The sequence below is a fragment of the Lentzea sp. NPDC042327 genome (assembly GCF_040647275.1).
Taxonomy (GTDB): domain Bacteria; phylum Actinomycetota; class Actinomycetes; order Mycobacteriales; family Pseudonocardiaceae; genus Lentzea.
In genome coordinates, this window is record NZ_JBEZBX010000014.1 from 167,933 (window position 1) to 222,588 (window position 54,656).

The 54,656-nt window shown below is 70.8% G+C and carries 60 protein-coding genes (2 of these 60 running past the window's edge); 30 read left to right on the plus strand and 30 right to left on the minus strand.

The genetic code is table 11. From position 1 onward, the window contains the following. On the plus strand, positions 1–666 hold the end of the coding sequence (locus tag AB0A63_RS30835) for an MFS transporter (protein ID WP_360397309.1). Its footprint begins 1,083 nt before the window's first position; the window shows 666 of its 1,749 coding nt (coding positions 1,084–1,749); the start codon falls outside the window, past its left edge; its stop codon occupies positions 664–666. Between the two features lie 168 nt (positions 667–834). Here AB0A63_RS30835 and AB0A63_RS30840 read toward each other — a convergent pair whose 3' ends face one another. After that, complete coding sequence (locus tag AB0A63_RS30840) at positions 835–1,308, minus strand: hypothetical protein (RefSeq protein ID WP_360397311.1); 474 nt, start codon at positions 1,306–1,308, stop codon at positions 835–837. Between the two features lie 142 nt (positions 1,309–1,450). On the opposite strand from AB0A63_RS30840, the gene AB0A63_RS30845 reads away from it, so the two are divergent. Further along, positions 1,451–2,932 (plus strand): amino acid adenylation domain-containing protein, encoded by a 1,482-nt coding sequence (locus AB0A63_RS30845; protein ID WP_360397313.1) that lies wholly within the window; start codon positions 1,451–1,453, stop codon positions 2,930–2,932. A 64-nt stretch (positions 2,933–2,996) separates the two neighbouring features. Here AB0A63_RS30845 and AB0A63_RS30850 read toward each other — a convergent pair whose 3' ends face one another. Both AB0A63_RS30850 and AB0A63_RS30855 read right to left on the minus strand, forming a co-directional pair. Continuing rightward, positions 2,997–4,037 (minus strand): ketoacyl-ACP synthase III family protein, encoded by a 1,041-nt coding sequence (locus tag AB0A63_RS30850; RefSeq protein ID WP_360397315.1) that lies wholly within the window; start codon positions 4,035–4,037, stop codon positions 2,997–2,999. Between the two features lie 9 nt (positions 4,038–4,046). Further along, positions 4,047–4,271 carry an acyl carrier protein gene (locus AB0A63_RS30855; protein WP_360397317.1) on the minus strand — a complete coding sequence of 75 codons (225 nt, stop codon included), beginning with the start codon at positions 4,269–4,271 and terminating at the stop codon, positions 4,047–4,049. 209 nt (positions 4,272–4,480) lie between these two features. Here AB0A63_RS30855 and AB0A63_RS30860 point away from each other — a divergent pair, with 209 nt between their 5' ends. Beyond that, the gene (locus AB0A63_RS30860; RefSeq protein ID WP_360397319.1) at positions 4,481–4,900 is read left to right on the plus strand and encodes a hypothetical protein; all 420 of its coding nucleotides are present in this window, start codon (positions 4,481–4,483) and stop codon (positions 4,898–4,900) included. 49 nt (positions 4,901–4,949) lie between these two features. Here the strand turns inward: AB0A63_RS30860 and AB0A63_RS30865 are convergent, their stop codons facing one another. Further along, on the minus strand, positions 4,950–5,786 hold the full coding sequence (locus tag AB0A63_RS30865; RefSeq protein ID WP_360397321.1) for an NAD(P)H-binding protein: 837 nt from the start codon (positions 5,784–5,786) through the stop codon (positions 4,950–4,952). A 142-nt stretch (positions 5,787–5,928) separates the two neighbouring features. Between AB0A63_RS30865 and AB0A63_RS30870 the strand changes: the two genes are divergently transcribed. Then, complete coding sequence (locus AB0A63_RS30870; RefSeq protein WP_360397323.1) at positions 5,929–7,137, plus strand: cytochrome P450; 1,209 nt, start codon at positions 5,929–5,931, stop codon at positions 7,135–7,137. Between the two features lie 53 nt (positions 7,138–7,190). Here AB0A63_RS30870 and AB0A63_RS30875 read toward each other — a convergent pair whose 3' ends face one another. Both AB0A63_RS30875 and AB0A63_RS30880 read right to left on the minus strand, forming a co-directional pair. Beyond that, entirely contained in the window at positions 7,191–8,597 is a 1,407-nt protein-coding gene (locus AB0A63_RS30875; protein ID WP_360397325.1) for an MFS transporter, read from the minus strand. Then, on the minus strand, positions 8,594–9,718 hold the full coding sequence (locus tag AB0A63_RS30880) for an epoxide hydrolase family protein (RefSeq protein WP_360397327.1): 1,125 nt from the start codon (positions 9,716–9,718) through the stop codon (positions 8,594–8,596). The genes AB0A63_RS30875 and AB0A63_RS30880 overlap by 4 nt, the downstream gene beginning before the upstream one ends. A gap of 119 nt (positions 9,719–9,837) precedes the next feature. Between AB0A63_RS30880 and AB0A63_RS30885 the strand changes: the two genes are divergently transcribed. Both AB0A63_RS30885 and AB0A63_RS30890 read left to right on the plus strand, forming a co-directional pair. Continuing rightward, positions 9,838–11,073 carry a cytochrome P450 gene (locus AB0A63_RS30885; RefSeq protein WP_360397329.1) on the plus strand — a complete coding sequence of 412 codons (1,236 nt, stop codon included), beginning with the start codon at positions 9,838–9,840 and terminating at the stop codon, positions 11,071–11,073. Then, positions 11,070–12,080 (plus strand): NADP-dependent oxidoreductase, encoded by a 1,011-nt coding sequence (locus AB0A63_RS30890; RefSeq protein WP_360397331.1) that lies wholly within the window; start codon positions 11,070–11,072, stop codon positions 12,078–12,080. Before AB0A63_RS30885 ends, AB0A63_RS30890 begins: the two co-directional genes overlap by 4 nt. Here the strand turns inward: AB0A63_RS30890 and AB0A63_RS30895 are convergent. Next, positions 12,067–12,411, minus strand: coding sequence for a hypothetical protein (locus AB0A63_RS30895; protein WP_360397333.1), 345 nt, complete (start codon positions 12,409–12,411; stop codon positions 12,067–12,069). The two genes, AB0A63_RS30890 and AB0A63_RS30895, sit on opposite strands and share 14 nt — an antisense overlap. 79 nt (positions 12,412–12,490) lie before the next feature. Between AB0A63_RS30895 and AB0A63_RS30900 the strand changes: the two genes are divergently transcribed. Together AB0A63_RS30900 and AB0A63_RS30905 are read left to right on the plus strand one after the other, a co-directional pair. Next, positions 12,491–13,249, plus strand: a complete 759-nt coding sequence (locus AB0A63_RS30900; RefSeq protein WP_360397335.1) for an SDR family oxidoreductase — start codon at positions 12,491–12,493, stop codon at positions 13,247–13,249. 28 nt (positions 13,250–13,277) lie between these two features. After that, positions 13,278–14,510 (plus strand): cytochrome P450, encoded by a 1,233-nt coding sequence (locus tag AB0A63_RS30905; RefSeq protein WP_360397337.1) that lies wholly within the window; start codon positions 13,278–13,280, stop codon positions 14,508–14,510. A gap of 53 nt (positions 14,511–14,563) precedes the next feature. On the opposite strand, the gene AB0A63_RS30910 is transcribed toward AB0A63_RS30905, so the two are convergent. After that, entirely contained in the window at positions 14,564–15,982 is a 1,419-nt protein-coding gene (locus AB0A63_RS30910; protein ID WP_360397339.1) for an alpha/beta fold hydrolase, read from the minus strand. Between the two features lie 163 nt (positions 15,983–16,145). Here AB0A63_RS30910 and AB0A63_RS30915 point away from each other — a divergent pair, with 163 nt between their 5' ends. The 3 genes from AB0A63_RS30915 to AB0A63_RS30925 are packed head-to-tail and all read left to right on the plus strand — an operon-like array spanning position 16,146 to position 18,500. Further along, positions 16,146–16,469 (plus strand): 2Fe-2S iron-sulfur cluster-binding protein, encoded by a 324-nt coding sequence (locus AB0A63_RS30915; RefSeq protein ID WP_360397341.1) that lies wholly within the window; start codon positions 16,146–16,148, stop codon positions 16,467–16,469. A 32-nt stretch (positions 16,470–16,501) separates the two neighbouring features. Next, positions 16,502–17,281: an SDR family NAD(P)-dependent oxidoreductase gene (locus AB0A63_RS30920; protein WP_360397343.1), complete on the plus strand. Its 780-nt coding sequence runs from the start codon at positions 16,502–16,504 to the stop codon at positions 17,279–17,281. A gap of 1 nt (position 17,282) precedes the next feature. Next, positions 17,283–18,500: an FAD-dependent oxidoreductase gene (locus AB0A63_RS30925; RefSeq protein WP_360397345.1), complete on the plus strand. Its 1,218-nt coding sequence runs from the start codon at positions 17,283–17,285 to the stop codon at positions 18,498–18,500. Between the two features lie 21 nt (positions 18,501–18,521). On the opposite strand, the gene AB0A63_RS30930 is transcribed toward AB0A63_RS30925, so the two are convergent. Next, positions 18,522–19,127 (minus strand): response regulator transcription factor, encoded by a 606-nt coding sequence (locus AB0A63_RS30930; protein WP_360397347.1) that lies wholly within the window; start codon positions 19,125–19,127, stop codon positions 18,522–18,524. Between the two features lie 108 nt (positions 19,128–19,235). Here AB0A63_RS30930 and AB0A63_RS30935 point away from each other — a divergent pair, with 108 nt between their 5' ends. Both AB0A63_RS30935 and AB0A63_RS30940 read left to right on the plus strand, forming a co-directional pair. Continuing rightward, positions 19,236–19,823 carry an NAD(P)H-dependent oxidoreductase gene (locus tag AB0A63_RS30935; RefSeq protein ID WP_360397349.1) on the plus strand — a complete coding sequence of 196 codons (588 nt, stop codon included), beginning with the start codon at positions 19,236–19,238 and terminating at the stop codon, positions 19,821–19,823. A gap of 5 nt (positions 19,824–19,828) precedes the next feature. Beyond that, on the plus strand, positions 19,829–20,836 hold the full coding sequence (locus tag AB0A63_RS30940; protein ID WP_360397351.1) for a ketoacyl-ACP synthase III family protein: 1,008 nt from the start codon (positions 19,829–19,831) through the stop codon (positions 20,834–20,836). A 160-nt stretch (positions 20,837–20,996) separates the two neighbouring features. On the opposite strand, the gene AB0A63_RS30945 is transcribed toward AB0A63_RS30940, so the two are convergent. The 4 genes from AB0A63_RS30945 to AB0A63_RS30960 all read right to left on the minus strand — a co-directional run bounded on the left by AB0A63_RS30945 (position 20,997) and on the right by AB0A63_RS30960 (position 26,467). Then, positions 20,997–23,255 (minus strand): histidine kinase, encoded by a 2,259-nt coding sequence (locus AB0A63_RS30945; protein ID WP_360397353.1) that lies wholly within the window; start codon positions 23,253–23,255, stop codon positions 20,997–20,999. Between the two features lie 97 nt (positions 23,256–23,352). Next, positions 23,353–24,024, minus strand: coding sequence for a hypothetical protein (locus AB0A63_RS30950; RefSeq protein ID WP_360397355.1), 672 nt, complete (start codon positions 24,022–24,024; stop codon positions 23,353–23,355). Then, positions 24,021–26,282 carry a TOMM precursor leader peptide-binding protein gene (locus tag AB0A63_RS30955; protein WP_360397357.1) on the minus strand — a complete coding sequence of 754 codons (2,262 nt, stop codon included), beginning with the start codon at positions 26,280–26,282 and terminating at the stop codon, positions 24,021–24,023. Before AB0A63_RS30955 ends, AB0A63_RS30950 begins: the two co-directional genes overlap by 4 nt. Beyond that, positions 26,279–26,467, minus strand: coding sequence for a hypothetical protein (locus tag AB0A63_RS30960; protein ID WP_360397359.1), 189 nt, complete (start codon positions 26,465–26,467; stop codon positions 26,279–26,281). Before AB0A63_RS30960 ends, AB0A63_RS30955 begins: the two co-directional genes overlap by 4 nt. A 210-nt stretch (positions 26,468–26,677) precedes the next feature. On the opposite strand from AB0A63_RS30960, the gene AB0A63_RS30965 reads away from it, so the two are divergent. The 8 genes from AB0A63_RS30965 to AB0A63_RS31000 all read left to right on the plus strand — a co-directional run bounded on the left by AB0A63_RS30965 (position 26,678) and on the right by AB0A63_RS31000 (position 33,232). Next, positions 26,678–27,487 (plus strand): AfsR/SARP family transcriptional regulator, encoded by an 810-nt coding sequence (locus AB0A63_RS30965; protein WP_360397361.1) that lies wholly within the window; start codon positions 26,678–26,680, stop codon positions 27,485–27,487. A 158-nt stretch (positions 27,488–27,645) separates the two neighbouring features. After that, positions 27,646–27,897, plus strand: a complete 252-nt coding sequence (locus tag AB0A63_RS30970) for an acyl carrier protein (protein WP_360397363.1) — start codon at positions 27,646–27,648, stop codon at positions 27,895–27,897. A gap of 28 nt (positions 27,898–27,925) precedes the next feature. Then, the gene (locus AB0A63_RS30975; RefSeq protein WP_360397365.1) at positions 27,926–28,861 is read left to right on the plus strand and encodes an aromatase/cyclase; all 936 of its coding nucleotides are present in this window, start codon (positions 27,926–27,928) and stop codon (positions 28,859–28,861) included. A 13-nt stretch (positions 28,862–28,874) separates the two neighbouring features. Then, positions 28,875–29,060, plus strand: a complete 186-nt coding sequence (locus AB0A63_RS30980) for a hypothetical protein (protein WP_360397367.1) — start codon at positions 28,875–28,877, stop codon at positions 29,058–29,060. Then, positions 29,061–29,774, plus strand: coding sequence for a hypothetical protein (locus AB0A63_RS30985; RefSeq protein WP_360397369.1), 714 nt, complete (start codon positions 29,061–29,063; stop codon positions 29,772–29,774). Then, positions 29,771–31,039, plus strand: coding sequence for a beta-ketoacyl-[acyl-carrier-protein] synthase family protein (locus AB0A63_RS30990; protein WP_360397371.1), 1,269 nt, complete (start codon positions 29,771–29,773; stop codon positions 31,037–31,039). Before AB0A63_RS30985 ends, AB0A63_RS30990 begins: the two co-directional genes overlap by 4 nt. Continuing rightward, positions 31,036–32,250 (plus strand): ketosynthase chain-length factor, encoded by a 1,215-nt coding sequence (locus tag AB0A63_RS30995; protein WP_360397373.1) that lies wholly within the window; start codon positions 31,036–31,038, stop codon positions 32,248–32,250. The genes AB0A63_RS30990 and AB0A63_RS30995 overlap by 4 nt, the downstream gene beginning before the upstream one ends. 64 nt (positions 32,251–32,314) lie before the next feature. After that, entirely contained in the window at positions 32,315–33,232 is a 918-nt protein-coding gene (locus tag AB0A63_RS31000) for an acyltransferase domain-containing protein (RefSeq protein ID WP_360397375.1), read from the plus strand. Between the two features lie 181 nt (positions 33,233–33,413). Here AB0A63_RS31000 and AB0A63_RS31005 read toward each other — a convergent pair whose 3' ends face one another. After that, positions 33,414–34,190, minus strand: a complete 777-nt coding sequence (locus AB0A63_RS31005; protein WP_360397377.1) for a cyclase family protein — start codon at positions 34,188–34,190, stop codon at positions 33,414–33,416. Positions 34,191–34,284: 94 nt separating this feature from the next. Between AB0A63_RS31005 and AB0A63_RS31010 the strand changes: the two genes are divergently transcribed. The 3 genes from AB0A63_RS31010 to AB0A63_RS31020 are packed head-to-tail and all read left to right on the plus strand — an operon-like array spanning position 34,285 to position 36,530. Then, positions 34,285–34,593 carry an antibiotic biosynthesis monooxygenase family protein gene (locus tag AB0A63_RS31010; RefSeq protein ID WP_360397456.1) on the plus strand — a complete coding sequence of 103 codons (309 nt, stop codon included), beginning with the start codon at positions 34,285–34,287 and terminating at the stop codon, positions 34,591–34,593. Next, entirely contained in the window at positions 34,590–35,588 is a 999-nt protein-coding gene (locus AB0A63_RS31015) for a CaiB/BaiF CoA-transferase family protein (protein ID WP_360397458.1), read from the plus strand. Before AB0A63_RS31010 ends, AB0A63_RS31015 begins: the two co-directional genes overlap by 4 nt. 9 nt (positions 35,589–35,597) lie before the next feature. Next, on the plus strand, positions 35,598–36,530 hold the full coding sequence (locus AB0A63_RS31020; RefSeq protein WP_360397379.1) for an LLM class F420-dependent oxidoreductase: 933 nt from the start codon (positions 35,598–35,600) through the stop codon (positions 36,528–36,530). Positions 36,531–36,555: 25 nt separating this feature from the next. Here the strand turns inward: AB0A63_RS31020 and AB0A63_RS31025 are convergent, their stop codons facing one another. The 6 genes from AB0A63_RS31025 to lpdA form a co-directional block, all read right to left on the minus strand. Further along, the gene (locus tag AB0A63_RS31025) at positions 36,556–37,056 is read right to left on the minus strand and encodes a hypothetical protein (RefSeq protein WP_360397381.1); all 501 of its coding nucleotides are present in this window, start codon (positions 37,054–37,056) and stop codon (positions 36,556–36,558) included. A 38-nt stretch (positions 37,057–37,094) separates the two neighbouring features. Further along, positions 37,095–37,823 carry a lipoyl(octanoyl) transferase LipB gene (gene lipB, locus AB0A63_RS31030; RefSeq protein ID WP_360397383.1) on the minus strand — a complete coding sequence of 243 codons (729 nt, stop codon included), beginning with the start codon at positions 37,821–37,823 and terminating at the stop codon, positions 37,095–37,097. Further along, the gene (locus tag AB0A63_RS31035) at positions 37,780–38,358 is read right to left on the minus strand and encodes a phosphatase PAP2 family protein (RefSeq protein ID WP_360397385.1); all 579 of its coding nucleotides are present in this window, start codon (positions 38,356–38,358) and stop codon (positions 37,780–37,782) included. The genes lipB and AB0A63_RS31035 overlap by 44 nt, the downstream gene beginning before the upstream one ends. Next, positions 38,355–39,245, minus strand: a complete 891-nt coding sequence (locus AB0A63_RS31040) for a TIGR01777 family oxidoreductase (protein ID WP_360397387.1) — start codon at positions 39,243–39,245, stop codon at positions 38,355–38,357. The genes AB0A63_RS31035 and AB0A63_RS31040 overlap by 4 nt, the downstream gene beginning before the upstream one ends. Positions 39,246–39,354: 109 nt before the next feature. Further along, positions 39,355–41,127 carry a 2-oxoglutarate dehydrogenase, E2 component, dihydrolipoamide succinyltransferase gene (gene sucB, locus AB0A63_RS31045; RefSeq protein WP_360397389.1) on the minus strand — a complete coding sequence of 591 codons (1,773 nt, stop codon included), beginning with the start codon at positions 41,125–41,127 and terminating at the stop codon, positions 39,355–39,357. Between the two features lie 50 nt (positions 41,128–41,177). Next, positions 41,178–42,566: a dihydrolipoyl dehydrogenase gene (lpdA, locus tag AB0A63_RS31050; protein ID WP_360397391.1), complete on the minus strand. Its 1,389-nt coding sequence runs from the start codon at positions 42,564–42,566 to the stop codon at positions 41,178–41,180. 180 nt (positions 42,567–42,746) lie between these two features. On the opposite strand from lpdA, the gene AB0A63_RS31055 reads away from it, so the two are divergent. After that, complete coding sequence (locus AB0A63_RS31055; RefSeq protein ID WP_360397393.1) at positions 42,747–43,073, plus strand: oxidoreductase; 327 nt, start codon at positions 42,747–42,749, stop codon at positions 43,071–43,073. On the opposite strand, the gene AB0A63_RS31060 is transcribed toward AB0A63_RS31055, so the two are convergent. The 3 genes from AB0A63_RS31060 to AB0A63_RS31070 form a co-directional block, all read right to left on the minus strand. Next, complete coding sequence (locus AB0A63_RS31060; RefSeq protein WP_360397395.1) at positions 43,070–43,231, minus strand: hypothetical protein; 162 nt, start codon at positions 43,229–43,231, stop codon at positions 43,070–43,072. The genes AB0A63_RS31055 and AB0A63_RS31060 overlap by 4 nt on opposite strands. Before the next feature lie 63 nt (positions 43,232–43,294). Further along, the gene (locus tag AB0A63_RS31065; RefSeq protein ID WP_360397397.1) at positions 43,295–43,756 is read right to left on the minus strand and encodes an OsmC family protein; all 462 of its coding nucleotides are present in this window, start codon (positions 43,754–43,756) and stop codon (positions 43,295–43,297) included. Between the two features lie 108 nt (positions 43,757–43,864). Next, positions 43,865–45,337 (minus strand): leucyl aminopeptidase, encoded by a 1,473-nt coding sequence (locus AB0A63_RS31070; RefSeq protein WP_360397399.1) that lies wholly within the window; start codon positions 45,335–45,337, stop codon positions 43,865–43,867. Between the two features lie 217 nt (positions 45,338–45,554). Here AB0A63_RS31070 and AB0A63_RS31075 point away from each other — a divergent pair, with 217 nt between their 5' ends. Then, on the plus strand, positions 45,555–46,805 hold the full coding sequence (locus AB0A63_RS31075; protein WP_360397401.1) for an amino acid permease: 1,251 nt from the start codon (positions 45,555–45,557) through the stop codon (positions 46,803–46,805). Here the strand turns inward: AB0A63_RS31075 and AB0A63_RS31080 are convergent. Further along, positions 46,729–46,998 (minus strand): hypothetical protein, encoded by a 270-nt coding sequence (locus tag AB0A63_RS31080; protein ID WP_360397403.1) that lies wholly within the window; start codon positions 46,996–46,998, stop codon positions 46,729–46,731. The two genes, AB0A63_RS31075 and AB0A63_RS31080, sit on opposite strands and share 77 nt — an antisense overlap. A 92-nt stretch (positions 46,999–47,090) precedes the next feature. Here AB0A63_RS31080 and AB0A63_RS31085 point away from each other — a divergent pair, with 92 nt between their 5' ends. Then, positions 47,091–48,179, plus strand: coding sequence for a branched-chain amino acid aminotransferase (locus tag AB0A63_RS31085; protein ID WP_360397405.1), 1,089 nt, complete (start codon positions 47,091–47,093; stop codon positions 48,177–48,179). 22 nt (positions 48,180–48,201) lie between these two features. On the opposite strand, the gene cobS is transcribed toward AB0A63_RS31085, so the two are convergent. The 3 genes from cobS to cobU are packed head-to-tail and all read right to left on the minus strand — an operon-like array spanning position 48,202 to position 50,593. Further along, positions 48,202–48,906, minus strand: coding sequence for an adenosylcobinamide-GDP ribazoletransferase (gene cobS / locus AB0A63_RS31090; protein ID WP_360397407.1), 705 nt, complete (start codon positions 48,904–48,906; stop codon positions 48,202–48,204). Then, positions 48,903–50,057 carry a nicotinate-nucleotide--dimethylbenzimidazole phosphoribosyltransferase gene (gene cobT / locus AB0A63_RS31095; RefSeq protein WP_360397409.1) on the minus strand — a complete coding sequence of 385 codons (1,155 nt, stop codon included), beginning with the start codon at positions 50,055–50,057 and terminating at the stop codon, positions 48,903–48,905. The genes cobS and cobT overlap by 4 nt, the downstream gene beginning before the upstream one ends. Continuing rightward, positions 50,054–50,593: a bifunctional adenosylcobinamide kinase/adenosylcobinamide-phosphate guanylyltransferase gene (cobU, locus tag AB0A63_RS31100; RefSeq protein ID WP_360397411.1), complete on the minus strand. Its 540-nt coding sequence runs from the start codon at positions 50,591–50,593 to the stop codon at positions 50,054–50,056. Before cobU ends, cobT begins: the two co-directional genes overlap by 4 nt. Before the next feature lie 16 nt (positions 50,594–50,609). Between cobU and AB0A63_RS31105 the strand changes: the two genes are divergently transcribed. Continuing rightward, positions 50,610–50,810, plus strand: coding sequence for a hypothetical protein (locus AB0A63_RS31105; protein ID WP_360397413.1), 201 nt, complete (start codon positions 50,610–50,612; stop codon positions 50,808–50,810). 3 nt (positions 50,811–50,813) lie between these two features. On the opposite strand, the gene AB0A63_RS31110 is transcribed toward AB0A63_RS31105, so the two are convergent. Genes AB0A63_RS31110 through AB0A63_RS31120 form a run of 3 tightly spaced genes read right to left on the minus strand, consistent with a single transcriptional unit; the run spans position 50,814 to position 53,096 of the window. Further along, the gene (locus AB0A63_RS31110; protein ID WP_360397415.1) at positions 50,814–51,800 is read right to left on the minus strand and encodes an aldo/keto reductase family protein; all 987 of its coding nucleotides are present in this window, start codon (positions 51,798–51,800) and stop codon (positions 50,814–50,816) included. A 33-nt stretch (positions 51,801–51,833) separates the two neighbouring features. Next, positions 51,834–52,454 carry a class I SAM-dependent methyltransferase gene (locus tag AB0A63_RS31115; protein ID WP_360397417.1) on the minus strand — a complete coding sequence of 207 codons (621 nt, stop codon included), beginning with the start codon at positions 52,452–52,454 and terminating at the stop codon, positions 51,834–51,836. Continuing rightward, positions 52,455–53,096, minus strand: coding sequence for a DUF3043 domain-containing protein (locus tag AB0A63_RS31120; protein WP_360397419.1), 642 nt, complete (start codon positions 53,094–53,096; stop codon positions 52,455–52,457). Positions 53,097–53,138: 42 nt separating this feature from the next. Here AB0A63_RS31120 and AB0A63_RS31125 point away from each other — a divergent pair, with 42 nt between their 5' ends. Beyond that, on the plus strand, positions 53,139–54,173 hold the full coding sequence (locus tag AB0A63_RS31125) for a glycerate kinase (RefSeq protein ID WP_360397421.1): 1,035 nt from the start codon (positions 53,139–53,141) through the stop codon (positions 54,171–54,173). A 165-nt stretch (positions 54,174–54,338) separates the two neighbouring features. After that, positions 54,339–54,656 carry the 5' portion of an iron-sulfur cluster assembly accessory protein gene (locus AB0A63_RS31130; RefSeq protein ID WP_053737629.1) on the plus strand. The gene runs 51 nt beyond the window's last position, so the window shows 318 of its 369 coding nt (coding positions 1–318); the start codon lies at positions 54,339–54,341; its stop codon lies beyond the right edge, outside the window.

The following is a 54,656-nucleotide window of genomic DNA, read 5'->3' on the forward strand; positions in this document are numbered from 1 at the left end:
GCCGTCCTGCAGGTCGGTGCCGTCGTGATCGCCGTCGGTGTCGCGGTGCTGCTGTTCTCGGTCAGCCCCGACGTCACGAGCTGGGGCCTGGTTCCCGGGCTGCTGCTCATCGGCCTCGGCTTCGGCATGACGGCCACCCCGATCGCGCTGTTCGCACTGCAGGAGGTGCCGCACGAGGACGCGGGTGCGGCCTCCGGCCTGATCAACACCAAGCAGCAGCTCGGTTTCGCGGTCGGCATCTCGGTCGTGACGCTGGCGTTCTTCTCGCCGCTGGCCTCCCACGGCGCGACGAACACCGAGGCGCTGGCGCCGCAGTTCCGCCAGGAGATCGTGGCGGCCGGTGTCGCGGACGCCCGCGCCACCGAACTGACCGCGGCCTTCCAGACCTGTGCCACCTCGACGTTCTCCGGTACGCCGGACGCGGCGGCGTGTGGTGCGGTCCAGGCGGACCCGCAGGCCAAGGCGATCGCCGACAGGTTCTCGCACCAGGCAGCCGGTCAGTCCTTCACGGACGCGTTCCGCACCACGCTGTACGTCGGCTTCGGCTTCGCGGCCCTCGCGCTGCTGCTCGCCTCCTTCCTGCCGCGCTGGCTGAAGCAGGAGGAGTGGGGCGCTCCCGCCGAGGACGGTGCCGCCGAAGGCGCTGAGGAACCCGCCAAGGCGTAGTTCCACCCGCTGTTGCAATGGGCCCCGGACCACCCGTCCGGGGCCCTCTGCTGTGAGCACGCGGGGGCCCCGCGTGCCTCCTGGGGGAACGCGGGGCCCCCGCGTGCACGAGAACAGGCCCCCACACGGGTGGTGGGGGCCTGTGGGGTGACGGGGTGTGACGGGGGGTCAGATGCGGAACGCGGCGCCCTCGACGTCGACGGGGCCCTGCCACGGGGTGCCGTCGTTCATGTTGATGTAGGTGTGTGCCTTGGTGCTGAACTTCTTCTTGTTCGCGCTGATCTTGCCCAGGTGGCTCGCGTTGATCGAGCCGACCGGGTTGCCGTTCTCGTCGCGGTGCGCGTGGTGGGTGATCCAGAAGCTGAACTGGCCGTCCTTCGCCGCCGTCCAGACGCCCCGGCCCTCGAGGTGGTCGGGGTAGCCGGGCTTGGTCTCGCAGTGCAGCTGGTAGTCGGCGGTGAAGTCGCAGAACAGCGGCGTCAGCAGCGGCGGCTGTTCGATGTGGATGGTGACGGTGAGGTCCCAGCGGCCGACGAGCGCGTTCTCGTAGCTGGGCTTCGCGGTGGCACCGGCGGCGGCGACGACGGGTACTGCCAGCGCACAGGCGGCCACGGCGGCCATGGCCTTCTTGCGGACGTTCATGGGGGACGCCTCCGATGAGGTGGGGCAGCGGACGCGCTGAGTGTTGTTCGCGCAGCTCAAGCACCCCTGTAGCGCCAGTTGTGACCCGAGGCGGCTTCGAGGCGGGTTGCGGAGGATGGCACAAAGCGAGAGGAGCTGGGGCATGTCTGCATCGGTGACCGACGCGTTCCGCTGCCGGGCGGCCAGGACGCCCGACGCGGTCGCGCTGTCCGCGGGACACGACGTCGTGACGTACGCGGAGCTGGACAGGTGGTCCGACGCGCTCGCCGGCGAGCTCGTCGAGGCCGGTGTGCGGTCCGGCGACCGGGTGGCGGTGTGCCTGGAACGGTCGGCGCAGCTCGTCGTGGCACTGCTCGGCGTGCTCAAGGCCGGCGCCGCGTACGTGCCGATCGATCCCGAGGACCCCGAGGCGCGGGTGTCGATGATGCTCGCCGACGCGCAGGTGTCCGTCGTGGTGGGCCGGTTCTCCGCCGGGTTCACCACGCTGAAGGTGCCGCCGCGCGGGTCGAGGTCCACTGTGGACGCACTCCCGGTCGTGGCACCGGAGGACGTGGCGTACCTGATGTTCACCTCCGGCTCGACGGGCCGGCCCAAGGCGGCGATGGTGGAGCACCGCAACATCGCGAACCTCGTCACCGCGCCGAACTACCTGGAGATCACCGCACAGGACCGGTTCCTCCAGCTCGCCACGGTGGCGTTCGACGCCGCCACGTTCGAGATCTGGGCCGCCCTGCTCAACGGCGCCCGGCTCGTGCTCGCCCCACCCGGTGTGGTGCAGGCGGAGGAGCTCGGCGACCTGCTGCGCACCAACGAGATCACCGTCCTGTTCCTCACCGCGGCGCTCTTCCACCGGCAGATCGACGTGGACGTCGACGCGTTCAAGGGCCTGCACACGGTCATGTCCGGCGGTGACGTCCTGTCCGTGCCGCACATCCGGCGGCTGCGGGAGGCGCTGCCGACCGTGCAGATCATCAACTGCTACGGCCCGACCGAGACCACCACGTTCGTCACCTGCCACCGCGTCGGCGCGGACGAGGACCTCGGCGGCACCCTCCCGATCGGCAGGCAGCTGCAGAACACCGACGTCGTCATCGTCGGCGACGACGGGACACCGGTGCCCGACGGCACCGCGGGCGAGCTGTGGGCGGGCGGCGCCCAGGTGGGCCGCGGCTACTGGCAGCGCCCGGACCTCACCGAGGAGCGGTTCGTGCGCGGCAGCTGGAACGGCGTGCGCTACTACCGCACCGGTGACCAGGCGCGGCGGCGCCCGGACGGCGTCGTCGAGTTCCTCGGCCGGATGGACGACCAGTTCAAGCTGCGCGGGTTCCGCATCGAACCGGGCGAGGTCGAGAACGCGCTCACCGAACACCCGCAGGTGCGCGCCGCGGCGGTGGGCGTGCGCACCCACCCCAGCGGTGACCGCAGGCTGGTGGCGTGGGTGGTGCCCTCCGGCGAGGGGATCGACAAGCGCTCGCTGCGTGCCCACATGCGTGCGAGCGCACCGGAGCACATGGTGCCGGCCGGGTTCGTCGTGGTGGACGAGCTGCCGATCACGAGCAACGGCAAGACCGACCGCAAGGCGCTGCCGGAACCGGACTGGAGCTCGAAGGCGCTCTACGTCTGAGCGGCTCAGGACATGCGGAAAGGGGCGGGCTCGCAGGGAGAGCCCGCCCCTTTCGACGCGTCCGCTAGAGCCAGGACGGGACTTCCAGGATCTCCAGCACCGCGGCGGTCCAGACGTAGCCGGCGCCGGAGGACTGCAGGACGACCAGGTCACCCGGCTTCGGGTCGCGCTCGGCCAGCACGTGGTCGAGGCCGATCGCGATGTCCGCGGTGCCGACCATGCTGTACTGCTTGGCCCAGTCGTAGGTCGTGGAAGCGCGGTCGACCCCCAGGAGACCGCAGATCCCGTGCGTGACGATGGTCTCCGCGAGCTGCTGGTGCAGGAAGAACCGCGCGTCCGCGAGCTCGATCTCCGCTTCGTACAACGCCATCTTGAGCGAGTGCCGCACCCCGCCGCCGATCCGCGCGATCATGTCGTCGAGGTCGACGTCGGCGTTGCGCAGGAAGTCCTCGACACCGCTGTTGAGCTGCAGGGTCCGGCCGTCGAGGAACGGTCCGGTGGTCCACGGCTGGAACCCGCGCGACATCTGCTCCAGGGTGGAGTCGGCGTGGGAGTGGATCGAGCGGACCCGCGCGAAACCGGAGCGGTTGGACAGCACCAGCGCCCCCGCGCCGTCGCCGTTGACGTTCTGCTCCTCCGACGCCCACCGGTCGAAGTACGGCAGGTGGAACGCGTCGCCCGCCGTCACGAGCGCGGCCGAGGTGTCGCGGTGCGACGACAGGTAGGACGCCGCGAGGTCCACCGCGGCCATGAAACCGTTGCAGCCCTGCTTGACCTCGAACGCGGGCCCGGTGCCGCCGACGGTGTTGGCCTGCACGTAGCTCGCCGGCGTCCAGAGGTCGAGCCCCTGGTGCGACAGGGAGGCGTGCACGGTCAGGCCGAAGTCCAGCGGGCTCAGGCCGGAGCGCTCCACGGCTTCCAGACCGGCTTTCGCCGCCATGACGGGACCGGTCTCGCCCGGAGCGGCGACGCGCAGCTCCCGGTAGCCGTTCATGGCCTTCTTCTCTTCCGTGTACCGGCCGGCCGCGATGGCGTCGTCCACCGTCTCGACCTGCTCGGGCAGGTATGTGCCCACACCGGCGATGTACAGGTCATTCCACCGCATGTCGAACTCCTAGGCTGCCTGGTCCAGCTGCTTGGCGACGGCGCGCGCCGTCGGGTCCTCGTAGAAGCTGCGCAACGGGACGCGGACGCCGTACCGCTCGTGGAGCTGCTTGACCAGCTTCGACGCGAGCAGTGAATGGCCCCCCAGGTCGAAGAAGTGGTCCTGCGGCTCGATCCCCGGCACTCCGAGCACCTCCCCGAACAGGTCGCAGAGCTCTGTCTCCCGATCTGTCACGGCGTCCTCCCTGTCAGCCCTTGAGTAATGAGAACTTTGCGTTGCCCGGGTCGAGATGGGCTTGGGCCGCAACGGAAAACACCGCGTTCGAGCCGTTCTGGAGTTTGCGCCGAGGGAAGTCGTCCACGGTTGCGCGCGTCCGTCGCAAGCAACCCGGGTTGGGAGCCACACAGATGCAGACGTTCACTCCGAAATGGTCGACCGCCCTCGTGCGTGCAGCAGCGGTCACAGCCGTGGTCCTGCTCGCGTTAACGGGCCTGACCACGGCCGCGAACGCGACGGGCTGCACACCGGTTGGCAGCTGGACCGGTCACGTGACCCGCACGGACGGGGACCACCCGACCAAGCTGGTGTTCAAGGCCAACGGCAGCGTCTTCCTCACCAACGAGCAGAACACCACCACCAAGGGCTCGTGGTGGTGGACCGGCGCCACCACGTTCCACTACAAGTTCCGCGGGGAGAAGGTCTACGACGAGAACGGCGCCTACTTCGCCTACGTCGACTTCGACCAGGACGCCGTCCAAAGCGGACCGAACGGCTTCACCAGCTCCGGCCCGTCGACGTTCTTCCTCGCCGACGGCACGAACCTGGGCACGTCGGCCATCACGTTCACGATGACGCGGGTCTGACGCGCGGCCGGAGCCGGGGCAGGTCCGCCGCCCCGGCTCCGGCACGGGGTCACACCAGGAACGAGGCGTGCTCCTCCACCCACTGGCGGAACGTGCGGGCCGGCTTTCCGGTGATCCGCTCGGCGGTCGCGCCGGTGTCCGCAGGGACACCGACCGCGGCCTCCCACTGGTTCAGCAGCGAGGTCAGCACGGGCGGCGGCACGAAGGCGCTCATCTGCGCCTCACCCTCCTCGCGGGTCAGGCCGTTGACCACGAGCTCGCGGCCGAGCACCTCGCCGACGATCTCCAGCTCCCGCCGGAACGTGAGCGACTCCGGCCCGGTGAGGTCGACGACCTCGTCCTCCAGCTTCTTCTCCGTCAACGCGACCACGGCCACGTCGGCGATGTCGTCCTCGTGCACCGGGGCGACCTGCGCCTCGGGGAAGACCTGGTCGATCGTGTCGCCGGCCTGCAGCGCGTAGCTCCAGCCGAACGCGTTGCTCATGAAGGCACCCGGCCGCAGGATCGTGTAGGTCAGGCCCGACGCGACGACGGCCTCCTCCACGACCTTGTGGTGGTGTGCCAGCGGGTCCTCGTCGGCGCCCGGGAGGCCGACGGTGTTCGACGACAGCAGCACGACGCGCTCGACGCCCGCCTTCTCGGCCTCGTCGAGGAACTGCGTGATGCCGTCCGGCTCCGCGTAGAGCAGCACCTTGGAGACACCGGCGAGGGCCGCGACGAACGTCTCCTGGTCGGTGAGGTCGAGGGCGACGGTCTCCACGCCCTCGGGGACGTCGAGCTCCGCGGGGTTTCGGCCGGACGCGCGGAGGCTGTGACCCGCCGCGTAGAGCCGCTGGAGCACGCGGCGGCCCACGTTGCCGCGCGCTCCGGTGACGAGGATGGTCATGGTTGATCTCCAGAATGGGGATGGTTCGCCTGGATGGCCGATCACGCTCAGCGTCCACTCGGTCACTCGAACCGCGCTGGACCGGGGTTCAGGCCACCACTCCTAACGTGCGGAAACATCCCATGAGCGTGAGGAGCGCACGGTGGTCACCTTTCCCGTTCCCGGATCCAGCTACCGCGGTCCGGCGCCGGAGTTCGCGCGGTTCCGCGCGACGAGCCCGGTCGTGCGCCTGCCCGCCGCCGGTGGCGGCCACTGCTGGGTCGCCACCACGCAGGACGCGGTCCGCGCCGTTCTCGACGACGTGCGGTTCTCCCGCGCGGCGTCCTACGAACCGGGCGCGCCGGTGTTCCCCGGTCTCTTCCAGGCACCGCCAGGCATGATCATCTCCCTCGACCCGCCCGCGCACACCCGGCTGCGCGACCTGGTGTCGCAGGCGTTCTCGGTGGACCGGGTCGAGTCCATGCGACCGAGAATCCAGCAGCTGGTGGGAGAGTTGCTGGACCGCGCCGACGACGAGGCCAGGCAGGGACCGGTCGACCTGTTGGGGACGTTCACGTTCCCGCTGGCCATCACCGCGATCAGCGAGCTGCTCGGTGTGCCCGCCGCCGAACGCGACACGTTCGCGCGGCTGATCCGGGAGTTCGCCGCCGTGGACGCACCGGAGGTCGCGGCCGCGGCGGGGGAGCAGCTCGGCGAGTACATGGCGGCGCTGGTGTTCGGCAAGCTGCGCGCCCCCGGCGACGACGTGCTGTCGGCGCTGACGCAGGTCCGGATCGGGGACGACGGCCTGGCGGTCGACGAGCTGATCGGCCTCGGCTACACGCTGCTCGGCGCGGGCGGCGACTCCACGGCGTGCCACCTCGCCAGTTCGGTGCTGACCCTGCTCGGCCACCACCGCGACGGGTGGGTGCGGCTGGGCGGGCACCCGGAGGAGGTGCCGGCCGCGGTCGAGGAGCTGCTGCGCTGGATCGCGTTGTCCACCAACGACACCACGGGCCTGCCGCGGATCGCCGCGGAGGACGTCGCGTTGTTCGGGGTCACGATCCCCAAGGGCGACGCGGTGTTCGTGTCGACGAGCTCGGCCAACCGCGACGAGACCCTGTTCGCCGACCCGGACGTGCTCGACCTCGCCCGCACCGGCAACGCGCACGTCGCGTTCGGGCACGGCATCCACCGCTGCCTCGGCGCCCCGCTGGCCCGCATCGAGCTGACCGCCGCGCTGGAGGAGCTGACCCGGCGCTTCCCGGCCGCCCGGCTCGCGGTGCCGGAGGAGGAGCTGCGGTGGCAGCGCGCCGACATGAACCACCGGCTCGTCGAGCTGCCCGTGGACCTGCACGGCAAGGGTTTCTGACACACGAAGAACGGCCCCCGGAAAGCTTTCCGGGGGCCGTTCTCGTTGTGCGGCTACTTCTTGCGGGGTACGGCGAGTGCCGCCAGCGCTCCGCAGAAGGTGAAGACGCCCGCACCGAGCAACGCGAGCCCGTACCCGGACCCGAGCGAGTGCCGCAACGGTTCACCGGCGGCCAGCAACGAGTCCGCACGGGCCGACGACATCGTCGCGAGCACGACCAGGCCGATCGCGCTGCCCATCTGCCGGATCGTGTTCAGCAGCCCGGACGCGAGGCCCGCCTGCTCGCGCGGGACACCGGACGTGGCGGCGTTCGTGGTCGCGTTCAGCACCGCGCCCATGCCGAGGCCCAGCACCGTCGTCGGCACGAGGATCGTGCCGAGGAACGTCGACGTCTCGTCCGCTGTGGACACCCACAGCAGGCCGGCGGTCGCCGAGAGCAGCCCCGCGAGCAGCACCGGCCGCGGTCCGATCCTCGGGACGATCCGCGCCACGCCGAACCCGCCCAGCGCGATGCCGATCGACAGCGGCAGGTAGCCGAGGCCGGTCGCGAGCGCGCTCAGCCCCATCACCTGCTGCAGCACCAGGGTGAGGAAGTAGAAGGTGCTGAACAGGGCCGCGATCGCGAAGAACGCCACGACGTTCGTCGCGGTCACCGAGCGGTTGCGGAAGATGCCGAGCGGCATCAGCGGGTGGGCCGACACCGTCTGCTGGCGCAGGAACAACGCGAACAGGACCACGGAGAGCGCGAGCGACCCGGCGACCTGCCAGGAGCCCCAGCCCAGCTCGTGCGACTGCGCGATGCCGTAGACCAGTGCCATCAGGCCGATCGTCACGGTGATCGCACCCGGTACGTCGAGGCTCTTGCGGCCCCCGTTGCTGGGTGTCTCCGGCACGGCGCCGCGGATCATCGACACCAGCGCGATGCCGAGCGGCACGTTGATCAGCAGCACCCACCGCCAGCCCAGCGACTCGGTGACGATGCCGCCGAGCAGCACGCCGACCGCGCCACCAGTGCCGGACACCGCGCTCCACCAGCCGAACGCCTTCGCGCGGGCGGTGGGGTCGGTGAACGTGGTGCCCAGGACCGTGAGCGAGGCCGGTGCCATCACGGCCGCGCCCAGGCCCTGGAAGCCGCGGGCCGCGATCAGGGTGCCGGGCGAGGTCGCCATGCCGCCGACGGCGCTCGCGACCGTGAACAGCGCGGCACCGAGCAGGAACACCCGGCGCTGCCCGAACAGGTCGGCGAGCCGCCCGCCCAGCAGCAGGAAGCCGCACACCGCGATGGTGTACGCGCTGTTCACCCACTGCAGGTCGTGCCGCTCGAACCCGAGGTCCTCGTAGATCGAGGGCAGCGCGACGTTCATGACCGACGCGTCCAGCACGTTCATGAACTGCGCCAGGCAGCACACCGCCAGAACGAGCCCGAGCTTGGCACCGGGCCTGTTCAGCGTCGCCGTCATGCGCGCACCAGCCGGAAGAACGTCCGCAGCTCCTCGACCAGGACGACCGGGTTCTCCAGCGCGGGGAAGTGACCGCCGGACGGCATCTCCCGCCAGTAGCGCAGGTCGGTGAACCGGTGCTCGGCCCACGCCCTGGGCATCCGCGCGTCGGCGGGGAACACCGAGAACCCGGTCGGCACGGACACCTGCGTCAGCGGCGACTTGTTGTAGCTCTCCCAGTACAGCCGGCCCGAGGACGCGGCGGTGGCGGTGAACCAGCACACCGACACCATGTCGAGGATCCGGTCGCGGGGGATGATCTTCTCCGCGTCACCGTCGTGGTCGCTCCAGGACCAGTACTTCTCGCCGGCCCAGCCGAGCTGGCCGACGGGGGAGTCGGTGAGCCCGTAGGCCAGCGACTGCGGCTTGGTGTTCATCACCGCCGCGTACGCGGACTCCTTCGCGGCGAACTCCTTGAGCGCACCCAGGCCCTCGTAGTCGCGCTGCGTCAGCTGGACCTCCGCCTCGGGGGCGGACGCGAACGGCATGACGAGGTGGATCGCCTCGACGTGGCCGGGCGCGATGTGGCCGAGGATGCCCGTGATGAACGAGCCCCAGTCGTTGCCGTGCGCGTAGAACCTGTCGTAGCCGACACGCCCCATCAGCGTGACGAGGGAGGCCGCGATCTTCTCCAGCGTCCAGCCGGTGCCGGTCGGCTTGTCGCTGAAACCGTAGCCGGGCAACGAGGGCGCGACGACGTGGAACGCGTCGGCCGGGTCCGGCGGGTTGGTCAGCGGCTCGATGACGTCGAGGAACTCGGCGACCGAACCGGGCCAGCCGTGTGTGAGCAGCAACGGCTTCGCGTCCGGGTGCGGGGAGCGGGCGTGCAGGAAGTGGATCCCGACACCGTCGACCTCGGTCTTGAACTGGGGGACGGCGTTCAACCGGGCCTCGGTGGCGCGCCAGTCGTAGACGTTCGCCCAGTACTCGGCCAGTTCCTTGGCGTAGGCCAGCGGCATGCCCTGCGACCAGTCGTCCACGGTCTCCGCGTCCGGCCACCTGGTCGCCGCCAGTCGCCGGGTGAGGTCCGCCAGTTCGGAGTCGGGAACCTCGACCCGGAACGGCACGAGTGCAGTGTCCATGGCGCGAAGGTAGGGACGAAACCTCGAACCCCGGTCGACATCCGGGTTTCGAGCCGCCTTCGAGGTGCGCGGAGCAGGGTTCGGCGCGAGGCCAGGCCGAAATTTCCCGGAGGTGTCCCGTGCTGCCCCTTGAACTGGACGAGGAGTTCCCGTTCAGCGGTTCCTCCTACCGCGGCCCGGACCCGAAGTACGACGAGCTGCGCGCCACGTGCCCCGTTGCCAAGGTGCGCACCAACACCGGCACGCCGACCTGGGTGGTCACCGGCTACTCCGACGTCCGCGCCGGGCTCGCCGACCCCAGGCTGAGCCGCGCGTTGACGTGCGCCGAGGGTGCTCCCCAGGTCGGCGGCGCCATGACCACCACCCCCGAGATGATCATCTCGCTGGACGGGTCCGAGCACTCCCGGCTGCGCAAGCTCGTGATGGGCGCGTTCACCGTCCGCAAGGTCGAGGCGATGCGCGCGGGCGTGCAGAAGGTGTGCGACGAGCTGCTGGACGCCGTCGAGCTCGACGGCGGGCCGGTCGACCTCGTGGAGAAGCTCTGCGTCCCGTTGCCGCTCACCGTCATCGGTGACCTGCTCGGCGTGCCCACCGAGGACCTGAAGATCTTCGAGACCGACGCGCGGGCGTTCGCGACGTTCGACGAGAACGACCCGGAGGCGCCGATGCGGGCGTTCGGGCGGCTCGCCGGGTACGTCATGGGCCTCATCGCGCAGAAGCGCGAGAAGCCCGGCCAGGACATGCTGTCCGACCTGATCTCCGCGCGGGACGACGACGACAAGCTCAGCGAGCAGGAGCTGGTGACGTTCGCGTTCACGCTGATCGGCGCCGGCTTCGACACGGCAGCCAACCAGATCTCCAACTCGGTGCTGGCGCTGCTGCACGACCACCCGGACACCTGGCGGCGCCTGGTCGCCGACCCGTCGCTGATCCCGGCGGCCGTCGAGGAGCTGCTGCGGCACGTCAACCTCTTCGCCACCGACACCACCGGGTTCCACCGCATCGCGGCGGAGGACCTGGAGCTCGGCGGGCAGAGGATCGCGAAGGGCGACGCGGTGTTCTTCGTGCTGTCGTCGGCGAACCGGGACGCCGCGGTCTTCGAGAACCCCGACGTGCTCGACATCGACCGCGCCACCAACCCGCACATCGCGTTCGGGCACGGCGTGCACTACTGCCTCGGCAAGCAGCTGGGGCGCATGGAGATGGCGATCGCCATCGAGGGCCTGACCCGCCGCTTCCCCGACCTGCGGCTCGCCGTGCCGTACGAGGACCTGAAGTGGCACCAGGGCGAGATCAACCACTCACTCGTCACCTTCCCCGTCACGTGGGGGCTGGAGAACCAAGGAGAGTCATGAGCATCCCCGAGAAGCAGTGGGAGGTCAGGCTCGCCAAGCACGTCGAGGACGACCTGACCCCCGAGCACTTCGACCTCGTCGAGGTGGCCGTCCCCGAGATCGGCGACGGTGAGGTGCTGGTGCGCGTCGGCTACGTGTCGGTGGCGGCCGCCTTCAAGGAGTTCATGCGGGCCGACTGCCAGATCCCCGGCGTGCCGCCGTGGAAGGTCGGCGAGCCCGCCGGCGCCGGTGGCGTGGGCACCGTGGTGAAGTCGAACAGCCCCGACCTCGCGGTCGGCGACCTGGTGCAGTCGTTCGGGCCGTGGCAGGAGTACTGGTCCGGGCCCGCGCAGCAGTTCATCAAGCAGAACCCGCACCACGTGCCGTCACCGGTGTACTTCCTGTCGCAGGGCCCCACCGCCTACTACGGCATGGCGACCATCGCGCAGGCCGGTGAGGGCGACGTCGTGTTCGTCACCGGCGCCGCCGGCGGTGTCGGGTCGCTCGCCGGGCAGATCGCGAAGGCCCGCGGTGCCAGGGTGATCGGCTCGGCCGGCTCGCAGGCCAAGGTCGACTGGCTGGTGAACGAGCTGGGCTTCGACGCCGCGTTCAACTACAAGGACGGCCCGGTGGCCGACCGGCTGCGCGAGCTGGCACCGGACGGCATCAGCGTGTTCTTCGACAACGTCGGCGGCGAGCAGTTCGAGGCGGCGGTCCAGGCCGCCCGCCCGCACGCCCGGTTCGCGCTGTGCGGTGCGCTGGCCAACCAGGCCGGTGGCTCGGCCGAGCACCCGCGGCTCGACCTGATGACGGCCATCACGAAGCACCTGGAGATCCGCCCGTTCGCCTGCTACCACCTGCCGGAGCAGATCCAGGACTGGGTGGTCCACTTCGGACAGTGGTTGCAGGAGGGGAAGTTCGTCTTCCCGCACACGATCGTCGAGGGCGGGGTCAAGGCGGCGCCGCAGGCGTTGCTGTCGCTGCTCTCCGGCGCCTACACCGGGAACGTGACGGTCAGGTTCTCCTGATCGCGGTGATCCTGACGTGCGCCGTGCGGATGGTGCTGCCATCCGCACGGCGCACTGTCGTGATCCCGGTGCTGACGAACGCGTCACCGCTCAGCACGGCGTCCTGGGCGATCTCGACGGTGCCGGGCGGTTCGGCCATCTCCTCGGTGATCCGGTAGGAGAACGTGCCGGGCCCGGTCGCCGTCCAGGTGCCGGACCCCGTGCCACCGCCCAGGAGCGTGGCCGTGCCGTCGTCCGCGAAATCGAGCTCGCTGACCGCATCGCCACCCGGCCGGCCGACCCGTGCGCGCCATCGTCCCGTGATGTCCATGCCCCACAGGGTTTCCGTCACTGCTGGACCTGGACTCAAGGAACACCGAGCAGGGTTGGCGGCGACTGCTCTTACAGGAGAGAAAGAAGCTGGAGGCGTCATGTCGGACGCACCATTTGCCGGACAGCAGGTCGTCGTGACGGGTGGGGGAACCGGCATCGGCCGCGCGGCGGCGCTGGCGTTCGCCGACCTCGGCGCCGCGAACGTGATCATCACCGGCCGCCGCGAGAACCGGCTCACCGAGGTCGTCGCGCTGCACCCGGCCATCACCGCCGTGGTCGCCGACGTGACCACCGAGGAGGGCGCGCAGAAGGTCGTCGACGCCGTGAAGCTCGGTGGCGGCAAGGTCGACGTGCTCGTGCACAACGCCGGGATCTTCCGGTTCACCCCGGTCGCCGGTTTCGACCTCGGCACAGCCCGCGACGTGCTGGAGACCAACCTGGTCGGCCCGCTGGTGCTGACCGCCAAGCTGCTGCCGCAGCTGACCTCGCCCGGCGGCAGCATCGTGTTCGTCTCGAGCAACGCGGGCCACATCGCCGTGCCCGGCGGCGGCGTGTACGGCGCCAGCAAGGCCGCCGTGGACAGCCTGGTGCGCAGCTGGGCGCTCGAGCTCGCCCCGCAGGGCATCCGCGTCAACGCGGTCGCGCCCGCCGCCGTGCGCACCGAGGTCTACGCGGCCAACGGCCTGAGCCCCGAGGAGGTCGAGGGCTACTTCGGCTTCCAGGCCTCGCAGACCCCGCTGGGGCGCACCGGTGAGGTCGACGACGTCGTCCCGTGGATCACCCGCTTCGCCGAGCCGGCGAGCTCGTGGGTGACCGGTCAGATCATCACGCTCGATGGCGGCGCTGACCTGGCGTGAGCCAACCCGAACCAGGAGGAACCGAAAGATGACCAGCAGCGCCACCGAGCCCGGTGTGGACACGTTCCCGTACAAGCGCCAGTGCCCGTTCACCCCGCCCGCGCAGTACGCGCAGATGGCGGAGGAGGACGTCGTCGAGGTCACGCTGACCGGGTCCGGCCTGCGGATCTGGACGATCAGCGGCTACCACACGATCAAGCAGCTCCTGACCGACCCGCGGATCAGCGCCTCCCGCAAGCACGACAACTTCCCGTTCTACTTCATCGCGCCGCCGGAGTTCCGCACCGAGACGTCGTTCATCGGCTACGACAACCCCGAGCACACCAAGACCCGGCGCAAGGCGGCGGTGACGTTCACCAACCGCCAGGTGAAGCGGCTGCGCGGGCGCATCCAGGAGATCGTCGACGAGTACATCGACAAGATCCTCACGATGACGCCGCCCATCGACTTCCACCGCGAGTTCTCGCTCGCCGTGCCGATGACGGTCATCTGCGAGCTGCTCGGCATCCCGCAGGACGAGCACGACTTCTTCATCGAGCACGGCACCTGCCTGCTGGGCGGGCACTCGACACCCGAGCAGCGCCAGGCGGCGATCGTCGAGGTGAACGCCTACGTCGACAAGCTGATCACGTTGAAGGAGCAGGAGCCCGGCGAGGACCTGCTGTCCAGGGCGATGGCCGAGTACGCGGCCTCCGGCGAGGAGTACACGCGCCGCGACCTGTTCAACATGATCCGCCTGCTGATGAACGGCGGCCACGAGACCACGGCCTCGATGCTGTCGCTGGGCACCGCGGCGCTGCTGGAGCACCCGGAGGAGCTGCAGAAGCTGCTCGACGACCCCGAGGGCATGATCGAGCCGGCCGTCGAGGAGCTGGTGCGCATCGCGACCATCGGTGACACCGCCATCCCGCGCGTCGCGCTGGAGGACATCGAGATCGCCGGCAAGACCATCAAGGCCGGCGACGGCATCCTGTGCCTGGGCCTCAACGGCAACCGCGACCCGGAGGTCTTCCCGGAGCCGGAGAAGCTGATCCTGGAGCGCGGCACCCGCAAGCACCTCGGGTTCGGCCACGGCCTGCACCACTGCATCGGCGCCGACCTCGCGCGGCTGGAGATGCAGCTGGTGTGGACGACGCTGTTCCAGCGCATCCCGTCGCTGCGCCTGGCGAAGCCGTTCCTGGAGATCCCCCGCAAGGAGGGCGCCGTGATCTACGGCCTCTGGGAGCTGCCGGTCACGTGGGACCTGCCCGCGGAGGACTGACCGCACGCGCAAAGGGGCCCCGCTCACGAAGAGCGGGGCCCCTTTCGCGTTGCTCAGTCCTTCGGGATGTCCGGGCGCCGCACGTGTCCCGGGATCCGGGTGTGCTTGCTCCGCGGGAGCACGCCGTCGACGAGGTAGTCGTCGACCAGGGCGTCGAGGACCTCGTTGCCCGCCAGCGCGTACACCTCGTGGTCACCGGAGTCCTCGATGACGACCAGCGGGTGGTCCAGCAGCGCGGCGAGCTCGACGCCGCCCTCCACGCGGTCCATCGGGTCGCCGTCGGCCTGCACCACCAGGCCCTTGGGGTAACCGGGCTGCGCGAGCTCCGTCGGCGGTTCGAGACTCTCGAACGTCCGGAACGCACCGACCCACGGCTGCGCCCGCAGGACCCCGTAGCCGTACGGGTGCGTGGCCCGGTGCTTGCGGACGTCGGCGTAGTAGACCTCCAGGTCCTGCGGCCAGTACGTCTCCAGCGTGATGGCCTCCAGCACCCCGACCCGCAGGTCGCCCTCGGAGTCCTGCGGCCGCCACGTGCCCTGCCCGACGATCAGCGTCTTCGCCTTGTCGAGGTTGCCGTCGCCGAGCGCGGTGTTCAGGTCGCCGATGAGGTAGCCCAGCGAGTCCCACTGCGCCCGGTCCGTGGCCCTGGTGCCGACCGCGCCGTCGAGCAGCGTCCTGAGGTGCACCTGGCCCTGCTCGTCGAGCGCCGCCACGACCTTCTCGACCTCGGCGATGACGTCCGCGGCGTTCGTGCCGAGGTGGAAGTGCCCGTCGCGCTCCGCTGTCCACTCCGCCCACAGCTCGACGTTGCGGTAGACCGCCTCCGCCTGCGTGACGAACTGCTGGCGCCAGGTCCACTGCGGGTTGATGCACGAGTCGAGCACCGTGCGGTCGAGGTGCTCGGGGAACATCGTCCCGTACACCGCACCGACGTACGTGCCGTACGCGTAGCCGACGAACGAGATCTTCTCCTCGCCCAGCACGACCCGGACCAGGTCCATGTCGCGGGCGGTGTTGCGGGTCGTGATGTGCGGCCGCAGCTCCCCGCCCGCCTTCTGGCAGCCGAGCTCGCGCAGCCGCATGTCCTCGGCCAGCTGCTCGAACAGCGAGTCCGGCGGCCGGCTGTCGAACGGCGCCTTGGGGATCGTGACCTCGCTGTAGAGCTTGGTCGACTCGCCGTACCCGCGCGGGTCGAACCCGATGAGGTCGTAGGCGGACCTGAGGCGCGCCCCGAAGTGCTTGATCAGCCCCAGCCCGTCACCACCGTCGCCGCCGGGACCACCGTTGACCGCGAGCAGCACGCCACGCCGCCGCGCCGGGTCGGTGGCCTTCAGCCGGGCGAGCGCGATGGTCAGCCTGGGGCCGTCGGGGTCGGAGTAGTCGCGTGGCACGACGACCGTCGCGCGTTCAAGGCCGTCCTCGAACGGCGGTGACCAGTTCACCTGCTGGTCGTAGAACTCCCTGAGGGGCACGGTGGAACCTCCGCGTGTGGGTGTGCGCCGACACCCCAGCGTCGCAACAGGTCCTTGAACGCCAGCGGAGCAGGAGCGTTCAAGGTGACCTCCACCGGGCGCACAGCGCGACCGCCCAAGGTGGAGCACGTCCGGCGAGCCGCAGATCCGTGGGAGAACTGCCATGCCAAAGATCACTTACGTAGCGCACGACGGCGTCGAGACCGTCGTCGACGTTGCCCAGGAAGACACCGTGATGCGCGGCGCGGTTCTCAACGGTGTCAAGGGGATCGTCGCCCAGTGCGGCGGCGGCGCCTCCTGCGGCACGTGCCACGTGTACGTCGACCCGGAGAACACCAAGCCGTTGGCGCCGATGCACCAGGTCGAGGACGAGCTCCTCTACTTCACGGCCTGCGAGCGCAGGGAGAACAGCCGGTTGAGCTGCCAGCTCCCGGTGACCGAGGAGCAGGACGGGCTCGTCGTGCACATGCCCGAGAAACAACTCTGAGGCCGAGCAGCAACCCCGAGGGAGAGAAGAGCATGAGCAAGCGACGGGTCGCCCTGGTCACGGGCGCCACCAGTGGGATCGGCCTCGAGGTCGCGCGCAGCCTCGGTCAGCAGGGGCACGCGGTGTTCGTCGTGGCCCGCACCGCCGAGAACGTCACCACCACGGTGAAGCAGCTCAGGGAAGAGGGCTGCGAGGCCGACGGCGCCGCCGCCGACGTGACGTCCACAGAGGACATCCGCAGCGCGGTGCGGAAGGCCGTCGACACGTTCGGCCCGGTCGAGATCCTCGTCAACAACGCGGGCCGCGGCGGCGGTGGCATCACCGCCGAGCTCGACGAGGACCTGTGGCTGGACGTCATCGACACCAACCTCAACGGCGTCTTCCGCTTCACCAAGGAGGTGCTCAGCACCGGCAAGATGGTGGAGCAGAGCTGGGGCCGGATCATCAACATCGCCTCCACCGGCGGCAAGCAGGGCGTCGTGTTCGCCGCGCCCTACTCGGCCTCCAAGCACGGCGTCGTCGGCTTCACCAAGGCCGTCGGCATCGAGCTCGCCAAGTCCGGCATCACCGTCAACGCGGTGTGCCCCGGCTACGTCGAGACGCCGATGGCCGGCCGGGTCCGCCAGGGCTACGCCAACCACTGGGGTGTCAGCGAGGACGAGGTCCTCGAGAAGTTCAACGCCAAGATCCCGCTGGGTCGGTACAGCACGCCGGAAGAGGTCGCCGGTCTCGTGACGTACCTGACGACGGACACCGCGTCCTCGATCACCGCGCAGGCGCTCAACGTCTGCGGCGGGCTGGGCAACTACTGACATGCGCGGCGAGTCGGTAGTCGTCGTCGGGGCCGGGCAGGCGGGCTGCCAGGTCGCGGTGTCCCTGCGCGAGCAGGGGCACCGCGGCCCCATCACCCTCATCGGTGACGAAGCCCAGAAGCCCTACCAGCGGCCCCCTCTCACGAAGGCCTACCTGGCGGGGGAGACCGACCTCGCCGGGCTGGTGCTGCGGCAGGACTCCTACTACGAGGACCACGGCATCAAGCTCGTCACCGGCGAGCGGGTGCTGGGCGTCGACCGGTCCGCACGGGTCGCGGTGCTGGGCTGTGCGCGCACCATCGGCTACGACCACCTGGTGTTCGCCACGGGGGCGCGACCGCGGCCGTTGCCGATCCCCGGCGCCGAGCACGTGCTGAACCTGCGCTCGGTCGCCGACGCGGACGTGCTCCGGCAGCGGCTCGACGGGCAGGTCGGGCTCGACGTCGTCGTCATCGGCGGCGGGTTCATCGGCCTCGAGCTCGCCGCCGTGGTGCGCAAGCTGCGCCACGAGGTGACCGTCGTCGAGACCCAGCCGCAGGTGATGCAGCGCGCCGTCACACCGGAGACCGCGCGGCAGCTCGTCAACCGGCACCGGTCGGAGGGCGTGCAGGTCCTGACCGGCCGGGGCGTCGCCGCCGTCCGGGAGGGCCTCGTCGAGCTGACCGACGGCACGGTGCTGGTGGCCGACCTGGTCGTCGCCGGCATCGGCGTCCTGCCCAACACCGAGGTCGCGCAGCGCTCCGGGCTCGCCACCGACAACGGCATCGTGGTCGACGCGCACCTGCGCACCGTCGACCAGCGCGTGCACGCCGTCGGTGACTGCGCCCGGTTCGCCAGCACGCTCACCGGCGGGCTCACCCGCCTGGAGTCCGTGCAGAACGCCACCGACCAGGCCACCTGCGTGGCCGGGGCGATCCTGGGCAGCGCCGAGCCCTACACCGCGCTGCCGTGGTTCTGGAGCGACCAGTACGACGTGAAGCTGCAGATCGCGGGCCTCACCGAGGGCCACGACCGCGCGGTCACCGTCGGCGACCCCGCGGAGGGCCGGTTCTCGGTGTTCTGCTTCCGCGGCGACAAGCTGGTCGGTGTCGAGGCCTACAACAAGCCGATCGACTTCATCATGGCCCGCAGGGTCCTCGAGGGCGGCAACACCCTCACCCCCGAGATCGTCGCGCGGCCCGGGTTCGACCTGCGCGGCAGCCTGCAGCGGGCGGCGTGAGCCGTGCCGTCCGCGGACCCGTCACAGCCAGCCGGCGTCGTCGGCGATGCGGATGGCGTCCACCCGGTTGCGGGCGTTGAGCTTGGTCATGGTCGTCGTCAGGTAGTTGCGCACCGTGCCGACCGACAACGACAGCGCGGTCGCGATGTCCGGCGCGTCGGCACCGTTGGCCGCGAGCCGCAGCACCTCCAGCTCGCGGTCGGTGAGCGGGCACTCGCCGCGGTCCCACGCGGCCAGTGCCAGCTGGCTGTCCACGACCCGTTCCCCCGCGGCGACGCGGCGGATCGCGTCGGCGAGCTCACCGGGCGGCGCGTCCTTCAGCAGGAAACCGTCCACCCTGGCCGCCAACGCCCGCCGCAACGTCCCCGGCCGGCCGAGCGAGGTCAGCATCAACGTCCTGACCTGTGGCATCGACTCGCGGATCGTCGCCGCGGCACTCAGCCCGTCGAGGATCGGCAGGTCGATGTCGATCACGCAGACGTCCGGGCCGTGCTGCCGCACCGCCGGCACGATCTTGTCGCCGGAGCTCACCTCGGCCACGACCTCGATGTCCGGTTCGAGGTTGAGCAGCGCGATGAGAGCACCGCGCACCATGTGCATGTCCTCCGCGAGCAGAACCCTGATCATCGCGCCCCTCCGCGCGACACCATATCCCCCGGCGTTCATGTCGCGCTCCACGCCACATCAAGGCCACCCGGCAAGGGTGAGGACAGCTGCCTTGCGAAGGGATGCGCCATGGAACGCAGCGTCAACGTGACAGTCGTGTACTACTCCTCGACGGGAACGATCCACCGGCTGGCCACGGAGATGGTCGAGACGGCGGAGAAGCACGGCGCTGAGGTGCGGCTGGTGCGCGCGGCGGAGCTGGCGCCCGCCACGGTCGTCGAGTCGAGGCCCGCCTGGAAGGCGCACCTGCTCGACACCGCCGACGTGCCGATCGCGGCCGTCGACGACGTGCTGTGGGCCGACGCCGTCATCCTCGGCACGCCCACCCGCTTCGGCAACGTCTCGGCGCAGCTCAAGCAGTTCATCGACACCCTCGGGCCCGCGTGGTTCAGCGGCCTGCTCGCGAACAAGGTCTACAGCGCGTTCACCTCGGGCGGCAGCACCCACGGCGGCATGGAGACCACGCTGGTGTCGATCTACAACATGGTCTGCCACTTCGGCGGGATCATCGTGCCGCCCGGTGGCGACTTCAACCCCTACGGCACGTCCCACGTGCTGGGTGCGGACAACCGGCCGGTCTGCGACGTGACGTTGCGGGCGGCCGGGGTGCAGGCAGAACGCGTCGTGCGGGTCGCCCGCGCGCTGAAGGAGGTCTGACCGCGGTGCGAGTGAAGGACATCTTCGTCAGTGGCAGCGGGGTGCGCCTGCCCGCGACGCTGTCGGTCGCGGACGCGATCGCGTCGGGGGAGTGCGAGCCGAAGCTCGTCGCGCGCACGGACGTCGAGTCGGTGGCCGTGTCCCCGACCGAGTCGGCGGCCGAGATGGCGGTCGCCGCCGCCCAGGTCGCGCTGGAACGGGGCCGGTCGGGACCGGCCGACATCGACCTCATCCTGCACGCCACCACCTACCACCAGGGCCAGGACCTGTGGCCCGTCGGCTCCTACATCCAGCGCGAGACGGTCAGGAACTCCTGCCTGGCGCTGGAGATCCGGCAGATGTCCAACGGCGGCATGGCCGCGCTGGACCTCGCGGTGTCCTACCTGGCGGCACGACCGGGCCGCGACGCCCTGCTGACCACGTCGGACCGCTTCTGCCTGCCCGGCATCGACCGGTGGCGCACCGACCCGGGCACCCCGTACGGCGACGGCGCTTCCGCGATCGTGCTGACCAGCAGGGGCGGGTTCGCGCAGGTGCTCTCGCTGGCCATCAACGCCGACTCCGACCTCGAACCGCTGCACCGCGGCGACGTGCCGTTCGGGCTGGCGCCGTTCTCGCACCGCATCCCGGTGGACTTCGAGGAGGCCAAGCACACGTTCAGCCGCGAGTTCGGCCTGTCCTACGGCATCAACAAGGCCAACGCCGGTCAGGCCAGGGTCGTGGAGGAGGCGCTCGCCGACGCCGACATGAAGCTCGGCGACGCCGACTGGGTGATCCTGCCGCACTTCGGCCGCCGCCGGCTCGACGTGAACTACCTGCGCCCCTACGACCTCGAACCGGAGCGCACCACGTGGGAGTGGAGCCGCACGGTCGGGCACCTCGGCGCCGGTGATCAGTTCGCGAGCCTCGACCACCTGGTGCGGAGCGGCAAGGCGACGTCCGGTCAGCGGATCGTCATGTTCGGCGTGGGCGCCGGCTACAGCTGGGGCTGCGCGGTCCTGGAGATGCTGTGACCGGCAGCCGGACCCCGGTGAGCTCCCGGTAGACGCGCTGTCCTCGGCGGGTGACCTGCACGCAGGTCACCCGCCGATCGCATGTCCACTTGTTCCGGTGCGGCCGCGGTGGCCGAGGTGATCAGGTGCCGAACGACGGGAGACCGAGCGGCGGGCCGCCTCAGCTGACCGGCAGCGGGATCTCCGCGCGCAACCGGAACTTCTGGTCGGGCAGCAGGCCCGCGTGCAGGTCACCGCCGAGCGCGCGGACGCGGGTGGTGAGGTTGCCGATGCCGCTGCCGTCCCGCGACCTGCACGCCGTCTCCGGGATGCCGTCGTTGACGATGTCCATCCGCACCAGCTCCGGCGAGCTCGACAGCACGATCTCGCAGTGCTCGGCCTTGCTGTGCCGCAGCAGGTTCGTCACGCCCTCGCGCAGCACGGTCGCGAGCGTCACCTTCACGTCCTTGGGCAGCTTGTCGCACGCGTCGATCCGCACGGTGACCGCGATGTCGGCCGCGGTCAGCAGCGCCTGCGCCGACTGGGTCTCCTCGTCGAACGACAGCTCGCGGTAGCTCAGCGCCACCGACCGCACGTCCGCGAGCGCCTGCCGGGAGATCTCCAGCACCTCGGAGAGCTCCTGCCGGGCCCGGCCGGGGTCGAGGGTGACCAGCCGGTGCGTGAGCTCGCTCTTCAGCGTGATCGCGGAGAGGCTGTAGCCGAGCAGGTCGTGCAGGTCGCGTGCGAACCGCAGCCGTTCCTGGGCGACCGCCGCCGTGGCCAGCTCCTCGCGCGCCTCGTGCAGCTCGGTCACCATCGACCGCAGCCGGGTCAACGCGTAGAGCACCAGCCCGTGGTTCGTCGCGGCGATGATGCCGTACGCCACCCAGGCACCGGTGAACCCGGTCGCGGTGTAGACGAAGTACTGGCCGCCGACGACCGCGAGGAACGCCGCCCAGCCGTACGGGCGGGGGAGCAGCAGCGCGGCCGACCCCGCGAGGAAGCCCGGCACGCTCATCAGCGCGTTCCCGTACAGCAGCACCGGCACGTACACGCAGACGGCCAGGCCGGCGAGCACGGCGACGGTGCTCACGAGGTTCAGCCGCTTGTGCGGACGGCCCACGACCGCCACGACCAGCCCGACCACGCCCGCGGTGCCGAGCACCTCGGCCGCCATGCCCGGCAGCCCGATGCGCGGCAGGTCGAACGCCACCTGCGCGAGCGACATCAGGCCGTAGCCGACCACCACCGCCGTGAACAGCACCTGCGCGAACCGGGTCGCCATCGGCGTTCCGGCGAACCTGCGGGTCCGCGACGGTTCCTCCGGCCGCGGCTCGGCCGGCACCTCGGCGTGCAACCGGTGGGTGCCGGCGTCCACCTCGGCGCGCAGCGACCCGCCGATCGCCGTGGCGCGGGTGGCGAGGTTCGCCAGGCCGCTGCCGCGGTCGGTGCCCACCTCGGCGGGGGCGCCGTCGTTGACGATGTCGATCGACACCACCGGCCCCGTCCCGGAGACGGTGATGGTGCAGCGGGTGGCCTCGCTGTGCCGCAGCAGGTTCGTCACGCCCTCGCGCAGCACCGTGGCGAGCACGGTCCGGGAGCGCGGGGACAGCTCGGCGAGGTCGGTCTCGATGGTCGTCGCGACGCCCGCCGCGGTGAGCACGGACCGCGCCGACTCGATCTCGTCGGCCAGCGACAGCTCGCGGTAGCTCGACGCCACCGCACGAACGTCCGTCAACGCCTCGCGGGCGATGCCCAGCACCTCGGCCAGCTCGCGCAACGCCCGTTCGGTCTGCTCACCGATCAGCCTGCGCGCCAGCTCCACCTTCAGCGTGATCGCCGACAGGCTGAACCCGAGCAGGTCGTGCAGGTCGCGAGCGAACCGCAGCCGCTCCTGCGACACGGCGAGTTCCGCGAGCTCGGACCGGACCGTCTCCAGCTGCTTGACCAGCGACGGGAGCCGTGACAGGCCGTACACGACGAGGCCCGCGACCAGCGGTGACAGCACGTAGTAGGCCAGCGAGGACGGGCTGTCGACGTAGGCGGCCTGGATCGCGCCGTTGCTGAGCGCGACCACGCCGAAGACGACCCAGCGCACCCGGCCGGGCAGCACCAGCAGCGCACTGCCCGCGAAGAACCCCGGCATGCCGGCCCAGGCGGAGTGCAGCAACGGCATCGGCGCGTACACCAGCGCCGCCATCGCCCCGAGCGCCAGGTAGGCCTTGCCGGAACGCAGGTTCGCGCTCGGCCGGGAGAACACCCGCAGCTGCAGGAACCCGATGGCGAGCAGGCAGGCGAGCGCACCCGCGGTCCACGCCGGCTCCACACCGGTCTGCAGGACGGAGATGAACGCGTTGCCCAGGTAGTTGGCGAAGACCACGCTGATGACGACGTACGCCAGACGACGGGACACCGATGAGCGTTCCAGTCGTTGCGTCACAGCGGCTCCCACACGAGGTTCGGGACGCGGCCATGATACGGGCGAGACCTGTGCGGGTCCCGGGTTCCGGCTCGCCGATCGGAGCAACATGACCCGTTCAGCCCTCTGTCGCGACCACGAGCCCCGCACCGGCCAGGTAGGCGACGACGTCGGCGACCAGCTCCGCGTCGACCTGCAGCGCCTCCGCGACCTCCACGACGGTGCTGTCGGCGGCGAGCAGGGCCTTCGTGATCTCGGTGGCCGGCGCGCTGTGCAGGATCACCTGGTAGGGCTGACCGGGGCACGCCAGGGCCTGGTCGCCGTTCAGCCGTTCGATCTCGGTGCCCGGCCGCACGCCCACGACCGCGCGCTCACCGAGGTGCGGGAGCGTGAACACCGCGTCACCGGTCACCGCCACGACGGACAGGATCGGGCCGGCACCGTCGTTCAGCCCGAGCGACGGCACGACGCAGCCGCCCAGCTGGTCCAGCGTGCTCTTGAGCTTGCGCCAGATCAGGCACGGCCCCGAACCGGTCTTCCAGCGCACGAAGTTGTCGTGCAGCGCCGAGATGTTCTCCAGCGCGACCGGTCCGAGGCTCATCCGGTGCAGCGCCTCGCGCACCAGCGGACTGGTGTCCGCGAGCTCGATGGCGCCCCACCGGCCGTGCACGGTCAGCGTCTCGCTCCCCTCGTCCACGAAGGCGTCCTCCAGCAGCGACCACAGCGGGCGCCCGGACGGGACGTGCGACTGCGTGGTCACCACGGCGCCTCCGCTCTGCAAGGTGCTCACATGAACAAGGGAATCGGGTTGAGCTCGTCGTAACTCCTGGGCCGGGCCAGTCGTCCCAGTTGTACAGGTACGTCGTAGAGCCGCCCTTGAGCGAACCTCGACCAGAAGTGCCGCAGTCCCGGCACGACCACCCGCACCACCGGGAGTCCCACGTCGGGACGGGTCTGGTCGAGCACGAGCAGCTCCATGCCCTTCGCCTCCAGCACGTCCTGGATCGCCCGGATGTCGTCGAGCAGGTCCGGCCGGTGGACGTAGGTGTGGAACCGCGGTGCGCGGGCCGGTACGTCCGGGTCCGGTGCCAGGTAGGGCTGCTCGGCCAGGCGCGCGGTCTCGAACCAGCGCCGCATGTCGACGTCGAACCGGCACATGTCGACCGGGTCGCACACCATCGGCATGCACTGGTTGAGCTCGGTGAGCGCCCGGCGCGCGGCCAGCCGCGGGTCCAGGTGCGCGCCGCAGCCGAACATGATGTCCTCGCGCGGCCCGCTCGTGCGGCGGGACACCGCGACCATGGTGGGCACGCCGAGGTCGGAGGTGACGTCGAGCAGCCACACCTCACGGCCCAGGCCCGCGTGCACCGCGCGCAGCTCGTCGATCCACGGGTCGCCGAACGCGTCCAGGTCCATGCCCGGCACCGGCGTGCGGTTGTACCACCAGATCGACACGGCGTCGCGTTCCACGAGTTCCAGCAGGCCTTGCAGCACCGCGTCCTCCACGCTGCTGCCCGCGGCGCAGCCGTTGGAGTTGGACGTGACACTCGGCGGACAGGGGGCGCCGAAGTAGAGCAGGCCGGTGGGCAGGAACCTGTGGCGCTGACCGGTGAGCGACCACAGCGGCGTCCAGTCCATCACCTCGTCCTCGTCGAACGGGGTGGTGACGTGCTGGAACGACGAGTGGTCCGCGTTCCACTCCTGCCGGGTCGCGTACTGGCGGGGGTGGTAGAGCTGCACCGCGTCGGGGTGCAGCGCGGCGGTGCCGAGCGAGCGGTAGCTGCCGCGGACCGCGGCCTCCTCGCCGAAGTACGCGCCGCTGCGGCGTTCCACTGCCTCGCACAGCGCGCCGACCTCGGCGTCGAGCGGCGTCACGCCCTTGCCGCCGCTGTCCGCGCGCAACGCCGACCGCAGGCCCTCAAGGCCCTCGCCGGCCGCGGCGATGTTCGTGCCGGACTGGTAGGAGTTGAAGAACGCGGGCCCCGTCTCGTTGCGCCGGATCTCCTTGATGATCCCGGTGACCGGGCCGACCAGGTGCCGGTAGGTGTCGAGCACCTCCTGCGGCGACGACGACCGGTGGCCGCCACCGTCGCAGGAGCGCTTCACGCGGCTGAACAGCTCGACCGGCTCGAACGTCCTGCGGGCGACGATCCCGGGGTCACCGCAGCCCTGGCACTGCGGGCGGGCCCGCACCTCGTGCTGGGTGACCTTCATGGTCAGGCTGTCGTAGCTCCAGATGGACCGCTGCTCGGGTGGCCGCAGGCCGGCGAGCCACTTGGTGGCCTCGACCGCGGCGGTCTCCAGCGCCATGTGCACGAGCGACGGCAGCCCGATGGCCGGGCGCGGCGCGGGACCGGTCTGCCCGCAGCGGGCCCGGATGTGGGCCTCCGCCTTGCGGTTGGCCGACAGCCGCACGGCCAGGCAGCGCCAGCACGGCCCGTCGCCGGGGGTGAAGAACGGGCCCACGCACACCTGCGCGCCGACCGGTTTGACCAGCAGCCACGGGATGCCCGCGGCGCGGTGGGCCGCGTCGATCTCGCGCAGCTCCGGTGCCAGGTAGTCCGCGCAGACGACGACGGTCAGGTCACCACCGCCCGGGGTGATCGCGAGTCCGTTGCGCTGCAACGCCCGTTCGAGCGGCTCGTGGTCGATGTCGCCGACCGCGACCACGGAGACGAGCGACGTCGTCGTCGCCGCCACCGCGTCACACGGGTCGAGGCCCGCCGCGTCCCAGTAGGCGAGCGCGGCCTCGGTGCCGGCCGAACCGTCCTGGCCGCCCCGCCTGCTGATCAGGCCGGCGGCGGTGAGGCGCTCGAGCATGCGCGCCACCTTGTCGGCGGTCAGTTCGGCGGGGACGTCGCGCAACAGGCCCGCGAGGTCGCGGGTGCCGTCGAGGAGGTGGGCGAGCGTTTCGACGTGGGTCCCCGCAACAGCGGTCACCCCTGACTCGCCGATCAGGTACACCGCCTCACCGCGCACGATCTGCGGCTGGAGGTGTCGTTTGAAACCGATCTTCTCGTCGCCCGGTTCGGCCAGCTCGTGTCTCATGCCGCGAGGACCTCGTCGTAGGCCGTGTACTGGCTGCCGACGACGCAGGTGCCGCTGCTGCAGCAGCTCCAGATGATGATGTCCATCGAGGCCTCACGGTCGAACTGGTAGATCTTCATGTCGTCGGAGTCGTCGGTGGCGGGACTGACGGAAGCCAGGTGCTCCACGGTGGCGGTGGCGGACATCTGCATCTCCGATGTTTGCGAGTCGGCTGATGTGGGTAATCATGCGGACCTGCGGTAATGGGTCGGTAGTTACCGGCTAATGCGCAGCGGTATGAAGTTTTCATACCCGTCACGGGTCGAACTCATCTGAGATCGGGGACCTCCGCACTAACGCCCGCGCGTTGGGCCGAGCAGACTAACGGTGTGCTCGGAACCGAAGGAGGGGTCGCGATGCAGATCAAGGTCCTGGGGCCCGTCGAGGCCAAGGTGAACGGTCGCTCGGTGACGCCCACCGCGGCCAAGCCGCGGCAGGTCCTGGCGCTGCTCGCGCTGCACTCCGGGCAGGTCGTGTCCGTCCCGACCCTCATCGAGGAGCTCTGGGGCGACCGGCCGCCGCGCAGTGCGCGCACCACCCTGCAGACCTACGTCCTGCAGCTGCGCAAGCTCATCGGCGACGCACTCTCCGCCGACGGTGCGAACGCCGCGAAGGAGGTGCTGGTCACCCGGTACGGCGGCTACCTGCTCGACGTGCCGGAGGAGGCCGTCGACGTGCACGAGTTCGAACGCCTGGCCCGCGCCGGCCAGCAGGCGAGCGAGGTCGAGGACTTCGCCTCCGCGTCCCGGCTGCTGCGCCAGGCGCTGGAGATGTGGCGCGGCCCGGCCGTCGTCGACGTGCGCCCCGGCATGCCGCTGAGCATCGAGGTCGTGCGGCTGGAGGAGGCCCGCCTGGGCGTGCTCGAGGCGCGCATCGACGCCGAGCTGCGGCTGGGCAGGCACAAGTCGCTGCTGAGCGAGCTGTCCGTGCTGACCGTGCAGAACCCGATGAACGAGAACCTGTGCGCGCAGTACATGATCTCGCTGTTCCGGGCCGGCCGGCAGTGGCAGGCGCTGGACGCGTTCAAGGCGCTGCGCAACACCCTGATCGAGGAGCTCGGCGTCGAGCCCTCGTCCCGGCTGCAGGGGCTGCAGCACGCCATCCTCACGTCCGACCCGCGGTTGGACAGCGCGGAAACCCGTCAGTTGCAACGACTTCTGGCCTGAGTGTCGTTCCAGCGGCCCCCGTCACCCTGTGACGGGGGCCGTTTTTCGTTGTGCGGCAACAACTTCTTCGAGGGCATCTCCAGCGGTGCACAGCCGCGCGCTGGCAACCTCACTGGTGGGCGCGCGGAAACCGCCCGCTGGAGGAAAGGAAGCTAGCCGTGAGCGCACTGAGCATCGAGGGCCTCAAGGAGATCCTCAACGAGGCCGCGGGCGACGACGACTCGTTCAAGCAGGGCCAGGACATTCTCGACATCCCGTTCCTCGAGCTGGGCTTCGACTCGCTCGCCCTGCTGGAGACGGTCGCGCTGATCAAGCGCAAGCACGGGGTCGCCATCGCCGACGACGAGATGGCGTACCTGGAGACACCGCGTCAGCTGCTGGACAAGGTCAACGGGCAGATCGCGGCCTGACGCCGGCGACTCGGATACGGAGACGGACATGACGCACACCACCACGCACACGGTCATGATCGGGGCTCCCGCCAAGGTGGTGTACGACCTGGTCGCGGACGTGACGACCTGGCCGTACATCTTCGGACCCACGGTGCACGCCGAGGTGTTCGAACGGGACGGCTCGACCGAGCGGTTGCGGTTGCACGCTTTCGCCAACGGTGACGTGCGCACGTGGACGTCCCGCCGTGAGCTGGACCCGGCGAACCTGCGCATCGAGTTCCAGCAGGAGCGCTCTGCCGCACCGGTGAAGACGATGGGTGGGGAGTGGCGGATCGTCCCGATCGCCGACTCGGCGACCCGGGTCGATCTGCTCCACCACTTCACCGCGGCGCAGCCCGAGGCGGTCGACGTCATCCTGACCGCCGTCAACAACAACAGCGACGCCGAGCTCGCCGCCCTCAAGCGGGCGGCCGAGTACGGCGACGACTACGACAAGCTGGTGCTGTCGTTCTCCGACAGCATCACGATCCACGCGAGCCGCAAGGACGTCTACGAGTTCCTGTACCGGTCGGACCTGTGGCCGCAGCGCCTGCCGCACGTCGCCCGGCTGGACCTCACGGAGGCCGTCACCGGTGTGCAGTCCATGGAGATGGACACGCGCAGCCCGGACGGGTCGATCCACACCACGCACTCGGTGCGGGTCTGCACCCCGTACGACGGCATCGTCTACAAGCAGACGCACACGCCGCCGATCATGGCGGCGCACGTCGGCCGGTGGACGTTCCGCGACATCGGCGACGGTGTCGAGGCCGGGATCGAGGCGACCTCGCACCACACGGTCGTCATCCGGCCCGAGGTGGTTCCCGAGGTGCTGGGAGCGGACGGGACGATCGAGCGCGCCCGCGAGCTGATCCGCCACGCGCTGGGCACCAACAGCCTCACGACCCTCCGGCACGCGAAGGAATTCGCCGAGAACGGATGACAGGGGTGACGTGATGAGGTTGGCTGGCGCGGACTTGCTCACCGCCGCTGCACGCGCTGCGAGCCGCAACGGGCTCTACGTGGTCTCCACGTACCTGGAGAAGGCCGCGGTCGAGCACCAGCGCAGGGGTTGCCCTTCCGACGTGGGGCACTGCGCGTACGAGATCGAGGCCTCCCGAGTGCTGTTGTCGGGGTTCTAGATGGAGCTCTACGACATCTCGCTGCGCCGCGCCGGCCGGTCCACCTCGGACGGGCTGGTCGCGGTGCGGCGCCTCGACGCGCTCGGCGTCGCGTTCGTCGACGGAGGAAGACCCACCCGGTCGTTCTACCGCCGGGCGGCCGTCGAGCTCCGGTTGCGGATCGCCACCCTCATCGCGTCGGGCGGTGCGGAGGACCTCGACGCACTGCTGGCCGCGGAAACACCCGCGGTGGCGGTGGTTGTCCAAGGGCACGGCATTTCGGTGGTCCGAGACGCCGTGCGTCAGCTCGTGCGCGCCGAACGACGAGTGGTCGTGGAGGCGCGGGACTTCTTCGACGGCTGGCTGACCGACCCCGAACACGCGTTGGAGGTCGTGCTGTCGGCCGCGGAGGCTGGGGCGGAAACCGTGTTGCTGCACGACACAGCGGGCAAGCTGTGGCCGGACCAGATCGGCGAGATCATCTCCTCGGTCGCGGAAACCGGTGTGCCCCTTGGATTTGGTTGTCACGACGACGGCGCGGCGGCCGCGAAGCAGCTGTTCGCGGCCGATGCGGGGGCCGGCCTCGTACAGGGGTCCTACGCCGTCGTTCGAGGTGGCCTCGATCGGGCCGTTTCACCATCGGTTCATTCGGCAGAAACAGGTGTCGCTCCCGTGCCCTGTCCGAGATTGGAGCAGACCGTGTCCGCACAGAAGGCGATTGGAGGTGTCCGATGAGTCGTCGCGCCGTCATCACCGGGGTGGGCGTGGTCGCACCTGGTGGCATCGGAACGAAGGCGTATTGGAAACTGCTGTCCGAAGGGCGTACGGCGACTCGCAACATCACGCACTTCGACGCGTCTCCGTACCGCTCCCGCATGGCGGGGGAAGCAGATTTCGACCCAGTGCGCGAAGGCTTGACGCCGCAGGAGATCCGCCGGCTCGACCGGGCCGCGCAGTTCGCGGTCGTCGCGGGTCGTGAGGCGATGTCCGACTCCGGCATCGAGTTCGACCAGCTCGACCCCGGCCGCATCGGTGTCTCGCTCGGTACCGCAGTCGGCTGCACGACCTCGCTGGAGCGCGAGTTCATCGTCGGCTCCGACCGGGGCAAGTACTGGGAGGTCGACCAGTCCTACGCGGTCCCGCACCTCTACGACTACTTCACGCCGTCCTCGATGGCGACGGAGCTGGCGTGGACGGTCGGTGCCGAGGGGCCGGTGTCCGTGGTCTCCACGGGCTGCACCTCCGGTCTCGACTCGGTGGGCTACGCGGCCGAGCTGATCATGGAGGGCTCCGCGGACGTCGTCGTCACCGGCGGCACCGAGGCCCCGCTCTCCCCGATCACCGTGGTGTGCTTCGACGTGATCCGCGCGTCCAGCACCCGCAACGACGACCCGACAACGGCGTGCCGGCCGTTCGACAAGACCCGCGACGGCCTGGTGCTGGGCGAGGGTTGCGCGATCATCGTGCTGGAGGAGCTGGAGCACGCCCGTGCCCGCGGCGCCCACATCTACGGTGAGGTCGCCGGCTTCGCCTCGCGGTGCAACGCCTACCACATGACGGGCCTGCACCCCGAGGGCATCGAGATGTCCGACGCCATCAACATCGCGCTGAAGCAGGCGCGGTCGGACGCCACGGACGTCGGCTACATCAACGCGCACGGGTCGGGCACCAAGCAGAACGACCTGCACGAGACAGCGGCGTTCAAGCGCTCTCTCGGTGCGCACGCCTACAAGACCCCGGTCTCCGGCTTCAAGTCGATGATCGGGCACTCGCTGGGTGCGATCGGGTCCCTGGAGATCGTCGGCTCGCTGCTGGCGTTCGAGCAGGACCTCATCCCGCCGACGGCGAACCTCCACGAGCAGGACCCGGAGTGCGACCTCGACTACACGCCACTGGTGGCGCGCGAGAAGAAGGTCGACACGCTCCTGACCGTGGGCAGTGGTTTCGGTGGGTTCCAGAGCGCCATGGTGCTCAAGAAGGTGGAAGGGGCAGGCCGGTGACTCGGGCGGTGGTGACGGGAATCGGCATCGCGTCGCCGAACGGATTGGGGCCGACCGCGTACTGGCGGGCGACCCTGCACGGTGAGGCGGCGATCAAGCCGATCACCCGGTTCGACAGCGCGAACTACTGGGCGAAGATCGCCGGCGAGGTGCCAGGCTTCGAGGCAGGGCGGCACCTGCAGGGTCGCCTGCTGCCGCAGACGGACCACATGACGCGGCTGACACTGGTCGGCACGGACTGGGCGTTGCGTGGTGCGGGTGTGCAGCCGAACGACATCCCCGACACCGACATCGCGGTGATCACCGCGGCGACGGCGGGCGGGTACGAGTTCGGGCAGCGCGAACTGCAGAAGCTGTGGCACCAGGGCCCGGAGTACGTCTCGGCGTACCAGTCGTTCGCGTGGTTCTACGCGGTCAACACGGGGCAGATCTCCATCCGGCACGGCACGCGCGGTCCCGGCGCGGTCGTGGTGTCCGAGCAGGCCGGTGGCATCGACTCCATCGGTCACGCCCGCCGGCAGCTGCGCAAGGGCGTGCAGCTCGCGCTGACCGGCGGCATGGACTCCTCGCTGTGCCCGTGGGCGTGGGTCGCCCACCAGGCGTCGGGTTGCCTGTCGCGCAACAACAACCCGAAGCGCGCCTACCTGCCGTTCGACCGCGACGCCTCCGGGTACGTCGCCGGTGAGGGCGGTGCGATCATGGTCGTCGAGACGCCGGAGTCGGCGGCGGGACGGCCGGGGACGCGCATCTACGGCGAGATCGTCGGGTACGCCTCGACGTTCGACTCGAAGATGCCGTCGCGGGAGCCGGGGCTGAAGCGCGCCGCCGAGCTGGCGCTGCGTGACGCCGGCATGGACGCCTCGGAGATCGACGTGGTGTTCGCCGACGCGGCGGGCATCCCGGAGCTCGACAAGGCGGAGGCCGACGCGATCAAGGCCATCTTCGGGCCGTACGGCGTGCCGGTGACGGCGCCGAAGACCATGACCGGCCGCCTCTTCGCCGGTGGCGGGTCCCTGGACGTGGCCTCGGCGATCCTCTCCATCTACTGGAGCGCGATCCCGCCGACCGTCAACGTCGAGAACCCGGTGCCGGAGTACGAGATCGACCTCGTGATGAACGAGGCGCGGCACGGCAAGGTGAAGGCCGCTCTGGTGCTCGGGCGCGGCAAGGGCGGCTTCAACTCCGCCATGGTGGTCCGCGAGTACAGGTGATGTCACCCGCACAGGGGTCGTGAGGTCTTCCTCGCGGCCCCTGTCGCTTTTCTGGAGGCTTTCTGTGGACGTAGCACTGATGTTTCCCGGGCAGGGGTCGCAGTACCCGCGGATGGCGGCGTCGCTGTACGGCACCGAACCGGTGTTCACCGCGGCCGTCGACGAGGTGGTCGAGCTGTTCGGCGAGGTCGGGTCGGTGGCCTGCGCGGACTGGCTCGCCGGCGACGACATCGACCACGTGTCCCGCGCGCAGCCGCTGCTGTACGCGGTCGACTACGCGCTGGGGCGCCTGGTCCTGTCGTGGGGCGTGCGGCCGGTCGCGCTGATCGGGCACTCCGCCGGCGAGGTCGTCGCGGCGACCCTGGCCGGGGTGTTCACGCTGCCCGAGGCCGTGTCGCTGGTGCGCGACCGGGTCGTGTCGGCGGTGTCGATCCCGTCCGGCGGGATGCTCGCCGTCGCCGCCTCCGAGGCCGACCTGCTGCCGTACCTGGAGGGCGACGTCGCCATCGCCGCGGTGAACTCGGCGCGGCAGACGATGCTGGCCGGGCCCGACGAACCGCTCGCGCGGGTGCGGGCGAGGCTGGAGGCCGATGAGTACGTCGTCGTCACCGTGCCGGCCACGACCCCGTTCCACAGCCCGGCGATGCAGCCCGCCGTCGACGAGGCGCTGGCCGCGTGGACCGTGTCCCCGCGCGCGCCGCGGCTGCCGCTCTACTCCGGGTACACGGGCAAGCTGATGACCGAGGCCGACGCGTCGTCCGCGCGGTTCTGGACGCGGCAGCTGACCGACGCCGTGTACTTCGGGCCGGCGCTGAACGAGCTCGTGGCGATGCACGACGTGCTGCTGGTGGAGGCCGGTCCCGGGCAGACGCTGACGTCGTTCGCGCGGCGCACGAAGGCCGTCCGGTCGGGCGCCTCGGCCGTGCTGCCGCTGCTGGACGCCGCGGACTCCGTCGAGACCGCCCGCGCCCGCCTCGCGTGACAACGGTTCCCAAGACGTAAAAGGGCCGCCCTCTCCCGGAGTGACTCCTGGGGGAAGGGCGGCCCTTTGGCGGCGTTCAGTCGATCCCGCGGACGATGTGGTCTTCGTTCTCCGGTGGCCATATTTCGTTGTTTTCCATACCTTTCACGGTAGGTATGGTGATTCAGCTCTCACTTGAGAGCTAGTCGTCGAGAAGGGCGACGGCCCTCGTCCAGCCCGCGCCGGCACCCTTGATCTTCACCGGGAACGCGACGACGGTGAAACCGAAGTCCGGCAACGCGTCCAGGTTCGCGAGGCGTTCGATCTGGCAGTACTCGCGGTCGCGGCCGGCGAAGTGCGCGGGCCACAGCACGCCCTCGTCCCCGGTCGCCAGGTAGCGCTTCACGATGTCGGGGAACGGCGCGTCGAGGCTGAACGCGTCGGTGGCGATCACCTTGACCCCGAGGTCCAGCAACAGGTTCGTGGCAGGGCCGTCGAGCCCGGTGTAGTCGGTGAAGTAGGTCTGGGTGCCCGCGTGCTCGGCAGCACCGGTGTCGAGGATGACGACGTCCATCGGCTTGGGCGTGTAGCCGATGCGGGCGAACTCCTTCTCCAGCACCTCGGGGCCGATGACGCCGGTGCCGTGGCCGCGCACGTCGAGCTTCACGCCGGGGTTGTGGAACCACTCCAGCGGCATCTCGTCGATGTGGCGCGGGACGCCGGTGCCGTAGGTGGTCTTCGAGCCGTAGTGGCTGGGAGCGTCGACGTGGGTGCCGGTGTGGGAGGTGAGGCTGATCCGGTCCAGCGTCAGGAACTCCGAGTCCCGCAGCACGGAGACGTCGAACTCGATGCCGAGCCGCGCCTTCAGCTGCTCGGCCATGTGTTCGGCACCCTGGGCGGCCGTGAGCACCTCGTGCGTCACCGGGTCCGCTTCGTACGCGGATGCGTCAATGGGGGAAGACAGATCGATGATGCGCATGCCGACGAGCCTGGCGGGCGTTCCTTGAGCACGTCTCAAGACGCGGTGTGCATGGTCTTCGCAGGTGTCCGGTCCGATTGGGGAGTGCCTCGCGATGATCACCTTCGTCAACCGCTTCAAGCTCACCGGCGAGCCCGAGGAGTTCGAGAAGGCCTTCGACTCCACGGCCGAGTTCCTGCGCGCCCAGCCCGGTCTGGTCAAGTACACGCTGTCGCGCCAGCTCGACGAGCCGACCTCCTACATCAACATCGCCCTCTGGGAGAGCGCGGACGCCCTGCGCGCGGCGCTCGCGCACCCGGACTTCGGCAACCACGCCAAGGCGATGCGCGGCCTGGCCGAGTCGCAGGGCGCCATCTTCGGCCCGCGGCTGTCCTTCGACGCGCCCGTCGCCGAAGCGGCCTGATGAACCCGTTGCAGGGCCTGCGGGTCGTCGAGTTCGGCGGCATCGGGCCCGGTCCGCACGGCGCGATGCTGCTCGCGGACCTCGGCGCGGAGGTCGTGCGCGTCGAGCGCCCGTCCGGCGGCCTGTCCGTGGTGCCGGACGCCTCCCGCGACTTCCTGTTGCGCGGCAGGCGTTCGGTGACCGCGGACCTGAAGTCGGCCTCGGGCAGGTCCGAGGTGCTGTCGCTGATCGCCTCGGCCGACGTGGTGGTCGAGGGCTTCCGGCCCGGTGTGCTGGAACGGCTCGGGCTCGGCCCGTCCGACTGCCTCGCGGTCAACCCCGGGCTGGTCTACGCGCGGATGACCGGCTGGGGCCAGGACGGCCCGCTGGCCCAGCGCGCAGGGCACGACATCAACTACCTGTCGGTGACCGGGGTGCTGCACGCCATCGGCAAACCACCGCTGAACCTCGTCGGTGACTTCGGCGGCGGCTCGCTGTACCTGGTGCTGGGCGTGCTGGCGGCGCTGTGGGAACGCCAGCGCACCGGCCGCGGCCAGGTCGTCGACGCGGCGATCGTCGACGGGGTGGCCTCGCTCGCGCAGATGATCTGGTCGATGAAGGCGCAGTCGGTGTGGACCGACGCCCCCGACGCGAACCTGCTGGACGGCGGCTGCCCGTTCTACTCGCTCTACGAGTGCGCGGACGGCGGTTCGGTGGCGGTGGGGTCGCTGGAGCCGCAGTTCTACGCGCTGCTGCTGGCCGGGCTCGGGCTGTCGGGCGAGGACCTGCCCGCGCAGCTCGACCGGGACGGGTGGCCGTTGCTGCGCAAGGCGTTCGCGGAGGTGTTCCTGAGCCGGACCCGCGACGAGTGGGCCGACGTGTTCGCCGGCACCGACGCCTGCGTGACACCGGTGCTGTCGCTGGAGGAGGCGGCGTCGCACCCGCACCTGGTGGCGCGCGGGGTGTTCACCCCGGACGGTGCCGCCGTTCCTGCGCCGCGCTTCTCCGCCGACTAGGTTCGGGATGTGGAACTTCGCATCTTCACCGAGCCCCAGCAGGGGGCGAGCTACGACGACCTGCTCCGGGTGGCGCGGACCGCGGAGGACGCCGGCTACGGCGCCTTCTTCCGCTCCGACCACTACCTGAAGATGGGCTCGGCCGATGGCCTGCCCGGCCCCACGGACCCGTGGATCACGTTCGCGGGCCTGGCCAGGGACACGTCGACGATCCGCCTGGGCACGCTGATGACCGCCGCGACGTTCCGCTACCCCGGCCCGCTCGCCATCAGCGTCGCCCAGGTCGACCAGATGTCCGGCGGCCGCGTGGAGTTCGGCATCGGCGCCGGCTGGTACGAGGCAGAGCACACCGCCTACGGCATCCCGTTCCCGGCGCTGGGGGAGCGCTTCGAGCGGTACGAGGAGCAGCTCGCCATCATCACCGGCCTCTGGGAGACACCGCTCGGCGGCACGTTCTCGTTCGAGGGCAGGCACTACTCGCTGACCGACTCGCCCGCGCTGCCCAAGCCCGCTCAGGAGCAGATCCCGGTGCTGGTCGGCGGCACGGGCGCCCGCCGCACCCCGGCGCTGGCCGCGTCGTACGCCACCGAGTTCAACCTGCCGTTCACCGGCATGGACAAGGCGGTCGAGCAGTTCGCCCGCGTCGACGCCGCCTGCGCCGAGATCGACCGCGACCCGGCGGAGATCATCCGTTCGGTCGCGCTCGTCGCGTGCGTCGGCCGCACCGACGCCGACGTCGCCCGCCGGGCCGCCGCCATCGACCGCGAGCTCGACGAGCTCAAGGCCGACGGCCTCGCCGGCAGCCCGGCGGAGGTCGTCGACCGCATCGGCCGCTGGCGCGAGCAGACCGGGATCCAGCGCGTCTACCTGCAGGTGCTGGACCTGGCCGACCTCGACCACATCACCGAGATCGCCGCCGACGTAGCTCCACAGCTCACCTGATATCCCATATATCGCGTACGGGACATCAGCTCAGAGCTGCGCGCACTGCTGCCGGCATCGGCAGCACGTAGCTCGCGAACCGCCACCGGTATCCGATATATCGCAGCTGCAGGCCGGGGTCGTCGAGGTAGCGCTGCTCCAGGCCGCCCTGACCGAGCACGAGCGTGAGCCCGCGCCCGAGCATCGACGGCGAGTCGAGCTCGAACCGGTCGCGCAGCACGTCGGCGGCCGCGTGGTCACCGAGCTCCAGAGCAGCTCGGCGCACGGCTTCGACCGGCACCATCAGGTTCTGCTCGTCAGCTCGGACGCCGTCGCGATGTGCGATGTCCAATACATCGAGCGCTCTTTGATGAGCTCCGCCGTCGAGGCCCAGGTAGTACTGCTCCCAGTCACCGACGCGCACCTCGCCGCTCCAGGCCCGCACGGGCGCGGCCACCGCCGCCGCGCCCGTGCTCGCCCACAGTCCCGATGATGCGAATGCCGTGACACCGGCAGCCGTGAACAACTGGCGTCGGGAAAGCTTCACGACGCACCCTCCTCCGCAAACCCGCGGCCCGCGCGGGGCTACGGAATGCTAGCGAAGGTGATACCCGGAGCGACGGGTCCAGAGCGGGCCAAAGTGCGGTCCGTCAGGGGGAGCGTGCCGTCGAGCGCGGCCAGCACAGCGTCACGGGCGAGCGGCAGGACCTCGGCGACGGTGACGTCGCGGCCGAGCTCGTGCGACAGCGACGCGACCCCCGCGTCCTTGATGCCGCACGGGATGATGTCGCCGAACGCGTCGAGGCTCGCGTTGCAGTTGATCTCGAAGCCGTGCATGGTCACGCCGCGCTGCACGCGGATGCCGATCGCGGCGACCTTGCGCTCCGGGCCGCGGTCGTCGGCGGGCAGCCACACGCCGCTGCGGCCCTCGACCCGGCCGGTGTGCACGCCCAGCCGGTCGCACACCTCGATCAGGCCCTGCTCGACGCGCCGCACGTAGTCGACGACGTCCATCGGCTCGGCCAGCCGGACGATCGGGTAGCCCACGAGCTGGCCGGGGCCGTGCCAGGTGATCTTGCCGCCGCGGTCGACGTCGACGACCGGGGTGTCGCCGCCGACGGGCCGTTCCTCGTCGAGCGTGCGCCGACCGCACGTGTAGACCGGCGGGTGTTCGAGCAGCAGGAGCGTGTCAGGGCCGGTACCGCCGGCACGCGCCTCCGCGATCTCCTTCTGCAGGTCCCACGCCGCCATGTAGTCGATGAGGCCCAGCTCACGGACGACGACGGGGTCTGGCGAGGTGCGGCACGAGTTCACGTACCGACGTTACCAACCCCAGCGCGAGGCCGACCAGGATGCCGACCCCCGTCACACCCAGCACCGCGCCGATGACGTCGGTCACCCAGTGCATCTCCAGCACGATCCGCGCGAAGCCCGCCACCAGCACCGCGAGCACCGCCCACAGCACACCCCGGCGGAACAGCACCACCAGCGTGAACGCCACCGACGCCACCGCCACCGTGTGCCCGCTCGGGTAGCTGGGCAGGTGGTACTCCAGCGGCCGGACGCGGTCGAACAGCCACCGCGTCAGCACCGTCGCCGAGCAGAGCGCGTGCAGCGCGAGCGCCTTCCACAGCCGGGTGTCGCGCCGCCGCCACGCCAGCACGGCGAGCACCGCCGCGAACGCCCACCCGATCGTCGGCCCCAGCACCAGGCTCACCGCGAACGCCACCGCCCGCAGCCACTCCGGCCGCGGCAGGGCGTCGTGCACCCACACGTCGAGCCCGGTGACCTCGGGCAGTCCGAGCAACACCCAGGAGATCACCAGCACGGCGCCCAGTGCGCGCGTCATGCGACCGCCGCGTTCAACGCCGCCGGCAGCGCCGGGTGCAGGAACGTGAACCCGCGGCTCTCCAGCACCTTCGGCGTCAGCCCCGGTCCGGTGAGCAGCAGCTCCTCCGCCATCTCGCCACCGAGCAGCGCCTTCAGCGCGAACGCGGGCACCGACCACGGCGCAGGCCGGCCCAGCGCCGCCGCCACGGCCCTGGTGAACTCGGCGTTCGTCACCGGCGCCGGCCCGGCCACGTTGACCGGCCCGCGGACGTCGTCGTGCTCGACCACGAACCGGTAGGCGGAGACGACGTCGTCCAGCGACACCCACGGGAAGTACTGCTCACCCGACCCGAGCTTGCCGCCGAGGAAGAGCTGGAACACCGGCTTCAACCGCGCGAACACCCCACCGGTGGGGGAGATGACGACGGCCGTGCGCATCAGCACGACCCGCACGCCGGCCTCCTGCGCCACCGCCGTCGCCGCCTCCCACTGCTGGGTCAGCCGCGACATGAACGTGTGCCCGGCCGGGGCGTCCTCGTCGGCGAGCCGCGACCCGGTGTCGCCGTAGAAGTGCGCACCCGACGAGCTCACCAGCACCGGCACCCCGTGCTCGACGACCGCCGCCGACAGCACCTCCGCCGGCACGATCCGGCTGTCGTGCAGCACCTGCTTGCGCGCGTCGTCCCACCGCTTGTCGCCGATGCCCGCGCCGCAGAGGTTGACGACGGCGTCGACGCCGTCGAACGTGCCGTCGTCGACGCGGCCGGCGTACGGGTCCCAGCCGCGCTCGTCCGGCGCGGCGGCCCTGCGGCGCACCAGCCGCAGCACCTCGTGACCGGCGGCGCGCATCGACGCCACCAGGCTCGTTCCGATCAGGCCCGACGATCCCGCGATGACAACTCGCATGCCTGAATCGTTCCGCAGACGAGCAGCCGCTGCACAGTGGCGGCAAATGTGCTGAAGGCCACCCCGGACGAACCGGGATGGCCTTCAGCTACGAGCGATGTGCGATATGTCAGAGACCGAGGTCGGCCTCGAACGAGCCTTCCTCCAGGCGGTTCTTCACCGTCGTGAGGAAGCGGCCCGCGTCCGCACCGTCGACCAGGCGGTGGTCGTAGGTGAGCGCGAGGTACATCATCGAGCGGATCGCGATGGTGTCGTTGCCGTCCTCGTCGGTCAGGACGACCGGGCGCTTCTTCACGACGCCGACGCCCAGGATGCCGACCTGCGGCTGCTGGATGATCGGGGTGTCGAAGAGCGCGCCGTTGCTGCCCAGGTTGGTCAGCGAGAACGTGCCACCGGTCAGCTCGTCCGGCGTGAGCTTGTTCGACCGCGCCCGCGCGGCCAGGTCACCGATCTTGTGGGCGATGCCCGACAGGTTCAGGTCACCGGCGTTGTGGATCACGGCGTTGAGCAGGCCGCGCTCCGTGTCGATCGCCAGACCGAGGTGCTCGGCACCGTGGTAGGTGACCTCCTTGCGCTCCTCGTCGATCGACGCGTTGAGCACCGGGTGGGCCTTGAGCGCCTCGATGGCGGCCTTGGCGAAGAACGGCAGGAACGTGAGCTTCGCGCCCTCCCGCGCCTCGAACGCCTTCTTCGCCTGGTTGCGCAGGCGGGCGATCTTGGTGACGTCGACCTCGAACACCTGGGTGAGCTGGGCCGACATCTGCAGCGACTCGCGGGTGCGCTGCGCGACGATCTGACGCAGGCGCGGGAGCTTCTGCACGGTGCCGCGCTTGCCCGAGTCGTCGGCCGCGGCCGGGGTGGCGGTGCGGCCGGCGGGAGCGGCGGCGGCCGGAGCAGCGGCGGCGGGCGCGGGAGCCGGGGCCTTCTTGGCCTCGACCGCGGCCAGCACGTCCTGCTTGCGGATGCGGCCACCGACACCGGTGCCCTTCAGCGAGCCCAGGTCGATGCCGTTCTCCGACGCGAGCTTGCGCACCAGCGGCGTGACGTACGGCGTGCCGTTGGCGTCGTCGCCGGAGGTGGCCGGAGCCGACTGCTGCGGGGCGGCCTGCGGGGCCGGTGCCTGCTGCTTCGGTGCCTCTTCCTGCTTCGGCGCCTCCTGCTGCTGGGCGGGAGCGGGTGCCTCCTCCTGCTTCGGCGCGGGGGCTTCCTGCTCCGGCTCCGGCTTCGACTCCGGTGCGGGCGCCGACTGGGCCGGGCTGCCGGAGCCGATGACGGCGAGCTTGCCGCCGACCTCGACGGTCTCGTCCTCACCGGCGGTGATCTCCAGCAGCGTGCCGGCGACCGGAGAGGGGATCTCGGTGTCGACCTTGTCGGTCGAGACCTCGAGCAGCGGCTCGTCGACGTCGACGCTGTCGCCGACCTGCTTCAGCCAGCGGGTGACGGTGCCCTCGGTCACGGACTCGCCGAGCGCGGGCATCGTGACGTCGGTGCCCTCGGCCGAACCACCGGACTGCGCCGGGGCCGCGGGCGCCTCCTGGGCTTCCTCGGAGGGCTGCTGCCCGGAAGGCTGCGTCTGCTGCGGCTCCTCCTGCTCGGGAGCGGACTCCTGCTCGGGAGCCGGGGCCGAGTCGGACGAACCGCCGTCACCGTCGCCGATGACCGCGAGCTCGCCGCCGACCTCGACGGTGTCGTCCTCCTGGGCGACGATCTTCTGCAGGACGCCCGCCGCGGGGGAGGGGATCTCGGTGTCGACCTTGTCGGTGGACACCTCGAGCAACGGCTCGTCCACCTCCACCCGGTCGCCTTCCTGCTTCAACCACCGGGTGACCGTGCCCTCGGTGACACTCTCACCGAGTGCGGGCATCTGGACGGAGAAGGCCATTGTTCGCTGACTCCTCGTGCTCTCGTGTGGCTGACTTGGATGGGAAGCGGTCAGCCGTGCACGTGCAGCGGCTTGCCGGCCAGGGCGAGGAACGCCTCGCCGAGGGCTTCAGTCTGGGTCGGGTGGGCGTGGACCAGCGGGGCCACGTCGTCCGGGTAAGCCTCCCAGCTGTAGATCAGCTGGGCCTCACCGATGAGTTCGCCGACGCGCTCGCCGACCATGGTGATGCCGACGACCGGGCCGTCGGGCGCCTTGACGAGCTTCACGCCGCCGGCGGTCTTGAGGATCTGGCTCTTGCCGTTGCCCGCGAGGTCGTACACGAACGTCTCGGCGGAGCCGTACTTCTCCTTCGCGGCGGCCTCGGTGAGACCGACGGAGGCGACCTCGGGCTTGCAGTAGGTGACGCGCGGGATCCCCGCCTCGTCGATCACCTTCGGGTTCTGGCCTGCGATCTCCTCGGCCACGAAGATGCCCTGCTGGAAACCGCGGTGCGCGAGCTGCAGGCCCGGCACGATGTCGCCGACGGCGTAGACGCCCGGCAGGTTCGTGCGCAGCCGCTCGTCGGTGACGACGAACCCGCGGTCGATCGTGATGCCGGCCTCCTCGTAGCCGTGACCCGCGCTGTTCGGGCCGCGGCCGACCGCGACGAGCAGCAGGTCGGCGTCGAGGACGTCGCCGTTCTCCAGCGTGACGGACACGCCCGAGTCGGACTGGGTGGCGCCGGTGAACTTCACGCCGGTCTTGAACTTGATCCCGCGCTTGCGGAACGCGCGCTCCAGCTGCTTGGCGGCGTACTCGTCCTCGGCGGGCACCAGCCGGGGCAGCGCCTCGACGATGGTGACCTCGGCGCCGAACGACCGCCACACGCTCGCGAACTCCACGCCGATGACGCCGCCGCCCAGGACGACGACCTTCTCCGGGATGAAGTCCAGGGTGAGCGCCTGGTCGCTGGTGATCACGCGGCCGCCGATCTCCAGACCGGGCAGGCTGCGCGCGTACGAACCGGTCGCGAGCACCACGTTCTTGCCGGTGTAGCGCTGACCGTCCACCACGACGGTGTTCGGGCCGACGAACGTGCCGGCGCCCTCGACGAAGGTGACCTTGTTGGCCTTCGCGAGTCCCTGCAGGCCCTTGTAGAGCCGCGAGACCACACCGTCCTTGTACGAGTTCACGCCGGCGATGTCGATGCCCTCGAGCGAGCTCTTCACACCGAACTGGTCGCCTTCGCGGGCGTTGTCCGCGACCTCGGCCGCGTGCAGCAGCGCCTTGGTCGGGATGCAGCCGCGGTGCAGGCACGTGCCACCCAGCTTGTCCTTCTCGACCAGGACGACGGACAGGCCGAGCTCGGCCGCGCGGAACGCGCAGGCGTAGCCACCCGAACCACCGCCGAGGATGACGAGATCGGCGTTGGTGGCCGACTCCAGTTCCGGCGAAGTCACTTCGGATCTCCTCGGGATTACTTACTACGCGCGGGTGCGCGCGAGGTACGCGGCCATCTTGTCACTAGTTGCCGGAGCGTGGTGATCCGGCATGGGCCACCCGGCTGGCTTTCTGATCATTCACCTACTCATGACACCCCTTCCTGGCACCATGGTGGAGGGAGTCGCAGGAGGTGCCCGATGGGGCTGTTCGACCGTTTCCGCAGGAAACCACGTCCTGGAGTGCTGCGCACCGCGTCCAACCAGGACACGAGCCACCTCGAGGAGTGGACGAGGAGCCGTCAGGGGGTGGAGGCCTACGTCGAGCCGAAGACCACGGTGACCGAAACCACTGTGGTCCTGGTCGCGCACGACGGCGAGTGGACCCGCCGCCGCGTCGCGAGCACCGACGCCGCCCGCTCGTTCGCCCGCAAGCACGGCATGCCGATCTACGACGCGGGCATCGTCGGCTACCCCAAGCGCATGCGCGACTACACCGCGCGCCAGAAGAAGCTGGGCAACGGCTAGCACGCCTCGCTCGCCGTCGCCCGCGCCGTGCAGCGGCCTGCCGCCTCGACCTCGACCAGCCGGTGCAGGTGCTCGGCGAACGCGGGGTGGCCGGTGAGCCCGTCGGTGACCTCGGCCCAGAACTCGCCGAGCAGCCGTTCCCGGTCCTCATCGGACATCGGGGCGAGCCCGTGCGGCACGGCCCTGCGCGCGACGTCCCCGATGGGGGTGGAAGCCCGGTTTCACCGCACCGTCGGCTCATGCCGCACCGGGAAGTTCACGCTCGCCGCGATGAAGCACATCGAGTGCGCCTTCTCGTGCAACGCCTGCGCGGTCTCCCGCATCTCCGGGTCGGCCACGGTCACGACCGGCTTCAGCAGGACCTCGGTGAAGCGGCCCGACCCGTCCGGGTGCTCGGCCATGGTGCCGCCGGCCTGGTCGCGGTAGCCCGTCACGACCACCCCGTTGAGCGACGCGAGGTGCAGGAACCACAGCATGTGGCACTGCGACAGCGACGCGAGGAGCAGCTCCTCGGGGTTGTAGCGCGCCGGGTCGCCGCGGAACGCCGGGTCCGACGACCCGGGGATCGTCTCCTTGCCCGGTGCCCGCACCTCGTGCGCGCGTTCGTAGGCCTTGTAGCCGGCGGTGCCGCTGCCGGTGTTGCCCGTCCAGACGACCTCGACCTCGTAGCGATGCGTCCCCATGCGGAAATACTCCTCTCCTCGGGCGGTGTGCCCAAACCCGGCGAGAGGCGTGTCCCCACACGCGGTCCCGCGACCGTCCACGCCGGACGATCGCGGGACCCGGTCACCTCAGCCGTTGGCCGCGATGTCGGCGAGCACCGCCGCGATCGTGCGGACCGGGACGCCCGTGCCGCCCTTGGAGGTGTAGCCGTAGGGGCCGCCGGTGTGGAACGCCGGGCCGGCGATGTCGATGTGCGCCCACTGCACGCCCTCGGCCACGAACTCGCGCAGGAACAGGCCCGCGGCGAGCATGCCGCCCCACCGGTGACCGGTGACGTTCGCGAGGTCCGCGAGGCGCGAGTCGAGGTCGGCGCGCAGCTCCTCCGGCAGCGGCATGGCCCACGCCGACTCGCCGACGGCGGTGCCGATGCGGGCGACGCGGTCGCGGAACTCCTCCGAGCCCATGACACCGGACGTGCGCTTGCCCAGCGCCACGACCTGCGCGCCGGTCAGCGTCGCGGTCTCGATCAGGTAGTCGGGGCCGTCCTCGCAGGCGCGCACGATCGCGTCGGACAGGATCAGCCGGCCCTCGGCGTCGGTGTTGAGCACCTCGACGGTCTTGCCGCCGTACATGGTGAGCACGTCACCGGGGCGGTAGGCGTCGCCGGAGGGCATGTTCTCCGCCATCGGGATCGAGGCGATGATCTCCAGCGGGTACTTGAGCTTCGCGGCGAGCACCATCGAGGCGACGATCGCGGCGGCACCGGACATGTCCGAGGTCATCTCGTCCATGCCCGCGGCCGGCTTGATCGAGATGCCGCCGGTGTCGAACGTGATGCCCTTGCCGACCAGGGCGACCTTCTTGGTGGCCTTGGCACCCTTGTAGGAGATGCGCACGAGGCGCGGCTGGCGGGTCGAGCCGCCGCCGACGCCCAGGATGCCGCCGAAGCCCTGCTTCTTCAGCGCCTTCTCGTCCAGCACCTCGACGTCGAGACCGGCGGCGGTCGCGAGCTTCGCGGCGCGGTCGGCGAACGAACCGGGGTAGAGGTCGTTCGGCGGGGTGTTGATGAAGTCGCGTGCGATGGCGACCGACTCGGCGATCGCGACGGCGGCCTTCAGCGCGGCCTTGTTCTCCTTGGAACCGGCGGCGTGCAGGTCGACCTTCACGACCGCGGCCTCGCCCTTGTCCGACTTGTACTCGGTGAACGAGTACGCGCCGAGCAGGGTGCCCTCGGCGGCGGCACCGACGTGCAGCGCGCCCAGGGTGTTCACGGCGCGCTTCTTGCCGGCGAGCGCGCGGGCGGCGACACCGGACGCGCGGCGCACCTGCTCCTCGCCCGCGGTCTTGCCCAGGCCGACGGCCAGGACGAGCGGGGCGGAGATCTTGCCGAACGTCGGCACCTTGACGAGCTCGTCGGCCTTGCCCGTCGCGCGCAGGGTGCCGAGCACCTCGAGCAGCGCGCCGTCGAACGCGGCGTCGACCGCTTCGGCACCGGGCGCGAGCTCCAGACCGTCCGCACCCTGCAGGGTGCCCACGACGACTGCGTCCGCGGCGGTGGTGCTCAGGTCACCTTCGGTGAGGGCCAGCTTCGGGGCTGTCACGTGCTGCTCCATGGGGTTGTGCGTGGTATGTGTGCTCGGAATCGTGACCTATGCTAAAGGTCGGAGTGCGCCGCCAATGCCGAGCCCCGCCTCGTTCGGCGGCAATCCGTGACGTTGACAGTTGCTAAGAGTGTCCGAACCGGGCGTGTTCGCCCGATCCGTGCGTCATTCGACCGGGTGGTTACGGCCTGATGCCCCATCTGCGAATGTGTACCCCGTGACCCACACGCCTCGCGAGATCGCAGCGGCGATCGCGCTCGGTCTGCCCGCGGTGCTCGGTGCGGGGGTCTTCGCCGGATTCGCTCCCGCCGCAGGTCTTGCGGGCTGGTGGCTGCTCCCGGCGCTGGCCATCTCCGCGGCAGCCGCCCTGTGCTCGGCCTTCTCGACAGCGGACCAGTCCCGTGCCTACCCCGACGTCGGCGGCGGTTACGGATACGTACGTGCTCAGCTCGGTGTGTGGCCCGCACGGATGACAGCGAGCGCGCACCTGCTCGGCCGGTGCGCGATGGCGGCGGCGTTGGCGGTGATGTTCGGCGCGTACGTGGTGCCGGACCAGCCGCTGGCCGGTGCGCTCGTCCTCGTGGCGGCCACGGCGCTGCTGGGCGCGGCCGGGTTCCGCTGGGACGTCGGCGTCAGCACGGCGGCCGCGGTGGTCGTGCTCGGCGTGCTGGTGCTCGTGGCCGTGGCGAGCTTCGCCATCCCGCCGGTGCCGTCGGCGGGGGAGACGGGCAGCGCCAACGAGCTCGTCGGTGCCGCCGGCCTGATGTTCGTGGCGTTCACCGGCTTCGAGCGCGTCACCGCCCCGCACCGCGGTGAGCGGCCGCACCCGCCGGGTGTGCTGCGGATCGCCATCCCCGTCCTGGTCGGACTGCCGTTCGCGGTGTACCTGGCCGTGGGCGCCGGTGTGCTGCGCCAGCTCGGCAGCGCGCGCCTCGCCCTGTCGCCCGCGCCGCTGCGGGACGCGCTCGTCGCGGCGGACGCGGCGGCGCTGGTGCCGCTCGTGCAGATCGCCGCCGCGGTGGCCGGGGTGACCGCGTTGCACTTCGTGCTCGCGTCGGCGCACCGGACGCTGACCGGGCTGGTGGAGGACGGCGACCTGCCGGGCCGCCTCAAGCCCGCGGTGCTGTCGGTCGTGGTCGTGGCCGCGTGCGCGCTCGCGGTGGTCGTCATGCCGTTGTCGATCGCGCTGGGCGTGGCGGCGTGCGCGACGCTCTTCTACTACGCGTTCACGAACGCGTCGGCGCGCGTGTTGCTGCAGAACGACCGCACGTGGCCCATGCGCACCGCCTGCCTCGGGCTCGGGCTCTCCGTGCTGCTCGCCATGAGCACGCCGGTGCCCGCGCTGCTCATCTCGTTCGCGGGAGTGGGCGCCGGCACGGGGCTGATCGGCGCTACAGCGTCGCTGAGAGGAAGACGAGCAGCGTCACGGCGACACACGCCACCAGCCCGTACACCCGGCCGTTCGTAGAGGGCTTGTCCTTGCTGATGCCGTAGTACCCGGCGAGGAAGAAGACGGCCAGGAACACGGCGCCCACGACACCGCCGGCCCCGCCGAGCACGTAGCCGTCGAGCAGCGTCAGCCCGGTGCCCAGCACGAGCAGCGCGGCCTGCAGCACGGTGCGGACGTCAGCACCCTTCGAAGATCGTTCCTGCTCGGTCATGGTCGGGGACTCTAACCGGTGTGACTTAGTAGGACGTCCGAGTTTTGGGAAGACGATTTTCCGTATCCCGACCTGCGTATTACCGTGCTCACATGACGAGCGCGTTGCCTTTCACCCGGACCTCCCACCCGCAGCCGGCGACCCCGGAACGCGTAGCGGAGGTACTTGCCAAGCCGGGCTTCGGGCAGCACTTCACCGACCACATGGTGACGATCCGCTGGAACCGCGAGCAGGGCTGGCACGACGCAGAGGTCGGCCCGTACTCCACCCTCGCACTGGACCCCGCGGCAATGGTGCTGCACTACGGCCAGGCGATCTTCGAAGGGCTCAAGGCCTACCGGCAGCCCGACGGTTCGATCGCGTCCTTCCGCCCTGAGGCGAACGCCGAGCGCTTCCGCGCGTCGGCCCGCCGCATGGCCATGCCCGAGCTCCCCGACGAGCTGTTCCTCGAGTCGGTGCGGCAGATCCTCGCCGTCGACGGCCACTGGGTGCCCTCGGCGCCCGAGGAGTCGCTCTACCTGCGGCCCTTCATGATCTCGACGGAGAAGGGACTCGGCGTGCGACCCTCGTCCGAGTACCTCTACGTGCTGATCGCCTCCCCCGCCGGCTCCTACTTCGCGAGCGGCGTCCGCCCGGTGAGCGTGTGGCTCTCGACCGAGTACGTCCGCGCGGCCCCCGGTGGCACCGGCGCGGCCAAGTTCGCCGGCAACTACGCCGCGTCCCTCGTGGCGCAGGCGCAGGCCGCGGAGAAGGGGTGCGACCAGGTCGTCTGGCTCGACGCGGTGGAACGCCGCTGGGTCGAGGAGATGGGCGGCATGAACCTGTTCTTCGTCTACGGCGACAAGGTCGTCACCCCCGAGCTGACCGGCACGCTGCTGCCCGGCATCACCCGGAGCTCGCTGCTGCGGCTGGCGTCCGACCTCGGCCTGACCGTCGAGGAACGGCGCATCTCGACCGACGAGTGGGAGAAGGCGAACGCCTCCGGTGAGCTCACCGAGGTCTTCGCGTGCGGCACGGCCGCCGTCATCACCCCCGTCGGCCACGTCAAGCACGCCGGTGGCGAGTTCTCCATCGCCGACGGCGGCACCGGCTCGGTGACCATGAAGCTGCGCGAGCGCCTGACCGGCCTGCAGCACGGCCACGTCGCCGACACCCACGGCTGGATGACGGTGCTCGGCTAGGTCCCCGTCCTGGTCAGGTCCCCTACCCGGAGACGACCAGCACGACGAGCAGTGCGAGTTCGGCGGCAGCACCGAGCACATCACCGGTGATGCCGCCGAACCGCCGCACGGTGTGCCGCACGAGCAACCACACCAGCAGGGCCGCGACGACGACGGCGACGACGGCGCGCACCCCGAGCGGAACCGCCGCGACGGCGAGCACCACCCACGTGCCGGCGATGACCGCCGGGTGCTGCGTGCCCGCGACGAGCGCGCCGAGCCCCTCCGGCCGAGCCGCGGGCACGCCGCGCAGGCAGCAGATCCCGAACGCGGCCCGGCTCACCGCGAACGCCAGCAGCACCGTTCCCCAGTGGGCCTGGGGCAGCGCCGCTGCCTGAGCTCCGAGCACCACGATCAACGTGACGACGCCGAACGGCCCGGCGCCGCCGTCCTTCATGACCTTCAGCGCCCGCTCGGGCGGCCCGTAGCAACCGAGGCCGTCGGCGACGTCGGCGAGCCCGTCGACGTGCATGCCGCGCGACACCAGAGCTACGACGCCGACGACCAGGAACCCAGCCACCAGCGCTGATATATCGGATATCGCGAGCAGCTCCAGCACACCAGCCGCGAACGCGCCGAGCAGCAGGCCGACGACCGGTGCCCAGCTGATGGCCCGCCGAGCCGCGACGCCGTCGACGGCGTCGACGCGGATCGGCAGGACCGTCAGCCAGGAGAGGGCGAGCTTCACTCAGCCGGTTCTTCGCGGCTCGGTTCCCGGCGGCTCAGCTCTGCGTCGTCGTCATCGTCGACACCGTCGAGCTGCTTCTCCAGCACGTGCTGGTCCTCGCGGGCCGTGACACCGGCGCTCTCGAACGTCGCCATCTCCGCGAGCACCTTCACCGCGGCGCTGAGCAACGGCAGCGCCGCCACCGCACCGGAGCCCTCGCCCAGTCGCATGCCGAACTCCAGCAGCGGCTTCAGGTTCAGGTGCCCCAGCGCGATCGCGTGCGCGGGCTCGGCCGACTCGTGCCCGGCCACCCACCACTCGCGCGCACCCGGCGCCAGCTCCTCGGCCACCACCGCGGCCGCACCGACGACGACGCCGTCGAGCACCACCGGGGTCTTGCGCACCGCCGCCTGGGCCAGGAACCCGGCCATCGCCGCGATGTCCGCGCCACCGGCCGTGGCCAGCAACGCCACCGGGTCGCTGATCACCAGCCGCGCCCGGCGCAGCGCGTCGCGGATCGCCGCCGTCTTGCGCATCCACGCCTGGTCGTCGATGCCGGTGCCGCGGCCGACGACCGCGACCGGCTCCGACCCGGTCAGCGACGCGATCAGCACCGCCGCCGGCGTCGTGTTGCCGATGCCCATGTCGCCCGCGACGAGCACGTCGGCGCCCGAGTCGACCTCCTCGTCGGCGACGGCGCGACCGGCCGTGATGGCCGCCTCGCACTGCTCGCGGGTGAGCGCGTCCTCGCGGTCGATCGACCCGGACGAGCGCCGCACCTTGTGCGCGCTGACCGCGGCGGGGGTGTCGGAGTCGACGGCCATGTCGACCACGCGCACGGTGGCTCCCGCGACCTGCGCGAGCACGTTCACCGCGGCGCCGCCGGTCAGGAAGTTGGCGACCATCTGCCCGGTCACCTCGCTCGGGTACGCCGACACGCCCTGCGCGGTGATGCCGTGGTCGCCCGCGAACACCACGACCCGCGGCCGCACGAACGGCTTGGGCGGCACGACGCCCTGGCACGCCGCGACCCACATGCCGAGGTCCTCCAGGCGGCCGAGCGAGCCGACCGGCTTGGTCAGCACCGCGTGCCTGGCCCGCGCCTCGCGCAGAGCGGTCTCGTCCGGCGCCTCCACCGGCGGGAACTCGGTGCTCACCTGGTCACTCCTCATCGCAGTCTCAGCGGGATGCCGGCGACGAGCAGCAGCACCTCGTCGCACACCCCGGCGACGCGCGCGTTGAGCGCACCGAGGTGGTCGCGGAAGAGCCTGCCAGAGCGCGTCGACGGAACGACGCCGAGGCCGACCTCCGCGCTCACCAACACGAGCCGCGCCCGGCAGGTGGCGATGGAGCCGACGAGCTCGTCGACGGCGCGTTCGACCGCGCCGATGCCGTGGCCCTCCCACGCGCCGGCGTCGTCGAGCGCGCCCACCAGCCACGTCGACAGGTCGTCGACCAGGATCGGCGGGTCGTCGTACGACGTCGCGGTGAGCAACGCCGACAGGTCACCGGACGCGGGCGCCTCCACGGTGTGCCAGGTGGACGGGCGGCGGGCGACGTGCTTGGCGATGCGCGCGTCCCAGTCCGGGTCGTCGGGGTAGCGGCGCGCCGTTGCGACATATGTCACGGTCGCGTCCGTGAGCAGGCCTTCCGCGTGCGCGGACTTGCCCGAACGGGCGCCGCCGAGCACGAGCGTTCTGGTGGTCAAGGGTTAGCCTTCGTCCATGGAGTTCCGCTGGCGCTACCAGGATGCACAGGGCCGGGACGTGGCCGGCCCGGACGTGGTGTTCGCCGACCAGGCGGAGGCGGAGGAGTGGTTCAGCGCCGGGTGGCGCGACCTGCTCGACGCCGGGGTCGAACAGGTCACGCTCCTGCGCGCGGAGTCCGAGGTGTACGGCCCGATGAGCCTGCACCCCGCGGGCTGAGGATCAGCCGGCGGCGGTGAGCCTCGGGTCGTCCGTGACGACGCCCTCGAGCACGCCGTCGATCTTCTTCAGCACCTCGTCGTCGAGCTCGACGTCGACCGCCTTGACGTTCTCGACGACCTGCTCCGGCCGCGAGGCACCGATGATCGCGGACGCGACGTTCGGGTTCTTGAGCACCCACGCCACCGCGAGCTGCGCCATCGTGACGCCCACCTCGTCGGCGATCGGCTTGAGCTGCTGCACCGCGGTCAGCACGTCGTCGCGCACCCAGCGGGCGATCATCTGCGACCCGCGCTCGTCGGCCAGCCGCGAGCCCGCCGGCGCCTCGGCACCCGGCAGGTACTTGCCGGTCAGGACGCCCTGCGCGATCGGGGAGAACACGATCTGGCTGATGCCCTCGCGCTCGCACACCGGCACGACCTGCGGTTCGATGACGCGCCACAACATCGAGTACTGCGGCTGGTGCGACACGAACGGCACCTTGAGCTCACGGGCCAGCGCGGCACCGCGGGTGATCTGCTCGGCGGTCCACTCGGAGACACCGACGTAGAGGACCTTGCCCTGGCGGACGAGGTCGGCGAACGCCAGCATCGTCTCCTCCAGCGGCACCGAGTGGTCGTACCGGTGGGCCTGGTAGAGGTCGACGTAGTCGGTCTGCAGGCGCTTCAGGGAGGCGTTGGCCGACTCCATGACGTGCTTGCGGCCCAGGCCGCGGTCGTTGGGACCGCCGGGGCCGGTCGGCCAGTAGACCTTCGTGAGCAGCTCCAGGGACTCGCGCCGTTCGCCCTTGAGCGCCCGGCCGAGCACCGACTCCGCCGCGGTGTTCGCGTAGACGTCGGCGGTGTCGAAGGTCGTGATGCCGGACTCCAGCGCGGCCTTCACGCAGGCGTGCGCTTGGTCCTCCTCGATCTGCGAACCGTGCGTGAGCCAGTTGCCGTAGGTGATCTCGCTGACGCTCAGGCCGCTGCGGCCAAGACGACGGAACTTCATACATCGGAGCTTAGTCCGAGTTCCTTCGGCTTGCTAATGAACTTCGGGAGCGTCCCAGACCAGCGTGTACCGCCAGAACAACCGCCTGCGCACGCGCGCACCGGGCGTGCTCTCCCGCGCCGCCGCGCGGATCTCGGCCAACGTCGGAGCGGTCCACACGACCGGCATCTCCGAGTCGTGCGCACCGGTGCGCTGACCGGTGGCCCACTTCGCGATCCCGACGAGCGCGTTCGCGGGCAGCGCGACGGCCTCCACCACCAGCTCGGCCTTCGTGGCGAGCGAGTACAGCCCCACGACGACCAGCCGCCCGCCCGGCGCGGTCAGCCCGGCCAGCCGCGCGAGCCCCTCGCGCAACGGCAGGTGGTGCAGGCTCGCCTCGGCCGTGACGACGTCGAACCGCCCCAGGTCGTGCGTGAGGACGTCGCCGTGGACCCACCGCACGCGCGTGCTCGTCGCACTGGCGCGCTCGACCATGCGCTCGTTCGCGTCGATCGCCGTGACGCTCCGCGCGTCGACCGACCGGGCGAGGTCACCGAGCCCGCAGCCCACGTCCAGCGCCGACCCGGCCCCGGACGGCAACTGCCGGAGCAGCCAGCGGCGGTACCACGCGTTGTGGTCCCACCGCAGCCGCTCCGGCAGTGACAGCCGGGCCACCTACTTGACGGCGTCGCCGGGGCCCACGCGCGGCTTGGGGATGCGCAGCTTGCGCAGCTGGCTCGCGCGGATGAACGCGTACCAGCCGATCGAGATGCCCTTGATCGGCTCGGTCGGGAACTTCGCCCGCACCCGCTTCGTGACGATCCGGCCGAGGACGAAGCCCTCGATGATCATCGCGATCAGCATGAACGTCGTCGCCAGCGTCGCGTACCGCTGCACCGCCAGCGACGGCGTCAGCAGCGCCACGAACACCAGGATCGCGAGCGGCATGAACAGGCCCATGAGGTTGCGGCGCGAGTCGACCAGGTCGCGGATGTAGGCCTTGACCGGCCCGCGGTCGCGCACCGGCAGGTACTTCTCGTCGCCCGCCATCATCCGCGCACGGCGGTCGGCGGCCGCGGCACGGCGCTCTTCCTTGCTCACCTTGTTGCCGCGCATGCGCTTGAACGCCTCGCGCTGCGTGCGGGGCGGCGGCGGGACGGGACCGCTGCGCCGGGCCTGCGCTTCCCGGCGCTTCGGCGTCGCACGGCCCTTGCCCGCGGTCCGGTTCCGGTCGAGCGGCTCGGCGAGCTCGGCCTCCGTCGCGGGTGCTTCGGTGGCGGTGGCGGTGTCGTCGGAGTTGCGGCGCAGGAACCTCACGGCACCAGGGTAGGGCAGCGGTTCTTCTGTACCTTTCGCGAGGTGCGCGTACTCATCGCCCCGGACTGCTTCGGCGGCACCCTGACCGCCCGCGAGGCCGCCGACGCCATCGCCACCGGCTGGCACGAGGCCAAGCCGGACGACGTCGTCGTGCGGCGCCCGCTCGCCGACGGCGGCCCCGGCTTCGTCGACGTTCTGCACGCCGCACTCGGCGGCGATGTCCAACACACCACCGTCACCAGCCCACTCGGCACGCCGGTCGAAGCACGCTGGCTGCGGCACACCCACGACGGCAAGCGCACCGCGTACGTCGAGTCCGCGGAGGCGTGCGGCCTGCACCTCGTCCCGGCCGAGCTGCGCGCCGCGTCCTGCGAGACCGCCACGACCCGCGGCGTCGGCGAGCTCATCGCGGCAGCTGCGGCTGACAACGATGTCATCGTCGTCGGCCTCGGCGGCTCCGGCACGACCGACGGCGGCGCGGGCATGCTCGCCGCGTTGGCCGACGCCGCCGTCGAGCTGACCGATATATCGCTGGTGGCCGCGTCGGACGTGGAGAACCCGCTGCTCGGCCCGCACGGCGCCGCCCGCACGTTCGGCCCGCAGAAGGGCGCATCCCCGGAAGCCGTGGAACGCCTCGAAGCCAAGCTCGCCGCCATGGACGTCCTGAGGCCCGTATCCGATATATCAGGCGCCGGAGCTGCCGGAGGTCTCGGCGCCGCCCTGCTCACCCTCGGCGCGACCGTGCGGTCCGGCGCCGGCCTCGTCCGCGAGCTCACCGCCCTCGACGCCGCATTCGACACCGCCGACCTCGTCGTCACCGGCGAGGGCAGCTTCGACTGGCAGTCCCTGCGCGGCAAGCTCATCACCGCCGTCGCCGCCGGAGCGGCCGACCGCGCCGTCCCCTGCATCGCCATCGCCGGCCAGGTCAGCGTCGGCCGCCGCGAGATGGCCGCCGCCGGCGTCCAGGACGCCTACTCCGTCTCCGAGCACGTCGGCTCCGTGCAAAAATCGATTGCGGACGCCCGCAAAAGTCTCGTTGCAACGGCACGGCACGTGGCCCGGCAGTGGTCGCACTGACCCGCCGACTGATATATCGGTCGGCGTCGTCGCTGGTGGCTGGAGGGTGGCCCACGTGACGTTCGACAAGGGGCCGTGTTGTGGGACCATGGAGAGCGGAACAAAGCGGGGAACGCCCGTGTTGTTGAAGGGCGAACCGCCCGCAAAGGACCTCTTAGGAGAGCCATGACGACCGCTCAGGATGCCGCTTCGACCTCCGAGGCGCCGACCCACGGCGTGACGCTGACCGATGCGGCCGCCGTCAAGGCCAAGGCGCTGCTCGACCAGGAGGGCCGCGACGACATGCACCTGCGCATCGCCGTCCAGCCCGGTGGTTGTGCCGGCCTGAAGTACCAGCTGTTCTTCGACGAGCGCACGCTCGACGGCGACGCGATGGTGGACTTCAACGGCATGAAGGTCGCCGTTGACCGCATGAGCGCCCCGTACGTCGAAGGCGCCGTCATCGACTTCGTGGACACGATCGAGAAGCAGGGCTTCACGATC

Coding starts and splice junctions, on each gene's coding strand:
- AB0A63_RS30840 (WP_360397311.1), bottom strand. CDS start 1,308: ATGAACGTCCGCAAGAAGGCCATGGCCGCCGTGGCCGCCTGTGCGCTG.
- AB0A63_RS30845 (WP_360397313.1), top strand. CDS start 1,451: ATGTCTGCATCGGTGACCGACGCGTTCCGCTGCCGGGCGGCCAGGACG.
- AB0A63_RS30850 (WP_360397315.1), bottom strand. CDS start 4,037: ATGCGGTGGAATGACCTGTACATCGCCGGTGTGGGCACATACCTGCCC.
- AB0A63_RS30865 (WP_360397321.1), bottom strand. CDS start 5,786: ATGACCATCCTCGTCACCGGAGCGCGCGGCAACGTGGGCCGCCGCGTG.
- AB0A63_RS30875 (WP_360397325.1), bottom strand. CDS start 8,597: ATGACGGCGACGCTGAACAGGCCCGGTGCCAAGCTCGGGCTCGTTCTG.
- AB0A63_RS30880 (WP_360397327.1), bottom strand. CDS start 9,718: ATGGACACTGCACTCGTGCCGTTCCGGGTCGAGGTTCCCGACTCCGAA.
- AB0A63_RS30890 (WP_360397331.1), top strand. CDS start 11,070: ATGAGCATCCCCGAGAAGCAGTGGGAGGTCAGGCTCGCCAAGCACGTC.
- AB0A63_RS30900 (WP_360397335.1), top strand. CDS start 12,491: ATGTCGGACGCACCATTTGCCGGACAGCAGGTCGTCGTGACGGGTGGG.
- AB0A63_RS30905 (WP_360397337.1), top strand. CDS start 13,278: ATGACCAGCAGCGCCACCGAGCCCGGTGTGGACACGTTCCCGTACAAG.
- AB0A63_RS30915 (WP_360397341.1), top strand. CDS start 16,146: ATGCCAAAGATCACTTACGTAGCGCACGACGGCGTCGAGACCGTCGTC.
- AB0A63_RS30920 (WP_360397343.1), top strand. CDS start 16,502: ATGAGCAAGCGACGGGTCGCCCTGGTCACGGGCGCCACCAGTGGGATC.
- AB0A63_RS30925 (WP_360397345.1), top strand. CDS start 17,283: ATGCGCGGCGAGTCGGTAGTCGTCGTCGGGGCCGGGCAGGCGGGCTGC.
- AB0A63_RS30930 (WP_360397347.1), bottom strand. CDS start 19,127: ATGATCAGGGTTCTGCTCGCGGAGGACATGCACATGGTGCGCGGTGCT.
- AB0A63_RS30935 (WP_360397349.1), top strand. CDS start 19,236: ATGGAACGCAGCGTCAACGTGACAGTCGTGTACTACTCCTCGACGGGA.
- AB0A63_RS30955 (WP_360397357.1), bottom strand. CDS start 26,282: ATGAGACACGAGCTGGCCGAACCGGGCGACGAGAAGATCGGTTTCAAA.
- AB0A63_RS30960 (WP_360397359.1), bottom strand. CDS start 26,467: ATGTCCGCCACCGCCACCGTGGAGCACCTGGCTTCCGTCAGTCCCGCC.
- AB0A63_RS30965 (WP_360397361.1), top strand. CDS start 26,678: ATGCAGATCAAGGTCCTGGGGCCCGTCGAGGCCAAGGTGAACGGTCGC.
- AB0A63_RS30975 (WP_360397365.1), top strand. CDS start 27,926: ATGACGCACACCACCACGCACACGGTCATGATCGGGGCTCCCGCCAAG.
- AB0A63_RS30980 (WP_360397367.1), top strand. CDS start 28,875: ATGAGGTTGGCTGGCGCGGACTTGCTCACCGCCGCTGCACGCGCTGCG.
- AB0A63_RS30985 (WP_360397369.1), top strand. CDS start 29,061: ATGGAGCTCTACGACATCTCGCTGCGCCGCGCCGGCCGGTCCACCTCG.
- AB0A63_RS30990 (WP_360397371.1), top strand. CDS start 29,771: ATGAGTCGTCGCGCCGTCATCACCGGGGTGGGCGTGGTCGCACCTGGT.
- AB0A63_RS31005 (WP_360397377.1), bottom strand. CDS start 34,190: ATGCGCATCATCGATCTGTCTTCCCCCATTGACGCATCCGCGTACGAA.
- AB0A63_RS31010 (WP_360397456.1), top strand. CDS start 34,285: ATGATCACCTTCGTCAACCGCTTCAAGCTCACCGGCGAGCCCGAGGAG.
- AB0A63_RS31035 (WP_360397385.1), bottom strand. CDS start 38,358: ATGACGCGCGCACTGGGCGCCGTGCTGGTGATCTCCTGGGTGTTGCTC.
- AB0A63_RS31040 (WP_360397387.1), bottom strand. CDS start 39,245: ATGCGAGTTGTCATCGCGGGATCGTCGGGCCTGATCGGAACGAGCCTG.
- sucB (WP_360397389.1), bottom strand. CDS start 41,127: ATGGCCTTCTCCGTCCAGATGCCCGCACTCGGTGAGAGTGTCACCGAG.
- AB0A63_RS31055 (WP_360397393.1), top strand. CDS start 42,747: ATGGGGCTGTTCGACCGTTTCCGCAGGAAACCACGTCCTGGAGTGCTG.
- AB0A63_RS31060 (WP_360397395.1), bottom strand. CDS start 43,231: ATGTCCGATGAGGACCGGGAACGGCTGCTCGGCGAGTTCTGGGCCGAG.
- AB0A63_RS31065 (WP_360397397.1), bottom strand. CDS start 43,756: ATGGGGACGCATCGCTACGAGGTCGAGGTCGTCTGGACGGGCAACACC.
- AB0A63_RS31080 (WP_360397403.1), bottom strand. CDS start 46,998: ATGACCGAGCAGGAACGATCTTCGAAGGGTGCTGACGTCCGCACCGTG.
- AB0A63_RS31085 (WP_360397405.1), top strand. CDS start 47,091: ATGACGAGCGCGTTGCCTTTCACCCGGACCTCCCACCCGCAGCCGGCG.
- cobT (WP_360397409.1), bottom strand. CDS start 50,057: ATGAGGAGTGACCAGGTGAGCACCGAGTTCCCGCCGGTGGAGGCGCCG.
- AB0A63_RS31105 (WP_360397413.1), top strand. CDS start 50,610: ATGGAGTTCCGCTGGCGCTACCAGGATGCACAGGGCCGGGACGTGGCC.
- AB0A63_RS31110 (WP_360397415.1), bottom strand. CDS start 51,800: ATGAAGTTCCGTCGTCTTGGCCGCAGCGGCCTGAGCGTCAGCGAGATC.